This is a genomic window from Stenotrophomonas sp. PE591 (assembly GCF_018320795.1).
Classification (GTDB): Bacteria; Pseudomonadota; Gammaproteobacteria; order Xanthomonadales; family Xanthomonadaceae; genus Stenotrophomonas; species Stenotrophomonas maltophilia.
Window position 1 is genome coordinate 1 of the sequence record NZ_JAAOKO010000010.1, and the last position, 57068, is coordinate 57068.

47 protein-coding genes, 1 pseudogene and 1 riboswitch (1 of these 49 running past the window's edge) are annotated in these 57068 nt (G+C 67.2%); of the genes and pseudogenes, 23 read left to right on the forward strand and 25 right to left on the reverse strand.

The window, feature by feature from the left end; all coding sequences use genetic code 11:
* Positions 1–383: 383 nt before the first annotated feature.
* From pnuC to JLDANKMP_RS22470, 7 genes and pseudogenes are all read right to left on the reverse strand, one after another.
* Positions 384–953, reverse strand: a complete 570-nt coding sequence (gene pnuC, locus JLDANKMP_RS18770; RefSeq protein WP_049449555.1) for a nicotinamide riboside transporter PnuC — start codon at positions 951–953, stop codon at positions 384–386.
* An 8-nt stretch (positions 954–961) separates the two neighbouring features.
* Complete coding sequence (locus JLDANKMP_RS18775; RefSeq protein ID WP_212561834.1) at positions 962–3151, reverse strand: TonB-dependent siderophore receptor; 2190 nt, start codon at positions 3149–3151, stop codon at positions 962–964.
* Between the two features lie 71 nt (positions 3152–3222).
* A riboswitch (TPP riboswitch) is annotated at positions 3223–3318 on the reverse strand.
* A 123-nt stretch (positions 3319–3441) separates the two neighbouring features.
* The gene (locus JLDANKMP_RS18780) at positions 3442–4566 is read right to left on the reverse strand and encodes a phosphotransferase (protein WP_099485218.1); all 1125 of its coding nucleotides are present in this window, start codon (positions 4564–4566) and stop codon (positions 3442–3444) included.
* A gap of 125 nt (positions 4567–4691) precedes the next feature.
* Complete coding sequence (locus JLDANKMP_RS18785) at positions 4692–5099, reverse strand: glycine zipper 2TM domain-containing protein (protein ID WP_014645533.1); 408 nt, start codon at positions 5097–5099, stop codon at positions 4692–4694.
* A gap of 245 nt (positions 5100–5344) precedes the next feature.
* Positions 5345–7336, reverse strand: a complete 1992-nt coding sequence (locus tag JLDANKMP_RS18790; protein ID WP_212561894.1) for an XVIPCD domain-containing protein — start codon at positions 7334–7336, stop codon at positions 5345–5347.
* A 112-nt stretch (positions 7337–7448) separates the two neighbouring features.
* A complete protein-coding gene (locus tag JLDANKMP_RS18795; RefSeq protein WP_212561835.1) occupies positions 7449–8219 on the reverse strand; it encodes a hypothetical protein in 771 nt (256 codons plus the stop codon).
* Between the two features lie 378 nt (positions 8220–8597).
* A pseudogene (locus tag JLDANKMP_RS22470) lies at positions 8598–9222 on the reverse strand (response regulator).
* Between the two features lie 75 nt (positions 9223–9297).
* On the opposite strand from JLDANKMP_RS22470, the gene JLDANKMP_RS18805 reads away from it, so the two are divergent.
* Positions 9298–12897, forward strand: a complete 3600-nt coding sequence (locus tag JLDANKMP_RS18805) for a transporter substrate-binding domain-containing protein (protein WP_212561836.1) — start codon at positions 9298–9300, stop codon at positions 12895–12897.
* Here the strand turns inward: JLDANKMP_RS18805 and JLDANKMP_RS18810 are convergent.
* Both JLDANKMP_RS18810 and JLDANKMP_RS18815 read right to left on the reverse strand, forming a co-directional pair.
* A complete protein-coding gene (locus JLDANKMP_RS18810; protein ID WP_005407622.1) occupies positions 12891–13292 on the reverse strand; it encodes a c-type cytochrome in 402 nt (133 codons plus the stop codon). The two genes, JLDANKMP_RS18805 and JLDANKMP_RS18810, sit on opposite strands and share 7 nt — an antisense overlap.
* 65 nt (positions 13293–13357) lie before the next feature.
* The gene (locus JLDANKMP_RS18815) at positions 13358–15034 is read right to left on the reverse strand and encodes an electron transfer flavoprotein-ubiquinone oxidoreductase (protein WP_005411892.1); all 1677 of its coding nucleotides are present in this window, start codon (positions 15032–15034) and stop codon (positions 13358–13360) included.
* A 315-nt stretch (positions 15035–15349) separates the two neighbouring features.
* Here JLDANKMP_RS18815 and JLDANKMP_RS18820 point away from each other — a divergent pair, with 315 nt between their 5' ends.
* Complete coding sequence (locus tag JLDANKMP_RS18820) at positions 15350–16513, forward strand: acyl-CoA dehydrogenase family protein (RefSeq protein ID WP_024956299.1); 1164 nt, start codon at positions 15350–15352, stop codon at positions 16511–16513.
* Positions 16514–16821: 308 nt separating this feature from the next.
* On the opposite strand, the gene JLDANKMP_RS18825 is transcribed toward JLDANKMP_RS18820, so the two are convergent.
* Together JLDANKMP_RS18825 and JLDANKMP_RS18830 are read right to left on the reverse strand one after the other, a co-directional pair.
* Complete coding sequence (locus tag JLDANKMP_RS18825; RefSeq protein WP_005407625.1) at positions 16822–17301, reverse strand: tRNA (cytidine(34)-2'-O)-methyltransferase; 480 nt, start codon at positions 17299–17301, stop codon at positions 16822–16824.
* Between the two features lie 69 nt (positions 17302–17370).
* Positions 17371–17847 (reverse strand): hypothetical protein, encoded by a 477-nt coding sequence (locus JLDANKMP_RS18830; protein ID WP_005407626.1) that lies wholly within the window; start codon positions 17845–17847, stop codon positions 17371–17373.
* Positions 17848–18262: 415 nt separating this feature from the next.
* Here JLDANKMP_RS18830 and JLDANKMP_RS18835 point away from each other — a divergent pair, with 415 nt between their 5' ends.
* The 4 genes from JLDANKMP_RS18835 (at position 18263) to JLDANKMP_RS18850 (ending at position 23783) form a co-directional block, all read left to right on the forward strand.
* Positions 18263–21112, forward strand: coding sequence for a pitrilysin family protein (locus tag JLDANKMP_RS18835; protein ID WP_212561837.1), 2850 nt, complete (start codon positions 18263–18265; stop codon positions 21110–21112).
* 248 nt (positions 21113–21360) lie between these two features.
* Positions 21361–21678, forward strand: coding sequence for a DUF4156 domain-containing protein (locus tag JLDANKMP_RS18840; RefSeq protein WP_212561838.1), 318 nt, complete (start codon positions 21361–21363; stop codon positions 21676–21678).
* Positions 21679–21781: 103 nt separating this feature from the next.
* A complete protein-coding gene (locus JLDANKMP_RS18845; RefSeq protein ID WP_004135358.1) occupies positions 21782–22798 on the forward strand; it encodes a 3-oxoacyl-ACP synthase III in 1017 nt (338 codons plus the stop codon).
* A gap of 94 nt (positions 22799–22892) precedes the next feature.
* A complete protein-coding gene (locus JLDANKMP_RS18850; protein WP_212561839.1) occupies positions 22893–23783 on the forward strand; it encodes an alpha/beta fold hydrolase in 891 nt (296 codons plus the stop codon).
* 114 nt (positions 23784–23897) lie between these two features.
* Here the strand turns inward: JLDANKMP_RS18850 and JLDANKMP_RS18855 are convergent, their stop codons facing one another.
* Positions 23898–24329, reverse strand: coding sequence for a YkgJ family cysteine cluster protein (locus tag JLDANKMP_RS18855; RefSeq protein ID WP_005407630.1), 432 nt, complete (start codon positions 24327–24329; stop codon positions 23898–23900).
* A gap of 104 nt (positions 24330–24433) precedes the next feature.
* Here JLDANKMP_RS18855 and oleC point away from each other — a divergent pair, with 104 nt between their 5' ends.
* From oleC to JLDANKMP_RS18870, 3 genes are all read left to right on the forward strand, one after another.
* Entirely contained in the window at positions 24434–26092 is a 1659-nt protein-coding gene (oleC, locus tag JLDANKMP_RS18860) for an olefin beta-lactone synthetase (RefSeq protein ID WP_212561840.1), read from the forward strand.
* On the forward strand, positions 26089–27081 hold the full coding sequence (gene oleD, locus JLDANKMP_RS18865) for a 2-alkyl-3-oxoalkanoate reductase (RefSeq protein WP_005407632.1): 993 nt from the start codon (positions 26089–26091) through the stop codon (positions 27079–27081). The genes oleC and oleD overlap by 4 nt, the downstream gene beginning before the upstream one ends.
* Positions 27082–27162: 81 nt before the next feature.
* On the forward strand, positions 27163–27318 hold the full coding sequence (locus JLDANKMP_RS18870) for a DUF1328 domain-containing protein (protein WP_005407633.1): 156 nt from the start codon (positions 27163–27165) through the stop codon (positions 27316–27318).
* 76 nt (positions 27319–27394) lie between these two features.
* On the opposite strand, the gene ddlA is transcribed toward JLDANKMP_RS18870, so the two are convergent.
* Entirely contained in the window at positions 27395–28489 is a 1095-nt protein-coding gene (ddlA, locus tag JLDANKMP_RS18875) for a D-alanine--D-alanine ligase (RefSeq protein ID WP_212561841.1), read from the reverse strand.
* 383 nt (positions 28490–28872) lie between these two features.
* Between ddlA and JLDANKMP_RS18880 the strand changes: the two genes are divergently transcribed.
* On the forward strand, positions 28873–29508 hold the full coding sequence (locus JLDANKMP_RS18880; protein WP_005411902.1) for an SCP2 sterol-binding domain-containing protein: 636 nt from the start codon (positions 28873–28875) through the stop codon (positions 29506–29508).
* Complete coding sequence (gene ubiB / locus JLDANKMP_RS18885; RefSeq protein WP_062606350.1) at positions 29505–31160, forward strand: ubiquinone biosynthesis regulatory protein kinase UbiB; 1656 nt, start codon at positions 29505–29507, stop codon at positions 31158–31160. The genes JLDANKMP_RS18880 and ubiB overlap by 4 nt, the downstream gene beginning before the upstream one ends.
* Positions 31161–31212: 52 nt before the next feature.
* On the opposite strand, the gene JLDANKMP_RS18890 is transcribed toward ubiB, so the two are convergent.
* Genes JLDANKMP_RS18890 through JLDANKMP_RS18905 form a run of 4 tightly spaced genes read right to left on the reverse strand, consistent with a single transcriptional unit; the run spans position 31213 to position 34345 of the window.
* Complete coding sequence (locus JLDANKMP_RS18890; protein ID WP_114618792.1) at positions 31213–31998, reverse strand: YaiO family outer membrane beta-barrel protein; 786 nt, start codon at positions 31996–31998, stop codon at positions 31213–31215.
* Between the two features lie 4 nt (positions 31999–32002).
* The gene (locus JLDANKMP_RS18895; protein WP_087802879.1) at positions 32003–32608 is read right to left on the reverse strand and encodes an acetyltransferase; all 606 of its coding nucleotides are present in this window, start codon (positions 32606–32608) and stop codon (positions 32003–32005) included.
* Positions 32595–33734: a glycosyltransferase family 2 protein gene (locus tag JLDANKMP_RS18900; RefSeq protein ID WP_043035696.1), complete on the reverse strand. Its 1140-nt coding sequence runs from the start codon at positions 33732–33734 to the stop codon at positions 32595–32597. The genes JLDANKMP_RS18895 and JLDANKMP_RS18900 overlap by 14 nt, the downstream gene beginning before the upstream one ends.
* Positions 33734–34345 (reverse strand): PIG-L deacetylase family protein, encoded by a 612-nt coding sequence (locus tag JLDANKMP_RS18905; protein WP_111150283.1) that lies wholly within the window; start codon positions 34343–34345, stop codon positions 33734–33736. The genes JLDANKMP_RS18900 and JLDANKMP_RS18905 overlap by 1 nt, the downstream gene beginning before the upstream one ends.
* A gap of 165 nt (positions 34346–34510) precedes the next feature.
* Here JLDANKMP_RS18905 and JLDANKMP_RS18910 point away from each other — a divergent pair, with 165 nt between their 5' ends.
* Both JLDANKMP_RS18910 and JLDANKMP_RS18915 read left to right on the forward strand, forming a co-directional pair.
* Positions 34511–35098, forward strand: a complete 588-nt coding sequence (locus JLDANKMP_RS18910; RefSeq protein WP_099474635.1) for an O-methyltransferase — start codon at positions 34511–34513, stop codon at positions 35096–35098.
* 155 nt (positions 35099–35253) lie between these two features.
* Positions 35254–35994: a pseudouridine synthase gene (locus JLDANKMP_RS18915; protein ID WP_049460987.1), complete on the forward strand. Its 741-nt coding sequence runs from the start codon at positions 35254–35256 to the stop codon at positions 35992–35994.
* Positions 35995–36070: 76 nt separating this feature from the next.
* On the opposite strand, the gene JLDANKMP_RS18920 is transcribed toward JLDANKMP_RS18915, so the two are convergent.
* Positions 36071–36598: a DUF2059 domain-containing protein gene (locus tag JLDANKMP_RS18920; protein WP_005407643.1), complete on the reverse strand. Its 528-nt coding sequence runs from the start codon at positions 36596–36598 to the stop codon at positions 36071–36073.
* Between the two features lie 133 nt (positions 36599–36731).
* Between JLDANKMP_RS18920 and arfB the strand changes: the two genes are divergently transcribed.
* From arfB to dcp, 3 genes are all read left to right on the forward strand, one after another.
* Positions 36732–37163 carry an alternative ribosome rescue aminoacyl-tRNA hydrolase ArfB gene (arfB, locus tag JLDANKMP_RS18925; RefSeq protein ID WP_005407644.1) on the forward strand — a complete coding sequence of 144 codons (432 nt, stop codon included), beginning with the start codon at positions 36732–36734 and terminating at the stop codon, positions 37161–37163.
* Positions 37164–37167: 4 nt separating this feature from the next.
* Positions 37168–37770: a lysophospholipid acyltransferase family protein gene (locus JLDANKMP_RS18930; RefSeq protein ID WP_212561842.1), complete on the forward strand. Its 603-nt coding sequence runs from the start codon at positions 37168–37170 to the stop codon at positions 37768–37770.
* Positions 37771–37881: 111 nt separating this feature from the next.
* Complete coding sequence (dcp, locus tag JLDANKMP_RS18935; protein ID WP_012478784.1) at positions 37882–40038, forward strand: peptidyl-dipeptidase Dcp; 2157 nt, start codon at positions 37882–37884, stop codon at positions 40036–40038.
* 375 nt (positions 40039–40413) lie between these two features.
* On the opposite strand, the gene JLDANKMP_RS18940 is transcribed toward dcp, so the two are convergent.
* Positions 40414–40860: a 3-dehydroquinate dehydratase gene (locus JLDANKMP_RS18940; protein WP_004153636.1), complete on the reverse strand. Its 447-nt coding sequence runs from the start codon at positions 40858–40860 to the stop codon at positions 40414–40416.
* A 3-nt stretch (positions 40861–40863) separates the two neighbouring features.
* Positions 40864–41265 (reverse strand): hypothetical protein, encoded by a 402-nt coding sequence (locus JLDANKMP_RS18945; protein ID WP_212561843.1) that lies wholly within the window; start codon positions 41263–41265, stop codon positions 40864–40866.
* Between the two features lie 176 nt (positions 41266–41441).
* Here JLDANKMP_RS18945 and lepB point away from each other — a divergent pair, with 176 nt between their 5' ends.
* Both lepB and JLDANKMP_RS18955 read left to right on the forward strand, forming a co-directional pair.
* On the forward strand, positions 41442–42068 hold the full coding sequence (gene lepB, locus JLDANKMP_RS18950) for a signal peptidase I (protein WP_212561844.1): 627 nt from the start codon (positions 41442–41444) through the stop codon (positions 42066–42068).
* Positions 42069–42192: 124 nt separating this feature from the next.
* On the forward strand, positions 42193–43449 hold the full coding sequence (locus tag JLDANKMP_RS18955; protein WP_212561845.1) for an MFS transporter: 1257 nt from the start codon (positions 42193–42195) through the stop codon (positions 43447–43449).
* Between the two features lie 129 nt (positions 43450–43578).
* On the opposite strand, the gene JLDANKMP_RS18960 is transcribed toward JLDANKMP_RS18955, so the two are convergent.
* Complete coding sequence (locus tag JLDANKMP_RS18960; RefSeq protein ID WP_005411915.1) at positions 43579–44496, reverse strand: LysR family transcriptional regulator; 918 nt, start codon at positions 44494–44496, stop codon at positions 43579–43581.
* A 393-nt stretch (positions 44497–44889) separates the two neighbouring features.
* Positions 44890–45858, reverse strand: a complete 969-nt coding sequence (locus JLDANKMP_RS18965; RefSeq protein ID WP_005407651.1) for a LysR family transcriptional regulator — start codon at positions 45856–45858, stop codon at positions 44890–44892.
* A 110-nt stretch (positions 45859–45968) separates the two neighbouring features.
* On the opposite strand from JLDANKMP_RS18965, the gene aceB reads away from it, so the two are divergent.
* The 4 genes from aceB (at position 45969) to JLDANKMP_RS18985 (ending at position 52970) form a co-directional block, all read left to right on the forward strand.
* Entirely contained in the window at positions 45969–47591 is a 1623-nt protein-coding gene (gene aceB, locus JLDANKMP_RS18970) for a malate synthase A (protein ID WP_005411917.1), read from the forward strand.
* 64 nt (positions 47592–47655) lie between these two features.
* Positions 47656–48957: an isocitrate lyase gene (gene aceA, locus JLDANKMP_RS18975; RefSeq protein WP_005407653.1), complete on the forward strand. Its 1302-nt coding sequence runs from the start codon at positions 47656–47658 to the stop codon at positions 48955–48957.
* A 417-nt stretch (positions 48958–49374) separates the two neighbouring features.
* Complete coding sequence (locus JLDANKMP_RS18980; protein WP_024956231.1) at positions 49375–50415, forward strand: GGDEF domain-containing protein; 1041 nt, start codon at positions 49375–49377, stop codon at positions 50413–50415.
* 17 nt (positions 50416–50432) lie between these two features.
* A complete protein-coding gene (locus tag JLDANKMP_RS18985; protein ID WP_212561846.1) occupies positions 50433–52970 on the forward strand; it encodes a putative peptide modification system cyclase in 2538 nt (845 codons plus the stop codon).
* On the opposite strand, the gene JLDANKMP_RS18990 is transcribed toward JLDANKMP_RS18985, so the two are convergent.
* Positions 52943–53248, reverse strand: a complete 306-nt coding sequence (locus tag JLDANKMP_RS18990; protein ID WP_005407656.1) for an NHLP-related RiPP peptide — start codon at positions 53246–53248, stop codon at positions 52943–52945. The two genes, JLDANKMP_RS18985 and JLDANKMP_RS18990, sit on opposite strands and share 28 nt — an antisense overlap.
* Positions 53249–53391: 143 nt before the next feature.
* Between JLDANKMP_RS18990 and JLDANKMP_RS18995 the strand changes: the two genes are divergently transcribed.
* Positions 53392–54561 carry a putative peptide maturation dehydrogenase gene (locus JLDANKMP_RS18995; RefSeq protein ID WP_212561847.1) on the forward strand — a complete coding sequence of 390 codons (1170 nt, stop codon included), beginning with the start codon at positions 53392–53394 and terminating at the stop codon, positions 54559–54561.
* A gap of 21 nt (positions 54562–54582) precedes the next feature.
* Here JLDANKMP_RS18995 and JLDANKMP_RS19000 read toward each other — a convergent pair whose 3' ends face one another.
* Entirely contained in the window at positions 54583–56565 is a 1983-nt protein-coding gene (locus tag JLDANKMP_RS19000) for an acetyl/propionyl/methylcrotonyl-CoA carboxylase subunit alpha (RefSeq protein WP_212561848.1), read from the reverse strand.
* A 41-nt stretch (positions 56566–56606) separates the two neighbouring features.
* Positions 56607–57068 carry the 3' portion of a carboxyl transferase domain-containing protein gene (locus tag JLDANKMP_RS19005; protein ID WP_212561849.1) on the reverse strand. Its footprint extends 1149 nt past the window's final position, so 462 of the gene's 1611 nt are visible here — the last part of the coding sequence; its start codon lies beyond the right edge, outside the window; the stop codon is at positions 56607–56609.

Below are 57068 nucleotides of genomic sequence, written 5' to 3' on the forward strand. Positions count from 1 at the left end.
GGCGAAACTGCTCTCCATGGACGGCCACATCCAGCGTGGCTTTGCTCACATCGATCCCGATCCCAAACATGGCAGAACTCCGCTAGGCTGACAGGGTCGAGAGCTCTCCCCGCTTGCCCAGTCTTATCAGTTCGAGCGCCAACTCAACCAACTGTTCGGGCGGTTCAGGGAGAATCCGGCGTGGGGACCCAAGCTACTTCTCGGTCGCAAGACCTGGATCCACACGGTCGCCCACGCCGGGCTCTCGGCACCCAAGGTGCCAGATTGGCAAGAGATAAGATCCACGCCATGCGTGGATGTTCTGGGTAGATGCCGACCTTGGTCGGCACGCACGCCAACCAAGGTTGGCGACTACCGGTAGCCCAGCCACGCATGGCGTGGCTCTACCGGGTTGCCACCTGTGGCTCGCGAGCGGCGGCGCTCCATGCGCGCAGGCCGAACACGGCCAGGCCGAGGAAGAACACGTACAGCGCGGCGGTCACGTGCAGCGACTTGAACAGGTACGCACCCACATAGACCACGTCCACTGCGATCCACACCCACCAGCAGGCCACGTGGCGGCGTGCCTGCCACCATTGCCCGACCAGGCTCAGACCGGTCAGCAGCGCATCCAACCACGGCAGGGCAGCGTCGGTGAAGCTGTGCATGGCTGCACCCAGCGCCACGCCACCGCACAGGCCGATGGCCAGGTCGCGCAGCAGCGTGCCGCGCGCCAGCGGCACGATGCGGATGCTGCCCTCATCGGCGGCATGCTGCCGCCAGTTGAGCCAGCCGTAGACCAGGAAGCCACCGAAGGCGACCTGCAGCAGGGTATCCGAGTACAGCTTGGCCTCGGCGAACACCAGGCCATACAGCGCCACCGACAGCAGGCCCACCGGCCACGCCGCCAGCCGGCGCCGGGCCATCAGCCAGACGCCGAGGATGCTGCACAGTGCGGCGGTCCACTCGAGCATCACGCCGCTCACAGCGCGAACGTCACCGACAGGCGGGCCTGTCGCGGTGCGCCGGGGAACAGGTAGTAGTCACCGCCGCTGCTGCCGGTATCGCGCCAGTAGAAGCGGTTGAACACGTTGTCCACCGACAGGTTCCAGGTCACCGTGCGCTCGCGCAGGCGATGCTGGAAACGCAGGCCAGCGTCGAACACTGAATAGTCGGGTGCGCGCACGCCACCGTCGGCGCGGGCCACGTTGGCACCGGCATAGCGCCAGCCGCCGGTCACGTCCAGGCCCTGCACGAACGGCAGCGCATAGGCCAGGTGCACGCTGGCGCGCACCTTCGGCACGTTCACCAGCTGATGGCCTTCATAGGCCGGCGTGCCGGTGTCGCGCGCGCGCGCCTGCAGCACGCTGGCGCTGGCCACGATCTGCAGCGCATCGGTCAGCTGGCCGTTGGCGGTCAGCTCCAGGCCGGTGTGGGTCTGCGTGCCTTCCTCGACGAAGGTGTAGCCGACGTCGCTGCTGTCCGGCTTGGCGTACTGGTACGGCTGCGAAATGCGGAACACGGCCGCGCCCAGGGTCAGCGCTTCGACCGGCACGTACTTCACGCCCACTTCCAGCTGCCGCGACTGCACCGACGGCAGGAAGGTGTCGGCGTTGCTGGTCCAGAACGGCGCTTCCTGGCCCAGCGAAATGCCGCGCACGTAGCTGGCATAGGCATTGAGCTGGTCGGTGGCCTTCCACACCACCGCGGTCTGCGGCAGGAAGCGCGACAGGCGGCTGTGCCGCTGCGGGGTGCCACGCTTGTCGTAGGCGCGCTCATCGAGGCGCACGAAGCGGCCACCGGCCAGCCACTGCCAGTCATCGCCGAAGCTCATCCGGTCCAGCGCGAAGAACGCGGTCTGGCGGCTGTCCAGGCGACGTGCGGACGGTCCCGGCATCTTCGGCGACGGCGCGAATACCGGCACCGGTGCTTCGTGGATGTTGCTGGTGCCGACGTACTCGTTGACGCTCGGGCGCTTGTCCACGGTGCGGCGGAAGTAGTCGGCACCGACGGTCAGTTCATGGCCGACGCTGCCGGTCTCGAAGCGGCCACGCAGCTCGGCACGGGCCTGCTGGTTGCGACGGGTGTCGTCCGGGCTGCGGTAGTCGTAGACGTCATAGTCGCCGTTGGGCGCGAAGTAGTTGCCCGGCACGCTGCCATCGGCGCACAGCACGGCGTAGTAGCAGCCGTAGGCGAAGGCGACGTTGTCATCGATCACCGAACGGCTGTGGCCGACCGAGATGCGCGACTGCCAGGCCTCGTTGAAGTCGTAGGTATGCAGCGCGGTGATGTTGGTGCTGGCGATATCCACCGGGCGCTGCCACGGCTGGTAACCCAGCAGGTGTTCGCGGTCGACGCCACGCGGCAGGTCGCGTGCGCCCAGCAGTTGGTAGCCGGACACCGAACGCTGCGAGCTGGTCTGGTAATTGGCATCCACTTCCAGCTTGCCGCGCTCGCCAATCAGCCAGTCGGCGGCCAGCGAGTAGAAGTTGCGGCGACCGTCGGCGTGCTCGACATAGGAGTTGCTGGAATCCCATGCGGCATTCAGGCGCAGGCCGAAACGCGGGGTGATCCAGTGGCCGACATCGACGGCGACGTAGCGCGAGCCTTCCGAATCGGTACCGAGCGTGGCGGTGCGCACTTCGGCCGGGCGCTTGCCGATGTAGTTGATGATGCCGCCCGGCGCCATCACGCCCGCGGCCAGGCCGGCCTCACCCTTGAGGATCTCCACCGACTGCACGTTCTCCAGCGCCAGGCGCTGTTCGCCGGCGATGGACAGGCCGTTGAAGCGGTAGCCGGTGGCGGCGTCCAGGGCAAAGCCACGGATGGCGACGTTCTGGTAGTAACCCACCGGCGCATAGGCATCACCCAGCGAGGCATCGTTGCTGGCCAACTCGGATAGCGAACGCACCTGACGACGGTCGAGGTAATCGCGCTCAAGCACGTTCACCGAGGCCGGCGTGTCCTTCCAGCTGCCGCCACCGAAGGCGTTCACGTGTGAGGTATCGGCCTTCGGTTTGCCGGCCTGCACGCGTACCGCCGCCAGTTCGGTGGGCGAGCGCTCGGCGCCGGTGGCAGCCGCATCAGGGGACGCATCGGCCTCGCTGGCGTGCAGTGGCAGCGCAGCGCAGAGGGCGAGGGAGAGCAGGGTGGGGCGCAGGCAGCGGTTCATTCGGTTCGTCTTCGGACAACAAGGGAGACGAAGCGACGGCGCGCAGGTGCACAGGGCCCATGATGGGGGTGTGGCTGCGGCTCAAAGCTCCCTACGCCGGTGCAAACCGGATCAGGTTCCAAGGGACTCTCTCAGCCTGGCAGATCCAGGCACCCCCGCTTCAGGTGACCATTTCACTACAAATGGTACGGATTTGCGAGCCGGCGTCCTTCAGGCTGCGGGGTCCAGGCTGCGGGGTCAGATCCCTTTCCGCAGGAAAGGGATCTGACCCCAATGGTGCGCCAACCGGGTCACGCCGCCGCGTGCAGCGCCTGCAGCAGTGCCTGTCCCGGCGCGCTGTGGAACCACGCCGGATGCCCCAGCATGAAGGGCTGCCACGCGACGTCGGCATTGGCGGTCGAGCCGGTGACGCCTTCGAAGTACTCCACTTCGGACAGTGCGAAGTCGAAATGAACCATCGGCAGCAGGTCGGCCAGCAGGTGCACGCGTGCCGCCGACAGCGGCAGCACCTGGCGGTAGCCGTCGAGCAGGGCCAGCGCGATATCGATGCGCACCGCCTCCATGCCGCGCTCCAGTTCCAGCCACGCCACCGCGTTGCGCTCGATCGCCGTGGCGAGGTCGAACAGCGCACTGGTGGGCGAGGCCAGGCCAAAATCCAGCACGGTACTGATCTGCCCATCGCGCCACAGCAGGTTGGAAACGTGCCAGTCGTTGTGCGCCCACAACCGTGGCTCATCGCGCAGGCGCTCGGCCAGGCCGGCATGCCACGGCAGCACGTCGCGCTGCAGCTGCGCTTCCCATGGAATGCGCGCGAGGTAGCGGGCCAGCCCGGGACGCTCGTGCAGCCCTGCCTTGATGGCCGCGATCGGATCGTCGGCACGGATCAGATCGTCGCGCGCGACCAGCACATGGGTGCTGCGCTGGGGCGCGTGGTAGCTGGCGGCGGCCCGGTGCAGCTGCGCGAGTGTGCGCCCGCCTTCGCGGGCCTGCGCGACATCGGTCAGCAGCGACCACGACACGGCGTCGCGGTACAGGTCCTCGCCGACGCCGATCGCATGCAGCTCGAACGTCCATTCGCCATGTTCGGCCGCCGTGTGGCCATCGGCCGCTGGCAGCACCTGCACCACCGGTACGCCCGCTGCGGCGAGATGGGCGATGAAGTGGTGCTCTTCTTCCAGGCAGGCCGCACTGCGCACGCTGTGGTGATGGCGCTTGACGAACACCGCTCCGTTCGCGCCGTTGACGATGGCGGCAGCCGACAGCGGCCGCGGGCTGTGCCAGTGCGGTTGGCTGCGCTCGTCCAGCTGCGGGTAGTGCTGGCGCAGCCACGCGATGTCCGCCGCGCTGATCGGTGGCCAGTCGGCAGCGACCTCGTCGTTGTTGAGGCCCTGCACGCGGTGGGAGGAAGAAGTCATGCCGCAGCCCCGGTGGGGAAAGTCACATCCAAGGCTGCGCATTCAACGCCATGCACGCGGCCAACGCAAACGGGCGGGTCATCGACCCGCCCGTCCGTGCATCGGCATGGGAGATGCCGCGCTGCTTACCAGCCGCGATGGCGACCGCGGTCGTGGTAGTAGCGGTTGTCGTAGTAGCGCTCGCGTTGCCAGCGACGGTCATCACCGCGGTCGTAGTAGCCGCTGCGGTAGTAGCCACGGTCGTAACGGCGATCGTAGCGGTCGTCGTAACGGCGATTGTCGTAGTAACGGCGGTCGCGGCGGTCGGAGGTGGTCAGGTTGCCGATCGCGCCGCCGGCCACGGCGCCGCCGACGGTGGCAGCGGGATCGCCGTTGGAGAGCAGGTTGCCGGCCACGCCACCGACTACGGCGCCGACCAGGGTGCGCTTGTCCTTCCTCGACATCGCGCTGGCATCGCTGACCACGGCGACACCGGCCACCAGTGCCAGGGCCATCGCCAGACCACGGAAGCTGAGTGTGGAAGTACTGAGCATGTTCGTTCTCCTGTGAGGTGCATGCCACGCTGGGCAGGGAGGGCGCGGGCGCCCCGGCTGCCGTGGAGACCACGCTGACGTTCCAACATTGCCGGAACATTGCCTCGTCCACCGTGCGGCTTGCGCATTCATCTAGCGGCAGGCGGCATGAAGCAAGGCTGAAAGCGGCCTCGGCCGCTCAGCTGGCAGAAAGGGAAAAGGCCACGCGGACGTGGCCCTCCCTTCTCTGCCAAGGCGTTGCGGGCTTAGACGCCCATCGCCTTCTGTGCCTGCCGGGCCTGCTCCTGCTGGGCGTCCTGCTGCTGGTGCAGCACGTTAGGCGCGCCCTGCACGGCACCGCTGCTGAGCGCGATGCTCTGCTCGCTGGCGGCACGGGTGTCCACCGCCACGCGGCTGGCCGCCGGGTCACCGATCATGCCCTGCACGGCAAACAGGCGCTCACCGTTCGGGCTGGGCACCACCGTGTCGATGCGCTGCAGGCCCGCGGCATGCGCCTCCTTGGTCAGGGCCGCGGCGGCGCTTTCCAGCGCGTGGCGATCCTTGAAGGTGCCGGCCGGCAACAGTTCCAGACCCTTGCTGGCCTGGATGAAGAGCGGATTGCGCGGGTGCCGTTCGTCGTTCAGCAGCGGGCGCTCGCGGGCTTCCTTGATGGCCTCCAGCGTCTTCGCCCCGACAATGCCGTCGGCCACCAGGCCGTTGTCCTTCTGCAGCTGGCGCACCGCCGCGTCGGTGTTGCGGCCGAAGCGGCCATCCTCGACCAGCGGCTTGCCGTCGGCACCGACGTAGCCCAAGTGTCCCAGCTGTTCCTGCACCTTGCGCACGCCTTCGCTGTGCGCGCCCTGCTTGTACAGTTCGGCGTGCGGCGTGGCAGCGGCCTTGTGCTCGGCGGCAGGCTTGCCCTGGGTCTGCTCGTGCGACGGGGTGCGGTTTTCCAGCAGGTCGCGCGCCTTGGACAGTGGATCGGAGGCGTACAGCTTCCAGTTCGGGTGGTCCTTCACCTGCTTGAGGTAGTCCTCGACCGGCATGGTGTGCACGCCCTTGCTGCCGGTTGACTGGCTGATCAGCAGCTTGTCGGTGGTGGGGTCGCGCACCACCATCACGATGTGGTCGATGCCGTTCCAGTGCTCGTGGCGGGTCCTGGCCGTATCCAGGCCGATGATCATGCCTTCCTTCAGCGCACCGGGCTTGAGGATCGCGTCGCGGTCAAGCAGCACGCCGGACTGGTCGAATGCCTTGCGCACGATGCCGCCGGAACCGAGGTTGCCCAGGTCGATGCGATCGGCCTTGCTGAAGACCGCATGCCCGGCCTTCTGGTTGATCTCGTCCATGGTGCGGTTCTGCAGCGTGCCGACCCAGCCGGAGCAGTCGATGTAGCCCTGCTCCACGTTCTTGCCGGTCTTGCCCGGTACGTACAGCGCGTGGCCCGGAATGTTGATGGCGTACTTCACATGGTCGTACTTCACGCCGGCGTCGTAGGCGGCGTGCAGTTCGATGCCCGGCTTCGGCGCGGTGGCCGCCGCTGCGGTTGCCGCCAGCGTGGCTGCACCCGCCGCCACGGCTGCGCTGGTCTGTGCAGGCGCGGCCGGGGCCTGGCTTTGGCCCGGCGCCACCGTCTGCGGGGCGATGTTCTTTTCCGGAATGCTGATCGCGGCGTACTTGTGGATGTAGTAGCTGGAGAACGTCCGCGCCAGGTCGCCATCGTTCATGCCGCGCATCTCGGCCAGGGTGTGGCCGGTCAGCGCCTTCGCGTCGGAACCGATCTGGTTCAGCACGTTGCGGCGCATGTTGATCTCTTCGCCGTGGCCGTTGCGGACCACGCCGAAGGTGCCGGTGGCAATCGCGGTCTGCACCGAGCCATAGCCGGCGCTGCCCTGCTGGTGGGCCAGGTACAGGTCCAGGCCGGTCGGCGTACTGCCTCCGGACAGGTACGGGTGGCCGGTGCGCTCGTTGCGGCGTGCCATCGAGTCCAGGTTGTCCTGGTACATCTTTGCGGCCGCTTCGGTGTTGCGGGTCGGGTCGAACTCGTGGCCGGTCAGGTGGTACTGGCGCGCGGAGCCGGGCACGAACTGGAACAGGCCCTTGGCGCCGGACGAGGTGTTGTGGGCGCGCTCGTTGAAGGTGCCGCCGGTCTCGATGTGCGCGAAGCGCATGAAGTCATCGACCGGAAGGCCTTTCTGCCGGGCGACCTGCTCGACGATGTCCAGGACTTCCTTTCTGCTGTAGTCATGCTGTGCCATGACGTTTTCCTCGGGGTTGATGGAGCGGCGCATGCCGCGAATCGCCAACCGGACTCATCCGTGAGTCAAGAACATGTCGGTCAACAGGAAACCCGCGCGTGGGCGGGTGCTATCAGGGCGCGACGTACTGCTGGGTCGCGCTGTCGAAGGTGTAGTGCACGGCGTCGCCGGCACCCAGCGCACGGGTCTTGCCGGGGCCTTCGATGGTGGTGCCCTTGAAGGTCACGGTCAGTCGCGGCAGGCCGTTGCCGTCGGCAGCGAAGGCCAGTTCGCCATCGCTGTCGGTGCAGGGCATCACGTTGCCTTCGTCGCAGGCGGCGCTGTTGTCCTCGCCCGTACGCACCGAGCCGACATAGCGCCAGACCTTGCTGTCCACGTCGTCTTCGCTGCGCTTGGGGTTGAACAGCAGCAGTGCATAGCCGGTGCTGCTGATGCCGCGGTCGAAGCTGCTTGTCGGCACCGCCAGCAGCAGGCGACCGTCGGCGGTGCGATGTTCAAGCGGCTTGCGCCGGGTATCGACATCGTCGGCCTTGTCGTACGCGCCCAGCGCGCCGATGGTCCATTCCTGGCCACGGAACTTCCATGGCTTCTTGGCGTCCGCGCCGGCCAACACGAAAGTGGCCTCGGCGAGGTTGGCGCGATCATCCGGGCCAGCCGGCGACTGCTCGCCCGGCTTGCCGTAGCGCTCGCGGGTATCCCAGGAGAAACCCGTGTAGTACGTGGTGCCATCGAGGGTGAAGGTGTGGCCGAACCAGAAGGTCGCCACGCTGCCGTTCTGGACCTCGTAGGAGGTCGCGCCATCACCGTCCACCTGGTAGGTGAAATACATCACGGTCGGCGCGTCGGGCGGGGTGACGGCGGTGTCGGGAGAGGTGTTCTGCATCGGGGCAACATCCTGTCGGGGCGCATCGGCAGCCTGCACGGGGGCGCCAGGCTGGGAGGACGAGGGGGCCGGATCGGCGGCGCTGCAGGCCGCAGCGGAAAGAGAGACGAGCAGGCACGCCGCGAATGCGCGCAGGGGCCGCAACGGCAGGGTCCAACATGGCTCGGGGGGGTGATGCATGCGCCTCTCCATGGTCAGCGTTGCCGGGCCAGACGGCCGGCAGGAAACCGCACCCCATCCACCTGGGACGGGAGCGAGGACATGAGCCGGTCGATTCCTTCGACCTCGCATTGAAAACCCATGCCGGGTCATCTTGGCACAGAACGGCGGCCGGTCAAAGAGGGCGGTGACAGATGCCCTTACAGTGTGATCTGGTTCTCAGATCTTGCCGTCGCGCAGGTAGTCGAACAATTCGGCGTCGCCCTTCAGGCCCAGTTTGAGCATGGCGTCGCCTTTCTGCCGGCTGATGGTGCTGACGCTCTTGTGCAGCTGCAGCGAGATCTCCTTCACCGTCATGCCGGTGCCGAGCAGCCGCAGCACTTCCACCTCGCGTGGCGACAACGGCTTGCCGTCGCCCTCGCGCATGCGCCAGCTGCCCGCAGCCTCGACCCGCTCACGCAGGCTCCGGCTGATGTAGGGCTGGCCCCGATAGACCGCCTGGATGGCCTGCGGCAGTTCGTCCATCGACCAGGCCGAGCACGCCGCTGTCGAGCACCATGCGCAGGATCGCCAGGTTGTTGGAGACGCTGAGCATCAGCACCGGCAGGTCGGGGAAGCGGCGGCGGATCATGCCGATCATGGCGAAGCCGTCGGCCTGTGGGCTGCCCGGCATGGAATAGTCGGTCACCAGCAGGTCGCAGGGTTGGCTGCCGAGCAGGGCCATCAGCGCCTGCGCGCTGTCAGCCTCGCCGACCACGCGGCCGACCCCGCTCGATTCGATGACGGCGCGGGTACCGATACGGACCACAGGGTGGTCGTCTGCGATGATGATGCGCAAGCTCATTGCTCTAGTATGGCCACCGGGCAAGCCGGGCCGCGACCATCGCGGCCCTGTCAGGATTCTAGGAGATCGACGCCGATGCGTAGCTGGGCTGTTCGCGGGCTGGTCCTGCTGCTGGCCGTGCTGGTGCTGCCCGTGGCGCTGGCACAGGCAGTGCCTGGGCTGTTGCCGCTCAGTCCCCTGCAGCGCGAGTACCTCGCCGCCCATCCAAGCATCGTCGTGGGCCAGTATGACAGCGGCTGGCCGCCGTTCGAGTCCCTCCGTGATGGCCAGCAGGTTGGCCTGGGGCCGGATTATCTGTCGCTTCTCGCCCGTCAACTGGGTGTGAAGGTCGAGGCGAGGCGTTATTCCGACTGGACATCTGTGCTGGATGCGGCCTGTCGTGGCGAGATCGACGTGGTAATGAATGTCGGTCTCAGTGCCGACCGCACCCAGTGCATGGTCTATACCGCTGCCTATGGCGAGGCGCCGTTGGCGCTGGTGGGGAGGCCGGGCGATCTGCGTGCTTCGAACATGCCCGACCTGGACGGATTGCGGGTGGTCATCGAGCAGGATTTCCTGACCGGACCGCAGGTGCGGGCACGTTTCCCGCGTGCGGTGCAGCTTGTCGCAAACAGCTCGTTGGCTGCGCTGCAGATGGTCAGAGACGACAAAGCTGATGTCTACATAGGCAATGCCTACGTTGCCACCGAACTGATCGCACGCCAGCACCTGCAGGGTGTCGTCCTGCTGCGTCCGAGCGACCTGCCTCCCGAACGGATGCACTTCGGCGTTCCCAACAGCAAGCAACCGCTGGCCGAAGCGCTGGACCTGGCGCTGGCCGCGACCAGCCAGGCCCAGCGCGATGCACTGGCACAACGCTGGCTGCCCCTGCCGCAGTGGTCGGCATCGGCGCAGCTGGCGCTCAGCCAGGCCGAGAAGCGGGTTCTGCAACAGCCGTTGAAGATCGGCTTCGCGCCAAACGCCGCCCCATTGTCGTTCGCCGACGAGGATGGCAGGCCCAGCGGCCTGGCCAGCGAGTACCTGGCGCGGCTGATGCAGGCCGGTGCCAACCTGCAGGCGCAGAACAGCCATGACTGGTACGAGGTGCGCGAGAAGGCGCGCCGCGGCGAGCTGCAGGCGGTGATGGGCATTCCGGTCGATTCGCACTATCTGGGCCCGGACTGGGTGTACAGCCAACCCTTCATCAGCGTGCCGAACGTGATCGTCAGCCGCCACGACAGCCCGGCGCTGCTGGGCCTGTCCGACCTCCAGGACAAGCGCGTACTGCTGTCGGATCCGGAGCGCGTACGCGGTTACGTGCTGCAGCAGGCGCCGCAGGCCAGGATCGTCGCCGCGCGCAGCGCCGAACAGGCCATGCAACGCCTGATCGATGGTGAGGCCGACGCCTACGTGGGCAATCTGGCCCTGGTCGACCACCTGCTGCGCACGCGTTTCCCGGGGCGCCTGCAGGTTGCCGCGCCCGCGGGCTTCAACGACCAGCTGGCACTGGCCGTGGAGCGCCGGCATGCGGCGCTCGCCACGACCTTCGATCGCTTGCTGCTGCAGATGACGCCACGCGAGCGCGAAGCGCTGCGCGGCGACTGGCTGGCGGTGGAGTACCACAACGGCATCGACTGGCGAAGCACGCTGCGCTGGGGTGTACCGCTGCTGCTGGTGCTGCTGACCGCGCTGCTGGTGCATGGCATCGGCTACTGGCGCCTGCGCCGTGAGGTGGCCGGGCGCCGCCAGCTGGAACAGCGCCTGGCCGAAGTGACCGACAACCTGCCTGCCGTGGTCTACCAGGCCCGTCGCGAGGTTGATGGCACGCTCCGCTTCCCGTTCATTGCCGGTGACCTCCAGGCGCTGTTCGGGATCACCCGGCAGCAGGCTGAGCAGGACGCCACGATGTTGCTGGAACGCGTCGAAGAGGACGATCGCGCGCGCATCCTGCAGGTGGTCGAACAGGCCGCGCACCAGTTCGCACCGCTCATGCTGGAATTCCGCCTGCGGGGCGATGGAGCGGGCCCGCGTTGGGTGCGCACCCAGGCGCAACCCTATGCCGCCGAAGCCGGTGTGGTGACCTGGAGTGGCTACTGGGTGGATGCCAGCGAGGCTCGTGCACAAGCGGATGCGCTGACCGCAGCCAAGGCCGAGGCCGAGCAGGCGGCCGAGGCGAAATCCCGCTTCCTGGCCACCATGAGCCATGAGATCCGCACACCGATGAGTGGCGTGCTGGGGATGCTGGAAGTGCTGGCGCACTCACCGCTGGATGCAGAACAGAAACGCATCCTTGGCGTGATCGAGGATTCGGCGCAGATGCTCCGGCAGATCCTTGACGACATCCTTGACTACTCGCGGCTGGAGGCCAACGCATTGCGGCTGGAGCCGGTACCGCAGCCGCTGCGGCCGTTGCTGGAAAGCGTGTGCCGGTTGTTGTCTGCGCAGGCCAGTGCACGTGGGCTGGACCTGCACGTGCAGATCGATCCGCAGCTGGCAGCCGCGCACGAAGTGGATGGCGTGCGCCTGCGCCAGATCGTGTTCAACCTGCTCAGCAACGCCATCAAGTTCACCGTGCGCGGCGAAGTGCGGCTGCAGCTGGAAGTGCTGGGGCCGACCACCGAAGACGGCAGCCAGCCGCTGTGCCTGAGCGTCACCGATACCGGCATCGGCATCGCACCGGAACAGCTGCAGCACCTGTTTGCGCCGTTCACCCAGGCCGGTGCGTACATCCAGCGCGACCATGGTGGAACCGGCCTGGGCCTGAGCATCTGCCAGCGCCTGGTGCAGATGATGGACGGCGAGCTGGAACTGCACAGCACGCTGGGCGAGGGCACCCGCGCCGAGGTGCGGCTGTCGCTGGTGGAAGCCGGCAGCAGTGATGTTGAAGCGCTGGTCGCCGAGCAGGAACAGGCGGCGCTGCTGCCGCCGGCGCTGCGCCAGGCACGCGTGCTGGTGATCGAAGATCATCCGACCAACCAGGCGATGATGGCCTGGCGGCTGCAGCAGCTGGGTGTACCGCATGTGCTGGTCGGCGATGGCCAGCAGGGGCTGGATCGCCTAGCATCGGAGCACTTTGATCTGGTCATTACCGATTGCCGGATGCCGGTACTGGATGGTTTCGCCTTCACCCGCCTGCTGCGCGAACGCGAAGGCCGCAACGGCCAGCCGCGGCTGACCGTACTGGCGCTGACCGCCAGCGTGCTGGACGACGATGCACGTCGTTGCCGTGAAGCCGGGATGGATGAGGTGCTGGCCAAGCCATTGTCATTGGCGACACTGCGCGCGGCACTGCTGCGCTGGTTGCCGCAGGCGCAGGGGCAACGGTTCAAGGAGCCGCTGGCCGAGTCCGCTGCCGTCGATGACAGGACGCTGCCCGATCTGGACAGCCTGCAGCGGCGCTTCGGCTCACGTGCGGTGGCCGAGCAGTTGCGCGACAGCCTGCTGCAGGCCAGTGCAGGTGACCTGGCCGCTGTGCAGCGCGCGCTGGAGGCCGGCGACCGTGAGGCTGCCGCGCTGCACCTGCATCGCCAGGCCGGTGGCTTGGGCGCGGTGGGAGCGACGGTGCTGGCTGCGCAGGCCAATGCCCTGGTCGAGCGCCTGCAGGATGCGGCCGAGACCGATCCGGTGCCGTTGTTCACCGCGGTGGCGGCATTCGTGGCGCGGCTGCAACAGCAGTTGCAGCGCCTGGCTCACTGAGCCGACTGCTGCTGCAGGTAGGCGATCACCAGCGCACGGCGTTCGGCGCTGGGGAAGGCGTTGTACATGCGTGTGCCCGGTACAACATGGGTGGGCGACTGCAGGAACGCATCCAGGGTCTGCGCGGACCAGGTGATGTCGGCGCGGCGCATGCCGTCGGAATAGCCGTAGTCGGGCAGGCTGCCGGCGCGACGGCCGATCACGCCGTGCAGGTTCGGGCCGAAGCGGTGGATGCCGCCAGGCTGCACGGTGTGGCAGCCGGCACACAACTCGAACGCGCGTTGCATGGCCTGCTGCTGCGCCTGTTCCGGCGTGGCGGGCGCTGCAGGCGGGCGCTGGCAGGCCGTGGCGGCCAGGGCCACGGCAACAGCGATGAGCAGGAATGATGCACGCATGGGCGGGCAGGATAGCGGTGCGCGGCAAGCGACGGGCTGCGACGCTCGGTCGCAGCCCGTGGCGTTCACATGCCCGAGTAGTTCGGGCCGCCGCCGCCCTGCGGGGTCACCCACACGATGTTCTGGGTGGGGTCCTTGATGTCGCAGGTCTTGCAGTGCACGCAGTTCTGCGCGTTGATCTGCAGGCGCGCGCTGTCGGCTTCGCCGACGAACTCGTACACGCCGGCCGGGCAGTAGCGCGCTTCCGGGCCTGCGTACTCGGCCAGGTTCACCTTCACCGGAATGCTCGGGTCCTTCAGCGTCAGGTGGCTGGGCTGGTTCTCGTCGTGGTTGGTGCTGCTCAGGAACACCGAGCTGAGCCGGTCGAAGGTCAGCACGCCATCCGGCTTCGGGTAGGCGATGCGGGTGTGCTTGGCCGCCGGTTCCAGGCAGGCGTGGTCGGGCTGGGTGCGGTGCAGGGTCCACGGCGGGTTGCGCACGCCCAGCTTGGGAAGCAGCCACTGCTCCACGCCGGTCATCAGCGTGGCCACGGTCTGGCCCTTCTTGAACCACTGCTTGAAGTTCTTGGCCTGCTGCAGTTCGGTGAACAGCCAGCTGGCTTCGAACGCCGTCGGGTAGGCACTCAGTTCATCGTGCTGGCGGTCGGCGGCCAGTGCATCGAACGCGGCATCGGCGCACAGCATGCCGGTCTTGATCGCGGCGTGGCTGCCCTTGATGCGGCTGGCGTTGAGGTAGCCGGCCTCGCAGCCGACCAGCGCGCCACCGGGGAACACGGTCTTCGGCAGCGACAGCAGGCCGCCGGCAGTGATCGCGCGCGCGCCGTAGCCGATGCGGGTGCCGCCTTCCAGGTGCTTGCGGATGGACGGGTGGGTCTTGAAGCGCTGGAACTCTTCAAACGGGCTCAGCCACGGGTTCCTGTAGTCCAGGCCGACCACGTAGCCGATGGCGACCTTGCCGCCGTCGGCGTGGTACAGGAACGCGCCGCCGTAGGTGTCGCTGTCCAGCGGCCAGCCGGCGGCATGCACCACCAGGCCCGGCTCATGCTTGGCCGGGTCGATCTGCCACAGTTCCTTGATGCCGATGCCGTAGGCCTGCGGATCCTTGCCTTCGTCGAGTTTGTAGCGGGCGATCAGCTGGCGGCCCAGGTGGCCGCGTGCGCCTTCGGCGAAGATCGTGTACCTGGCGTGCAGCGCCATGCCGCGCTCGAAGGCCGGGCCGATGCTGCCGTCCTTCTCGATGCCCATGTCGCCGGTCGCTACGCCGATCACTTCACCGTTGTCGCCATAGAGCACTTCGGCGGCGGCAAAGCCCGGGAAGATCGCCACTTCCAGCGCCTCGGCCTGCTGCGCCAGCCAGCGGGTCACTTCGCCCAGGCTGATGATGTAGTTGCCTTCGTTGTGGAAGCACTCCGGCAGCAGCGCGTTGGGCGTGCTGCGTGCGCCGGTTTCGCTGAGGAACAGGAATTCGTCGCGGGTGACCTTCTGCTTCAGCGGTGCGCCACGCTCGGCCCAGTCCGGGAACAGTTCGGTCAGTGCGCGCGGGTCCATCACCGCGCCGGACAGCACGTGCGCGCCTGGTTCGGACCCCTTCTCCAGCACGCACACCGACAATTCGCGGCCGGCTTCGATCGCGCGCTGGCGCAGGCGGATCGCGGTGGCCAGGCCGGCGGGGCCGGCGCCGACGATCACCACGTCGAATTCCATTACTTCACGCGGGGGCAGGGCGTTGGCTTCAGCGCTCATCGATTGCATGACTCGTGGGTAGGGCCGGCATCGGGGCCACCGGCGGTGCCTGGGAATCGCGCGTGCAGCCACGGGCGAAACGGTTGTTTGAATGTGTCAGGGTACCGGGACGCGCGTGATCGAGCTAGATCGCCGATGTTCACACCATGATTGCTGCAGTGCAGCGTAATGCTCGCGGCCGGGTAGGTGCCAACCTTGGTTGGCACATTGTTTCACCGCCCGGACCCGCATCCGTGTGGACCAAGGTCCACACCTACCAGACGCGATGCTTGCGGATGACCGACAATGGCCCGGTCCTGACTGCGCGTGAGTGCCATGGCTTTGCATCCGTACGATCTGTTCGATGTCCGTTCCCTGCTCAACGAGGAAGAGCGCGCGGTGCAGGAGAGCGTCGCCCGTTTCACCAACGAGCGCGTGCTGCCGATCATCGGCGATGCCTTCGACCAGGCCCGCTTCCCCGATGAACTGGTGCCGGAGATCGCGTCACTGGGCCTGCTCGGTGCGACCCTGCCGACCGAGTACGGCGGTGGTGGCCTCGGCGCGGTCAGCTACGGCCTGATCTGCCAGGAGCTGGAGCGCGGCGATTCGGGCCTGCGCAGCTTCGTTTCGGTGCAGAGCTCGCTGTGCATGTACCCGATCTACGCCTATGGCAGCGAGGAACAGCGCCAGCAGTGGCTGCCGGCGATGGCGCGCGGCGAGCTGATCGGCTGCTTCGGCCTGACCGAGGCGCATGGGGGTTCCGATCCGGCCAGCATGAAGACCCGCGCGGTGCGCGACGGCAGCGACTGGCGCATCAGCGGCAGCAAGATGTGGATCACCAGCGGCCCGGTGGCCGACCTGGCCATCGTCTGGGCGCAGACCGAGGACGGCATCCAGGGTTTCGTGCTGGAAAAGGGCATGGCCGGCTTCACCACGCAGGAGATCAAGCACAAGATGAGCCTGCGCGCATCGCTGACCGGGGCGCTGTTCTTCGATGACGTGCGCGTGCCTGACAGCCACCGGCTGCCGAACGTGAAGGGCCTGAAGGGGCCGCTGGGCTGCCTGACCCAGGCCCGCTATGGCATCAGCTGGGGCCCGATCGGTGCGGCGATTGCCTGCCTGGATGAAGCGCTGGGTTATGCCAAGGAGCGCGTGCTGTTCGGTCGCCCGCTGGCGGCCACGCAGAGCGCGCAGATCAAGCTGGCCGAGATGGCCCGCCGCATCACCACCGCGCAGCTGCTGGCCCTGCAGCTGGGCCGCCTGAAGGAAGCCGGCCAGCTGCAGCCGCAGCAGGTCAGCCTGGCCAAGTGGAACAACTGCCGCATGGCGATCGACATCGCCCGCGAATGCCGTGACCTGCTGGGTGGCGCTGGCATCACCACCGAACACGTGGCGATCCGGCACGCGCTGAACCTCGAATCGGTGATCACCTATGAAGGCACCGAGACCGTGCACCAGCTGGTGATCGGCCGCGAACTGACCGGCATCAACGCGTTCTGAAACCTGGTTCCGGTGGGTGCCAACCTTGGTTGGCACACTCCTTCGGCGCCCGACCGGGGAACAGTGCGGACCAAGGTCCGCATCCACCAGAAGCAGCCCACACCCACCAGACGTTCTCAGCAGTCCCCTGAACCTGCCTTTGGTGGGTGCCGACCTTGGTCGGCACATTCCTTCAGCGCGCGATCGGGCATCGGTGCGGACCAAGGTCCGCACCCACCAGAAGCAGGTCACACCCACCAGAAGCAGGTCACACCCACCAGAAGCAGGTCACACCCACCAGCAGCGATCCATAGCCACCCCGGAGCGGTTTACGCGCCGCCGGCAAACCCATGCTGCCGCCACGCTTCGTACATCACCACGGCAACGGTGTTGGAAAGATTGAGGCTGCGGTTGTCCGGCCGCATCGGCAGGCGCAGGCGGCGGCCATCGGGCAAGGCATCGAGCACGTCCTGCGGCAGGCCGCGGCTTTCCGGGCCGAACAGGAAGGCATCACCGTCTTCGAACGCCACGCTGTCATAGCGGACGCTGGCACGCGTACTGAGGGCGAACAACCGCTTCGGTGCGATCCGCGCCAGCGCGGTGTCCAGGTCGGGGTGCACCTGCAGGCGCGAATACTCGTGGTAGTCCAGGCCGGCGCGCTTGAGCTGCTTGTCTTCCAGTGCGAAGCCGAGCGGCTCGACCAGGTGCAGCTGCGCGCCGGTGTTGGCGCAGAGCCGGATCACATTGCCCGTGTTGGGCGGGATTTCCGGTTGGAACAGGATCACGTGGAACTGGGGCGCGGCATTCATCGGCGCAGTGTACCTGCGACGACCGCCGCCTTTACGGCGCACGCCCTGCGCGAGGCAGGGCGGCACCGCTTACGGGCGCAGCAGGACCTGGGCGGTTTCGGTGGCCAGGGCCTGCAGGTCGGCGGCGCTCGGACGCACCTGCAGGGCCGGCAGGTTGACGATCACCTGGTTGGCGACGCTGGTGGCGGCTGCGGCCAGGGTGGCGGCGTAGCGCTGGGCTTCCAGCTCGGCGGCCAGGGCGACGCGCTGTTCCAGGCTCGGGCGCACTTCCACCGAGGCCAGGGTGGTGATCGGCATCGCGGCGGCGACCGGGGCGGCGACGTAGCCGCTGCGCTCGGCCAGCTGGTCGGCACTTGGGCGCACTTCCACGGTGGCCAGGGTCGGGATGCCACTGGCCTGTTCCCAGGCCTGCTGGGCCAACTGGTCGGCGGCCGGGCGAACCTGCACGGTGGACAGGGTCTTGATGGATTCGGAGGCCTGCACCGACGAAACAACCGCGGTGCCGGCGATCAGGGCGATGGCGATGGCAATGGTCTTGGCGTTCATGACGGGGCCTGTTTAGTGTTGGTGATCAGTGGTGTGGTAGTAAGGTAGTACACCAATTCTGGGCTTGCAAGGAAAATTTTCGATTTCCTTCGTTTGTTCAGTCTTCAGTCAGCTTTTGTCTGAAGCCCTTCCTGGTGCAGGAAGTACCAAGCAATCCCCGTGCCAACTTTTAATTATTGATTTGCAAGGGTTTTATGGTCATCGAAAAGTGTCCGGCGGGCGGACACCTGTCCATTCGATGTGCTGCGGACACTGTCCGGACGTTGCTGGCGGGTGCTTGTGACGGCTCGGACAGGGCAGATCGGCTCCGCGGATGGCGCACAGGGGCAAACACCCCCAGTGACTGGCGACCGATTCCTGCCGTTGCGCGCGCACGCTAGGATCGGGGTTCACCTATGTGACCAAGGATCCGGATATGTCTCTCGCCCTTCGCCCGCGCACTGCGCTGCTGGCCGTTGCCCTCAGCACCGCCCTGGGCACGCTTGTGCCTTCCCATGCGTTGGCGGCAAAGCCGGCCGCACCGGCCAAGGTCGATATCCCGTATGAGCAGTTCACCCTGCCCAACGGCCTGCGCGTGATCGTGCACACCGATCGCAAGGCGCCGATCGTCGCGGTCAACGTCTGGTATCACGTCGGCAGCAAGGACGAACCGGCCGGCCGCACCGGCTTCGCGCACCTGTTCGAACACCTGATGTTCCAGGGCAGCGAAAACCACGACGGCGAATTCTTCGAGCCGTTCAAGCAGGTCGGCGCCACCAACCAGAACGGCACCACCAATACCGACCGCACCAACTACTTCGAGAACGTGCCCACCACTGCGCTGGACATGGCGCTGTGGATGGAATCGGACCGCATGGGCCATCTGGTCGGTGCGATCGACCAGGCGGCGCTGGACGAGCAGCGTGGCGTGGTGCAGAACGAGAAGCGCCAGGGCGAGAACCAGCCCTACGGCCAGGCCTGGGACCAGCTCAACAAGGCGCTGTATCCAGTTGGCCACCCGTACCACCACGGCGTGATCGGTTCGATGAACGATCTGAACGCGGCGTCGCTGGATGACGTGAAGACCTGGTTCCGCACCTGGTACGGCCCGAACAACGCCGTGCTGGTGCTGGCTGGCGACATCGACCTGGCCACCGCCAAGGAAAAGGTTGGCAAGTACTTCGGCAGCATCCCGGCCGGCCCGACCATGGCGCAGCCGGCGGTGAACGTGGCCAAGCGCAGCGCCGACACGCGCGAGACGATGACCGACAAGGTGCCGCAGGCGCGTATCTACCGCGCCTGGAACGTGCCGCAGGTCGGTACCACCGAGGTCGATCAGCTGCAGCTGTTCGCGCAGGTACTGGGCGGCGCCAAGTCCTCGCGGCTGAGCCAGCGCCTGCAGCACCAGGACAAGCTGGTGGACAGCATCGCGGCAGGCCTGTCGACGTCGCAGCTGGGTTCGAACTTCGTGATCATGGCGACGGTCAAGCAGGGCCAGGACCCTGCCAAGGTCGAGAAGATCATCGACGAGGAACTGGACCGGCTGATCAAGCAGGGCCCGACCGCGGCCGAACTGGAGCGCGCCAAGACCGGTGCCCGCGCCGGTTTCATCCGCGGCATCGAACGCATCGGCGGCTTCGGCGGCAAGGCCGACGCACTGGCCGAGTGCGCGGTGTTCACCGGCGACCCGGGCTGCTTCCGCACCTCGCTGGCCAACATCGAGAAGGCCAGTGCTGCTGATCTGAGCCGTCTGGGCGCGCAGTGGCTGGACAAGGGCAGCCACACCCTGGTGATTGCACCGGGTGAGCGCGTGGCGCTGAAGGAAGACCCGAGCCAGGCGCCGAAGCCGTTCAGCGTGCCGGCGGTGGATCCCAAGTACAGCACGCTGCCCGAGCAGGTCGACCGCAAGGCCGGCGTACCGCAGACCCGCGAGTTCCCGCAGCTGAAGTTCCCGGCGCTGCAGCGCGCCACGCTGAAGAACGGCACCCAGGTGATCCTGGCCGAGCGCCACGAGATTCCGGTGGTGCAGTTCAGCTACCAGTTCCCGGGTGGCTTCAGCGCCGACCAGGGCCGCAAGCCGGGCACCGCCAACTTCACCATGAGCCTGATGACCGAAGGCGCCGGCAAGCTCGGCTCGCTGGCCTTCGCCGATGCCGCTGATGCACTGGGCGCCAGCCTGGATGCCTCGGCCGGCCTGGACTCCATGAGCGTGGACCTGTCGGCGCTGAAGGAAAACCTGGCACCGTCGCTGGCGCTGTATCGGGACCTGCTGCGCGAACCGCGCTTCGAGCAGCGCGAGATCGACCGGGTCAAGGCGAGCTGGATTGCCGGCATCCAGCAGGAGAAGGTCAACCCGGGTGCGGTGGCGATGCGCGTGCTGCCGCCGCTGCTGTACGGCAAGGGCCACCCGTATGCCATTCCGTTCACCGGCAGTGGTGACGAAGCAGCGATCAACGGCCTGACCCGCGAAGACCTGGTCGACTTCCACCGCGACTGGCTGCGGCCGCAGAACGGCACCCTGATCGTGGTCGGTGACACCACCCTGGCCGAGATCGTGCCGCTGCTGGACAAGCAGCTGGGCGACTGGAAGGCTGCGGGCGACGCCCCGCAGGTGAAGGCCGCCACCGACGTGGCATTGCCGAAGGGCCCGCGCGTGTTCCTGATCGACCAGCCGGGTGCGGTGCAGGCCAACCTGTTCGCAGGGCAGGTGGTGGCGCCGTCCAGCGCCACCAGCTCGACCCGCTTCGATATCGCCAACGGGGTGATCGGTGGTGACTTCACCTCGCGCCTGAACATGAACCTGCGCGAGGACAAGCACTGGTCGTACGGTGCGCGCAGCAGCGCGATCAACTCGGTGGGCCAGCGCCCGTGGATGGCCAGCGCGCCGGTGCAGATCGACAAGACCGGCCCGGCGATGGCGGAAATGCGCAAGGAAATCGCCGCGTTCGCCGATGGCAGCAAGCCGGCCACCGCCGCCGAGGTCAACCGCATCCGCAACATCCAGACCCTGAGCCTGCCCGGTGCCTACGAGACCGCCAGCGCGGTCGCCTCGACCATCGGTTCGATCGTGCAGTTCAAGCGTCCGGACGACTACGTGCTGCGTCGCAAGGCCGAGATCGAGGCGATGACCCCGGCGCAGGTGCAGCAGGCCGCCGCCGAGATCAAGCCGCAGGCGCTGACCTGGGTGGTGGTGGGTGATCTCAAGCAGACCGAAGCGGCCGTGCGTGCGCTGAACCTGGGCGAGGTGACGGTGATCGACGCCGAAGGCAACCCGGTCAAGAAATAAGGGATGCGCCTGCCCGCCCCCGCGGGCAGGCCTCCCCAGGTAGTGCCGGCCGCTGGCCGGCAACCTTGCCGTGGTAGTGCCGGCCGCTGGCCGGCAACCTTGCCCTGGTAGTGCCGGCCGCTGGCCGGCAACGCCGTGACCCGAAGGCGGGGTCACAACCCCCTGCGGGGGATCCGTCCCCCCCCACCGGCTACCCCCGATTCAGGCGGTTCAGGCAGAATCCCTCCATACCCTTCCAGGATCTGCCCATGCGCGTTCTGCTGCTTTCCTCCCTGCTGCTCACCGTCACCGCCTGTACCTGGGTGCCGATCGAACCGGCCGGCAAGGCGACCCGCGTGCTGCCGGCAGGCCCGGTTCCCGCTGGCTGCATCGCCAAGGGCGAGGTGGTGGTGACCGTGAAGAGCAAGGTCGGCTTCTACAACCGCAACCCGCTGCGCGTGCAGGAAGAGCTGGAAACCCTGGCCCGCAACGAGGCCCCGAGCGCAGGCGCCAATGCCGTGCAGGCCGCCGCTGCCCCGGCCGATGGCAGCCAGCGCTTCGCCGCATTCCAGTGCACGCCGCGCTGAACGCTTCACCATACGGCCAAGGCTGAATTCGTAAAGATGCGGTGAAGGCCCCGGGGGTTATAGAATAGCGCCCCCTTTTGCCTGAGCCTTGGCGCTAACCTCGATGCTCTTCAAGAATGTCTCGATCGCCGGCCTGGCACACGTCGACGCGCCGCATACGCTGACCACCAAGGAAATCAACGAACGCCTGCAGCCGACGTTGGATCGCCTGGGTATCCGCACCGACGTGCTCGGCGACATCGCCGGCATCCACGCGCGCCGCCTGTGGGACAACGGCGTGCTGGCGTCCGACGCTGCCACCATGGCAGGCCGCAAGGCACTGGAAGACGCAGGCATCAATGCGACGCAGGTTGGCCTGCTGGTCAACACCTCGGTCAGCCGCGACTACCTGGAGCCGTCCACGGCCTCCATCGTCTCGGGCAACCTCGGCGTCAGCGACGAGTGCATGACCTTCGACGTCGCCAATGCCTGCCTGGCCTTCATCAACGGAATGGACATCGCCGCGCGCATGATCGAGCGCGGCGACATCGACTACGCGCTGGTGGTGGACGGCGAGACCGCCAACCTGGTGTACGAGAAGACCCTGGAGCGCATGACCGCCCCGGACGTCACCGCTGACGATTTCCGCAACGAGCTGGCCGCCCTGACCACCGGTTCGGGTGCCGCGGCGATGGTGATGGCGCGCTCGGAGCTGGTGCCGGACGCGCCGCGCTACAAGGGCGGTGTCACCCGTTCGGCCACCGAGTGGAACCAGCTGTGCCTGGGCAACCTGGACCGGATGGTCACCGACACCCGCCTGCTGCTGATCGAAGGCATCAAGCTGGCACAGAAGACCTTCACCGCCGCCAAGATCGCCTTGGGCTGGGCCGTGGAAGAGCTGGACCAGTTCGTGATCCACCAGGTCAGCCAGCCGCACACCGCCGCGTTCATCAAGAACTTCGGCATCGACCCGAAGAAGGTCATGACCATCTTCGGCGAGCACGGCAACATCGGCCCGGCCTCGGTGCCGATCGTGCTGAGCAAGCTCAAGCAGCTGGGCAAGCTGAAGAAGGGCGATCGCATCGCGCTTCTGGGTATCGGCTCGGGCCTGAATTGCTCGATGGCTGAAGTGGTCTGGTAAAAGAGTCACCGCTGACCTGCTGCACGACGGGCAGCGATGATTTTTCCAAGTGTTCAAGGGCCGGTTTACCGGCCCTTTCTACAGGTGCGATCCGATGTCCCAGCTTCCCGGTTACCCCGCCCACCCGCAGCGCTTCGAGGTACGCCCCGGCCTGTCGATGAACTATCTCGACGAAGGCCCGCGCGACGGCGAGGTGGTGGTGATGGTGCATGGCAACCCGTCGTGGAGCTATTACTGGCGCTCGCTGGTCGCCGGCCTGTCGGACACGTACCGCTGCATCGTGCCGGACCACATCGGCATGGGCCTGTCGGACAAGCCCGATGACAGCCGCTACGAGTACACGCTGCAGTCGCGCGTTGACGACCTCGATGCGCTGCTCAAGCATCTGGGCATCACCGGCCCGGTGACCCTGGCGGTGCACGACTGGGGCGGCATGATCGGTTTCGGCTGGGCGCTGTCGCACCACGACCAGGTGAAGCGCCTGGTGGTGCTCAACACCGCCGCGTTCCCGATGCCGGCAGCGAAGAAGATGCCGTGGCAGATCGCGCTGGGCCGCCACTGGAAGATCGGCGAGTGGATCATCCGCACCTTCAACGCGTTCTCCTCCGGTGCCTCGTGGCTGGGCGTGGAGCGGAAGATGCCGGCCGACGTGCGCCGCGCCTACGTGTCGCCGTACAACAGCTGGGCCAACCGCATCAGCACCATCCGCTTCATGCAGGACATCCCGCTGTCGCCGGCCGACAAGGCGTGGTCGCTGCTGGAGCGTGCCGGCAAGGCGCTGCCGTCGTTCGCCGACCGGCCGGCCTTCCTCGGCTGGGGCCTGCGCGACTTCGTGTTCGACCACCACTTCCTGAAGGGCTTCCAGGCCGCGCTGCCGCGGGCCCAGGTACATGCGTTCGAGGATGCCGGGCATTACGTGCTGGAAGACAAGCACGAGGTGCTGGTGCCGGAGATCCGCGCGTTCCTGGACGCCAACCCGATCTGATCGGTGTGCCGACCCACGGTCGGCACACACCCCTTCCTCTTCCGGTGAGTGCCGACCGTGGGTCGGCACACCCGAAGGGTTGATGGGGTTGCCGGCCAGCGGCCGGCACTACCATTACGCGGCGACCGGCGCCTGCGGCGGCGAGGAAGGGCTGTTGCCGTTGTCGTCCGGATGGTCGTCGTCATTGTCGGCGTCATCGCGCCAGCGCCAGTCGGCCGGCGTCAACGGATCCAGGCCATAGGCGATGCGCGCCTTGTCGCACTGCGGGCTGGCCTTGCCATACTCCCACGATGCATCCACCTCGCGGCACACGCTGGGCCGGTTGGGATGGATGGTGCAGCGTGAATACACGCCGATCTGCGCATCCAGCGCCACGCAGCGCACCGGCTTGGAATGGGTGCCGCGCATGCACAGGCGGTGCGGGTCCAGCACCTCGGTGAGCTGGTGCGGCACGCCGCCGGGGGTGACCTCGTCTGATTCCATCCAGTGGAAGGCCACGCGGTACTGGGTGCAGCAGGCGCCGCAGGTCATGCAGGGATGTTGCATGGGCAAGCCGCCTCGGGCGGCAGTCGGAATCAGGAACGAGGGTGCGGATTTTCCACGAAGTGAGCCGCCGCGCAAGAAATTCTGTAAGCGGCGACAATGAACGGATGAACCGACCCTGCAATATTGCCGCCCGCTTGCCTGAACTGGCGCGTGAACGGCCTGATCAGATCGCCATCCGCTGCCCTGGCCGCCGTGGCGCCGGCAACGGCATGGCCGCCTACGACGTGACCGTGGATTACCGCCAGCTGGACGCCCGCAGCGACGCCATGGCGGCCGGCTTGGCCGGCTACGGGATCGGCCGTGGAGTGCGCACGGTGGTGATGGTGCGGCCGTCGCCGGAGTTCTTCCTGCTGATGTTTGCCCTGTTCAAGCTGGGCGCGGTGCCGGTGCTGGTCGACCCGGGCATCGACAGGCGCGCGCTGAAGCAGTGCCTGGACGAGGCGCAGCCGGAGGCCTTCATCGGCATTCCGCTGGCGCATGTGGCGCGGCTGGTGCTGCGCTGGGCACCCTCGGCGGCGCGCCTGGTGACCGTGGGCCGCCGCCTCGGCTGGGGCGGGACCACGCTGGCCGCGCTGGAGCGCGCCGGCGCCGAGGGTGGGCCGATGCTGGCCGCCACCGACGGCGAGGACATGGCCGCGATCCTGTTCACCAGCGGCTCCACCGGCGTGCCCAAGGGCGTGGTCTACCGCCACCGCCACTTCGTCGGCCAGATCCAGCTGCTGGGCAGCGCCTTCGGCATGGAAGCGGGCGGGGTGGACCTGCCGACCTTCCCCCCGTTTGCCCTGTTCGACCCGGCGCTGGGCCTGACCTCGGTCATCCCGGACATGGACCCGACCCGACCGGCGCAGGCCGACCCGGCGCGCCTGCACGACGCCATCCAGCGCTTCGGCGTGACCCAGCTGTTCGGCTCGCCGGCGCTGATGCGGGTGCTGGCGAAGCATGGCCGGCCGCTGCCGACGGTGACCCGGGTGACCTCGGCGGGTGCGCCGGTGCCGCCGGACGTGGTCGCCACCATCCGCAGCCTGCTGCCGGCCGACGCGCAGTTCTGGACGCCGTATGGCGCCACCGAGTGCCTGCCGGTGGCGGTGGTCGAAGGCCGCGAGCTGGAACGCACGCGCGCCGCCACCGAGGCCGGCGCCGGCACCTGCGTGGGCAGCGTGGTGGCGCCGAACGAAGTGCGCATCATCGCCATCGATGACGCGCCGCTGGCCGACTGGTCGCAGGCGCGCGTGCTGGCGGTTGGCGAAGTGGGAGAAATCACGGTGGCTGGCCCGACCGCCACCGACAGCTACTTCAACCGCCCGCAGGCCACGGCTGCAGCGAAGATCCGCGAGACGCTGGCCGATGGCAGCACCCGCGTGGTGCATCGCATGGGCGACGTCGGTTACTTCGATGCGCAGGGTCGCCTGTGGTTCTGCGGGCGCAAGACGCAGCGCGTGGAAACCGCGCGTGGACCGCTGTACACCGAACAGGTCGAGCCGGTGTTCAACACCGTCGCAGGCGTGGCGCGCACCGCGCTGGTCGGTGTCGGCGCCGCCGGTGCGCAGGTGCCGGTGCTGTGCGTGGAACTGCTGCGCGGCCAGTCCGACAGCCCGGCGCTGCAGGAAGCGCTGCGCGCGCATGCCGCAGCGCGCACGCCTGAGGCCGGCCTGCAGCACTTCCTGGTGCATCCGGCGTTCCCCGTCGATATCCGTCACAACGCCAAGATCGGCCGCGAGAAGCTCGCCGTCTGGGCCAGCGCCGAACTGGAGAAGCGCGCATGAAGATCCTGGTCACCGGTGGTGGTGGGTTCCTTGGCCAGGCGCTGTGCCGCGGGCTGGTCGAACGTGGCCACCAGGTACTGGCGTTCAACCGCAGCCATTACCCGGAGCTGCAGGTGATGGGCGTGGGCCAGATCCGTGGCGACCTGGCCGACCCGCAGGCGGTCCTGCATGCGGTGGCCGGCGTCGATGCGGTATTCCACAACGGTGCCAAGGCCGGTGCGTGGGGCAGCTATGACAGCTACCACCAGGCCAATGTGGTCGGCACCGACAACGTCATCGCCGCCTGCCGTGCGCACGGTATCGGCCGGCTGGTCTACACCTCCACGCCCAGCGTGACGCACCGGGCCACCCACCCGGTGGAAGGCCTCGGCGCCGACGAGGTGCCGTACGGCGAAGATTTCCAGGCGCCCTATGCGGCCACCAAGGCGATTGCCGAACAGCGCGTGCTGGCAGCCAATGACGCCTCGCTGGCGACGGTGGCGCTGCGTCCGCGCCTGATCTGGGGCCCTGGCGACCAGCAGCTGGTACCGCGCCTGGCCGAACGTGCACGACAGGGCCGCCTGCGCCTGGTGGGCGATGGCAGCAACAAGGTCGATACCACCTACATCGACAACGCCGCGCTTGCCCACTTCCTCGCCTTCGAGGCACTGGCGCCCGGTGCCGCATGTGCAGGCAAGGCCTACTTCATTTCCAACGGCGAACCGCTGCCGATGCGCGAGCTGGTCAACAAGCTGCTGCAGGCGGTGGGTGCACCGACCGTGGACAAGGCGATCAGCTTCAAGACCGCGTACCGTATCGGCGCCATCTGCGAGCGGCTGTGGCCGCTGCTGCGCCTGCGCGGCGAACCGCCGTTGACCCGGTTCCTGGCCGAGCAGCTGTGCACGCCGCACTGGTACAGCATGGAGCCCGCCCGCCGAGACTTCGGCTATGTGCCGCAGGTCAGCATCGAAGAAGGGCTGCGCAGGCTGAAGGCTTCATCTGCTGCATAGATCGCCGTCACTGGTTGCACACCGCAGGATCGGGAGGATGGACCCACGCCATCCAAGGCTCGACCACCCGCGAGGAGCGCCATGCTGCATTACGCCATCATTTTCTTTGTCATCGCCATCATCGCCGCCGTTCTGGGTTTCTCCGGTATCGCCGGCGCCGCAACGAACATCGCCTGGATCCTGTTCGTGGTGTTCCTGATCCTTGCGGTGATCTCGATGTTCCGCAAGCGAGGCTAGCCGGTAGTGCCGGCCGCTGGCCGGCATCGCTTTCCGCAGAGTCGAGCCATGCTCGACTCTGCGGGCGGTCACCACGTTACACAGCGCTCTGCAGCCCGCGATCGGCCTCATGGCGTTCCAGCGCCAGTTCGATCAGGCGCGTGAGCAGCGCGGTGTAGTCGACACCGCTGGCGCCCCACAACTTCGGGTACATGCTGATGCGGGTGAAGCCCGGCAGCGTGTTGACCTCGTTGATGACGATCTCGCCGTCTGCGGTGAGGAACACATCCACGCGCGCCATGCCCGCACACTCCAGCGCCTGGTAGGCCTGCCGCGCGATCTGCTGGATGCGCGCCTGGGTGGCGGCGTCGATGTCGGCCGGCACCACCACGTCAGCGCCATTGGCATTGATGTACTTGGTGTCGTAGGCGTAGAACTCGTCGTGCACCACCACCTCGCCGCATACGCTGGCCTGCGGGTGCTCGTTGCCCAGCACCGCGCATTCGATCTCGCGGCCGACCACCGCCGATTCCACCAGCACCTTGTGGTCGTAGCGCAGCGCCAATGCCAGTGCCTCGGCAAAGCCCGCCGCATCCTTGACCTTGCTTACACCCACCGACGAACCCTGGTTCGCCGGCTTCACGAACAGCGGCAGGCCGAGCTGGGCGATCACCGCATCGGCATCGACCTCCGCGGCCTGATGGCGACGGATGCACAGCCACGGCGCCACCTGCAGCCCCGCGTCGCGCAGCAGGCGCTTGGTCACGTCCTTGTCCATCGCCACCGCCGAGCCCAGTACCGGCGAACCGACGAAGGGCAGGTTCGCCATGCGCAGCAGGCCCTGCAGCGCACCGTCCTCGCCCAGTGGCCCGTGCACGATCGGAAGCACCACATCGATCTGGCCCAGCGCACTGGCCGTATCGGACGGCTGCAGCTGCGCCTGCTCGGCGCCCGGGCGCACCGCCAGCGACTGGCCCGAGCGATGCAGCGCGATGCGCGACGGATCATCGGCATTGATCAGGAAGGTATCCGGCTGGCTCAGATGCCACTGGCCCTGCTTGTCGATGCCGACCAGCACCGGCTCGAAGCGCTCGCGATCAAGCGCATCGAGGATGTTCTTCGCCGACTGCAGCGAAACTTCGTGCTCGGAAGACTTGCCCCCGAAAATGATGCCAACCCGGGTCCGTGCCATGGGGAGTGCGATGTCCTGTGCGTTGCGTGGCCCCATAGCATGAACCTTCATCGGCCCACCGCGTGAGGCACAGATGAACCAGAAATCCATCCATGCATGGCGTGGATCTACCGTGTCGACCAAGGTCGACACCCACCAACAGCGCGGGAATCTGTCGAAGGCGGGATGGGTCCGGTTGCGGGGGTGTCCGCGGCATGGATGCCGCGGCCAAGCCCCCACGGACGGGTCTACGGCGTCCCCCGCAACCGGACCCATCCCGCCAACCCACGGAATGCCCGCTGTTGCTTTGGCCGTTGCCGTTGCCGTTGCCGTTGCCGTTGCGTCTGCGGGTGCCGGGCGGCAGCCCGGCCCAAGCCCCCCACCCACGCAGGTAGAATGCGCACATGGCTCTCTCCCTGCTCAAGTCCCTCAAGCCGGTCGCTGGCCGCGCCCTGCAGATCGCCCTGAACCGCGCGCTGGCGCTGGATCCGGATACCCGCCATGCATTGGCCAGCCTCGACGGCCGGCATATCGACCTGACCCTGGAAGCGCCGTCGCTGGCCATGCGCATCAGCGTCGACGGCGACCAGCTGCGGGTCGGCCCGGTGGATGCGCAGGAAGCCGACCTGGCCGTGCGCAGCAGCCTGGCCGGCGTGCTGGCGCAGCTGCCACTGCTGGCCAACGCACGACGCGGCGACAACAACGGCAAGGGCCGTGTGCGCGTGGCCGGCGATGCCGAGCTGGCGCGCCGCCTGCAGCAGCTGGCCAAGGGCTTCGATCCGGACTGGCAGCAGCCTTTCGTCAGCGTATTCGGCGAAGTACTGGGCGTGCAGGTCGCCAACACCCTGCGCAGCGCCCTGCAGCACGCGCGCCAGGGGGCGATCGATCTGGCCCACAGCGCCGCTGAGTTCATCACCGAGGAGTCGCGCGATGTGGTGCCGCGCGCCGAGCTGGATGCCTTCCACGACGACGTGGATGTGCTGCGCGATGACGTGGAGCGCCTTGGTGCACGCGTGCAGCGCCTGCGGGGTGCCGCATGAAGGCCGTGCTGCGGGCCAGCCGCATTGGCCGGGTGATCCTGCGTTACCGCCTCGACGACCTGCTGCAGGGCACGTCGGCCGAGCGCTGGCTGCGCCTGGCCAAGCCGTTCGTGCCGCGCGCCTCGGCCAGCATCGCCTCGCAGTCGCGCGGTGCGCGCCTGCGCCTGGCGCTGCAGGACCTCGGCCCGATCTTCGTCAAGTTCGGCCAGATCCTGTCCACCCGCCGCGACCTGGTGCCGCCGGACGTGGCCAACGAACTGACCCTGCTGCAGGACCGGGTCAAGCCGTTCGATGGCGAGACCGCGCGCCGCATCGTCGAGGACGCGCTCGGCCTGCCGGTCAGCGAGGCCTTCGCCAGCTTCGACACCGAGCCGCTGGCTTCGGCCTCGATCGCGCAGGTGCACGCGGCCACGCTGGCTGATGGTCGCCAGGTGGTGGTCAAGGTACTTCGCCCGGGCATCGAGAAGCAGATCGACGCCGACATCGCCCTGCTCAATTCGCTGGCCGCGCTGGTCGAGCGCACCCACCCGCGCGCCGACAAGATCCGGCCGCGCGAAGTGGTGGCCGAGGTCGAGAACACCCTGGCCGCCGAGCTGGACCTGCAGCGCGAAGGCGCCAATGCCAGCGTGCTGCGCCGCTTCTGGGAAAACAGCGACGACCTGTACGTGCCGGAAGTGATCTGGAGCCATACCGCCGAGCGCGCGCTAACCCTGGAGCGCGTTTGGGGCATTCCGTCCGATGACATCGCTGCACTGGACAAGGCCGGCATCGACCGCAAGGCGCTGGCCGCCAAGGGCGTGCGGGTGTTCTATACCCAGGTGTTCCGCGACAACTTCTTCCACGCCGACGCGCACGCCGGCAACATCTGGGTCGACACCGATCCGGCGCGCCGTGCCAATCCGCGCTTCATCGCGCTGGACTTCGGCATCATGGGCCAGCTGTCGCAGGAAGATCAGTACTACCTGGCCGAGAACTTCATGGCCATCTTCAACCGCGATTACCGCCGCATCGCCGAACTGCACGTGCAGGCACGCTGGATGCCCGACCACGTACGCATCGACGATCTGGAAGCGGCCGTGCGTTCAGTGTGCGAGCCGTACTTCACCCGTCCGCTGTCGCAGATCTCGCTGGCCGAAGTGCTGATGAAGCTGTTCCGGGTGGCGCAGCGCTACCAGCTGACGCTGCAGCCGCAGCTGATCCTGCTGCAGAAGACCCTGCTGAACATCGAGGGCGTCGGCCGCCAGCTGGACCCGCAGATCGACATCTGGGCGGTGGCCAAGCCGGTGCTGGCGAAGATCCTGCGCGAGCGCTACAGCCCGCGCCGGGTGGTGCGCGAGCTGGGCAAGCGCCTGCCGGAAATCATGACCCATGCGCCGGACATGCCGCGGCTGGTGCACGCCTGGCTGACCCAGCAGGTGGAAGGCCGCCACGAACTGGCGATGCGTTCGCGCGATCTGGTCGCGCTCGACGCCAGCCTGCAGCGCCTGCAGAAGCGCGCCGTGGGCGCGATCACCGGTGTGGGCCTGCTCGCCATCGCTGCACTGATGTATGTGCTGCAGCCGCCGGGCTGGTACTGGGGCGACGTGCCGGCGTGGAGCTGGCTGTCCGGTGCGGTCGGCGTGGTGGCGCTGGCGCGCGCGTGGTGGCGCTGACCCCGGCAGATTGAAGATCGGCGGCACGGTACGCCGCCGATCAATTACAGGCTCACCAGTGGTAGCCCAGGCCCAGGTGCGACTGCACACTCTGGAAGCTGTCCAGGCGCGTCTTGTGCCAGGTCTTGCCGATACCCACGTCCAGCACCAGATGCTCACCCAATGGCTGGCTGCGGCGCAGGAAGGCACGCCGTGCATCGTGCTCGCGCAGCAGCAGCGGATCGGACTCGGCGGTATAGCCGGACGTGCCGCTGCCCAGCCACAGCTGGGTCGAACCACGGCCTTGCCCATCCTTCAGCCGCAGCGACAGTGTGGTGCCATGCCCATCCGGTCCATTGGACTGGCGGTGCCGCTCGTGGCGCAGTGAGGCAGTCACGCGCGGGAAGTAATGCGAGGCACCCACCGACCAGCCGCTCACATGGGCGCCGGCATGGTACTGGGCGTATTTGCCGCCCACGCTCAGTACGGTCTGCGGTGTCACTTTCCACTGGATGTCCTGGTTGACCTGGCGGTTGACGAACACCGGATCATCGTTGGATGCCGTGACAGCGGTGCGGGTGGACAGGCGCGGGCTCCAGCGATGGTGCAGCGAGCCCTGCATGCGGTTGCCGCTGAATCGCCTGCTGCCGTAGTCACGCTCGCCATGGGCCAACCCCAGGTGCCAGCGGCTGCCGCCACTGCGTCCGGCCACGTCCACGGTCTGTACGTCGCGCTTGCCGAAGCCATCGCTGTAGTCGGCATGGTCCAGCTGCACCGTGACACGGTCGACGCCGGCGTGGGCGCTGCAGACAGCCAGCAGCAGGGCGCATGGCAGTGCGCCACGGATGATCAATCGCATGGGGTTACTCCAGGGGTTGGGAATGCAATGACTGCAGCAGCCGGTAGCGGCCGGGCGGCAGGTTTCGTTCCACGGTGATGCGCGGCCCGAACTGGCTTCCCGGCGCGACGATGCGGCCGGGCAGGATGATCACGCCGACGCCCAGCGCGGCACCTTCGCCGATCCAGGCGCCGAGCTTGTCGCGCTGGCTGTCGATGACGGTGTCGCCGATGTGGACGGTGACCGTTGCCCCATCCAGGCGATGGTTGCTGGTACGCACCAGGGCGCCGAGATAGACCCGGTCATCGATGCGGCTGTCGGCGATGAAGCACTGCGGGCCGATGCTGACCTGGTTGCCCAACCGTGCGTTCTTCAGTTCGCTGGCAAAGCCGATACGCGTGCCGTCACCGATGCACAGCGGGCCGCGCAGCAGTGCGTTGTTGCCGATCAGGCAGTCGCGGCCGATCGACACCGGACCCTGGACATGGGCGCCGTCGCAGATGCGACTGCCGGCACCGATCCGAACGGCGCCCTGCAAGGTGGCCCGTGGCGAGACCCCCGCGTCGGGATCAGTGTGGGGCGCAAGTGTCGACAGTGCCTCGGCCATCGCGGCGAGGTCATTCCACCACATGCGGGTACCTCGTCGGCTTGTCGCGCACGGGTTCGCGGCCGGTGAACAGCCCCGCCAGGCCATGAAACAGCCAGATCGCATAGGCGAGCAGTACATACAGCATCGAGAAGGCCGCCGCCGGCACCAGCCACGCACGTCGGTGGTGGATGGCACTGATCACTGCCAGCAGCATGACGATGCCGGTCCAGAACAGCGGCATCACCGACAGGGCAAGGCCACCCGGTCCGTGCAGCCGGGCCGCGCCGAACCATACCTGCAGCGACAGCATGATGCCGGCCAGGGCGAGCAGCATCATCGGCAGGATGCTGAAAATGCCGAAGCGTGTCAGCAGCAGGTGGCGATGCAGGCGCATGCATACCGCATAGCCGACGATCCAGCGTCGCCAGCGCCGCCATTCCTCCACCAGCGTGTTGCATTCCTGCGGGTAGACCACGCAGCGGATGCTCTGGCGAACCCGATAGCCCTGCGCAACCAGCGACCAGGACATGTCGAGGTCTTCCACGCGGGTGCGATCGGAAAATCCGACCTTGCGCAGCACCGAAGTACGGAACAGGCCACACGAGCCGGAAACGATGAACGGTGCGCCGCCCAGCCATTGCTGGAAGCTGCGCTTGATCACGATCATCGGCAGTTTCAGGCTGGCGCGCACATGGGGGAGGAAGCCGGCGCCCTGCAGGCTGGACGAGGGGACCCCGCCAACCGCATCGGCGCCGCGCTCGATCTCGGCCAGCAGATAACCCAGGCCATGGCTGCGCGGATCGATATGGGTATCTGCATCGGTCAGGAACACCTGCTCGGCGGTTGCGTGCTGCAGCCCGTGCATCAGCGCCCCCCCCTTGCCGGTGTTGGCCTGGTGCACGGCCACCAGGCGCCCGGGCCAGCGCGCCTGCAGCGCATCAAGCACCTGAGCCGTGTTGTCGGTGGAACCATCGTTGACACAGATCACCCGCGCCACGTACGGGTTTTCCAGCAGGCTGGCCAGCGAGCGCTCCAGGCATGGGGCTTCGTTGTAGGCCGGCACGATCGCGTCGATGCTGTACAGGCGGGTGCTGGGCCGGCGCGAGGCCTGCACGCAGATTCGTACCAGGATGAAAGCGCACATGGCCAGGAACAACAGCGTCTTCATCAAAGCACCAGACGGTAGGGCAGGAAGCCCTCGCTGGGACCGATGCCGATCTGCTGGCCACGGAACTGCGCATGGCAGCGGAGGTGGCTTTCCTGCATGTAGTGGCGATCGCCCTGGCTGGCATGCTCGCGCAGCGCGTGGATCTTCAGCTCCAGCTGTGCGCTGATGTCCTCGAACACCTGCGGCGCGAACTGCGGCAGGGTGCTGGGGCTCTCATAACAGAGGATCTGCGGAATGTGGCGGCAGGCGATGATCGACGCTTCGTGAACGGTGCGATGGTCCTGGTGATGATCCTCACCACACATCGTGTAGATGCGGTCTGGTTCGATCAGCGTGCAGACCTGTTCGATCGACGCAATGATGTCGTTGCGGCAGGTGGGGAATCGTGTGTCCGGGAAATCCTGCTGGATCACCTCGGCCACCCCGAGCCGGCGCAGGGCGCGATGCGATTCATCGCTGCGGTCGATGCCGGCGTGGCAGCCCCGGCCGCCACGGCTGAGTACCAGTGCATGGATGCGTGAGCCGGCGCGGGCGAGCTTTGCCAGGCTGCCACCGCAACCGAGTTCGATGTCATCTGGATGGGCACCGATTGCCAGAATGTTCAATGTCATGGCCGTGTCCTAGCGGAAGCCGGGTGCGCGGCGGCCAGGCATGCTGTCCCCGCGCGAAGGAGGCGGGAACTATCTCAGCGTGAAAATGCAGCGGCTCTAGGATTCATACGAAATTCCGGGATTCGGGTAAGAATGGACGCTGCGTCATGGCGAGCTCAGCGGAAAATGGCCCTGGAACTGTCGGAACTGAAGAACGAACTGGCCCACTTCGGTGCCGAAAACGACGCCCGTGAAGTCGAACGCGGCCGCCGCATGCTCAACATCACGCCAGATACGGGCGAATTCCTCGCGGTGCTGGTGCGCTTCGGCACTGCGCGCCGCGTACTGGAGATCGGCACCTCCAACGGCTATTCGACGCTGTGGCTGGCCGAGGCCGCCGCCGCCATCGACGGCCACGTGACTACGCTGGAATACGCCGAGGACAAGGCGGCGATGGCGCGTGACACCTTCGCGCGCAGTGGCCTGGCCGATCGCATCACGCTGGTCCACGACGATGCCGGGCCGTGGCTGGCAGAGGCCGCCGATGCCAGCATTGACCTGCTGTTCCTCGATTCGGACCGCGGGCAATACGCCGGCTGGTGGCCGCAGCTGCGCCGCGTGCTGCGTCCGGGTGGCCTGCTGGTGGTGGACAACGCCACCTCGCACGCGGAAGAGATGGAGCCGCTGTGCGTGCTGCTGGGCGCTGATCCGGACTTCAGCACCAGCCTGGTGCCGGTGGGCAACGGCGAGCTGCTGGCCGTACGCAACGCCTGACCGCCGTGCTGCCCGCGCCTGATCCGGTAGTGCCGGCCGCGCCTGATCTGGTAGTGCCGGCCGCTGGCCGGCAAGCCCAGCAGCCAGACGATCCGCAGGCAGCCGGCCAGCGGCCGGCTCTACCGCATTCAGTGCCCAGCCTCGATAATCCCGCCGTGAGCACCGAACCTGACACCCTCGCCGCGGTCGAGACTGAAACCGCGCCCCTGCAGCTGCTGCACCTGGATGAGCGCCTGGCTGTGGTCAACAAGCCTGCCGGGCTGATGGTCCACGACAGCAAGCTGGCCCGTGGCGAAGACGACTTCCTGGCCGACCGCCTGCGCGAGCAGCTGGGCCGCCCGATCTTCCTCGTGCATCGCCTGGACCGGGCCACCAGTGGCTGCCTGCTGCTGGCCTTTGACCGCGAGACCGCCAGTGCGCTGGGCAAGGCGCTGATGGGTGGCGAGGTGCTGAAGGACTACCTGACCGTCTGCCGGGGCTGGCCGGCCGAACTCGCCTGGCAGGTCGATCATGATCTGGACGGCGGCCCGGGCAAACCGGTGAAAAAGCCGGCGGTCACCGACTTCCAGCGCCTGGCCACCGGCGAGTTGTCGGTGCCGGTCGGCGAGTTCACCCGCTCGCGTTATGCGTTGCTGCGCTGCCAGCCACAGACCGGGCGCTTCCGGCAGATCCGCCGGCACCTCAAGCACCTGTCGCATCACATGATCGGCGACACCAGCCACGGTGATGGCCGCCACAACCGCATCTTCCGCATGCAGGGCGTGCACCGCATGCTGCTGCACGCCGAGCGCCTGCGGTTCCCGCATCCGGACGGTGGCACGGTGGATGTGCGTGCGCCGCTGGATCGTGAGTTCCAGAAGGCGCTGGACCTGTTTGGCTGGCAGGTGGACCTATAGACGGTAGTGCCGGCCGCTGGCCGGCATCTGCCTGATCCCAACCGTACGAGGTTGCCGGCCAGCGGCCGGCACGACCTCACTTCTTTTCCGGCTCGTTGACGATCGCTTCCAGGTCCTTCTGCAGGTCCGCGAACAGCGGCTGCATGCGCGCCTGGATCGCCACCATCACGTTCTGCATCAGGGCCGGGGTCTTGTCCAGCAGGCTCTGGCCGGCCGCGCTCTCGTAGAACTCGGCCATCGCCAGCACGTCTTCCTTGCTGAAAGTCTTCTTGTACAGGTCCACGTACATCGGCCGCAGCTGCTGCCAGGACAGTGCCTGGCGCAGGGTCTGGCTGGTCCGTGCCTGGATCCGCTTCAGCTGCTCCTGCTGCTGGGCATTGAGCTGGCGCTGTGCGGCCACCTGCTGGAACTGCTGCTGCTGCATCGCCTCGATCTGCGGCAGCATGGTGTCGATCATGCTCTGCGCACGTGACGCGGACAGCAGACGGTTGATGTCGCCATCGGTCGGCGGCGCGGCCAGGGCGGGGACACTGGCCACGGCCAGCGCCAGCAGCAGGGCGGCGCGGCGCAGCAGGGAGGGCAGGGCGGGTGCGGAGCGGGTCATGCGAAGCTTCCTGCGGTACATGGGACGGCCAGCATACCCGCAGCCAAGGCGAAGGCGGCGTGTTCGGTACCTGATCGGCGGCATACGGCGCGCGATGCGCACTCCGACACGTGGCTGCCGCTACAATGCGCGGATGGGCAGTGGACCGGTCACCATCAACGCGCAGCTTGAAATCCCCGACGGCGAGATCGTCGAGCGGTTCGTGCGTGCCAGCGGTGCCGGTGGCCAGAACGTCAACAAGGTCTCCACTGCGGTGGAACTGCGTTTCGACGTGGCCAACTCGCCCTCGTTGCCCGAACCGTTGCGCACGCGCCTGCTGGCGCGGCGTGACCGGCGCATGACCGGCGAAGGCGTGCTGGTCATCGACGCGCAACGTTTCCGCACCCAGGATCGCAATCGCGAGGATGCGCGCGAGCGGCTGGCGGCCTTCATCCAGGCCGGGCTGAGCGTGCCCAAACCGCGCAAGGCCACCAAGCCGACCCTCGGGTCGAAACTGCGTCGTCTGGACGCCAAACGCGGGCGCGCGCAGATCAAGCGCGGGCGCTCATCACGTGACTGGGAGTGATTGCTTGAACAACCCGACTCCGCTGCTGCCGGCCGTGCCGCCGCAGATGCCACAGGTCAAACCCAACGCCTTCCTGCGCTGGCTGGCGCGCTGCACCCTGCGCATGGGCGGCTGGAAGGTGACCGGCACCCTGCCTGACATCCCGCGCCTGGTGTTCATCATCGCGCCGCATTCGTCCAACTGGGACGGCCTGTGGGGCATGGCGGCCAAGATCGCGCTGGGCATGAAGGTGAAGGTGCTGGGCAAGGCCTCGCTGTTCTGGTGGCCGCTGGGGCCGCTGCTGCACAAGCTGGGCGTGATCCCGCTGGACCGCAGCTCGCCGCAGGGCACGGTGGGTCAGGCGGTGGACCTGCTGCGCAACAACGAGAAGATGTGGTTCGCCATCACCCCCGAGGGCACCCGAAAGGCGGTGAAGGATTGGAAGGCCGGCTTCCTGAAGATCGCCCGGATGGCCGACGTGCCGATCCTGGCCGCCTATTTCCATTACCCGGAAAAGACCATCGGCATCGGCCCGCTGTTCCAGCCGACCGGGGACGATGCTGCCGACATGGCCGCCATCCGCGAGTTCTACCGGCCGTGGATCGGCAAGACCCGCGGCACGGTCTGAGCCGGCCGCAGGCCGTCGCATAGACGCCACGTCCGGCACATGCCGGGCGAGCGCGACAGGAGTAGGGTGGAGGGCTGGTATTCCATACCGTCTGCCCAAGGAGCGTTTTACATGTCGCGTACCGTAGTCCTGGCCGCCGCCATCAGCCTGGCGCTGGCGGCCTGTTCCGGCAAGGAGTCCACCCCCGTGTCCGATGCCCAGAAAGCCCCGGCCCAGCAGCCGGCCGAAGCCTCCACCAATCCGCTGCTGAGCGCCAGCACGCTGCCGTTCCAGGCGCCGCAGTTCGACAAGATCAAGGACAGCGACTACCTGCCGGCCTTCGAAGAAGGCATGCGCCAGCACCTGGCCGACGTTCGCAAGATCGCCGACAGCAGCGAGCCGGCCACCTTCGACAACACCATCGTGGCGATGGAGCGCAGCGGCGAGACCCTGACCCGCGTGTCGCGCATCTTCTTCGGCCTGGTCCAGGCCGATACCAACGATGCGCGCCAGAAGATCCAGGAAGAAGTGGCGCCGAAGCTGGCTGCGCACCAGGACGAGATCAACCTCGACCCGAAGCTGTTCGCGCGCGTGAAGTCGATCTATGACCAGCGCGACACGCTTGAACTGGATCCGGTGCAGAAGCGCCTGGTCGAGCACTACTACGATGGCCTGGTGCGCGCCGGCGCACAGCTGTCCGACGCCGACAAGGCATCGCTGCGCAAGCTCAACGTGGAAGAAACCACCCTTTCCACCCAGTTCCACACCCGCCTGGTGGCCGCTACCGCCGCTGCGGCCGTTGTCGTTGACGACAAGGCCAAGCTGGCCGGCCTGGACGAGGATGCGATCAACAACGCCGCCAACGCAGCGAAGGAGCGCAAGCTGGATGGCAAGTTCCTGCTGCCGCTGCAGAACACCACCCAGCAGCCGGTGCTCGGCTCGCTGAGTGACCGCGACCAGCGTGCCGCCGTGCTGAAGGCTTCGGAAACCCGCGCCGAGCGTGGCGATGCCAACGACACCCGGCAGACCGTGCAGCGCCTGGCCCAGCTGCGTGCGCAGAAGGCCAAGCTGCTTGGCTTCGACACCTTCGCCGACTACCAGCTGGGCGACCAGATGGCCAAGACCCCGGCTGCCGCGCTGAAGCTGCTGACCGACACCGTGCCGGCCGCTACCGCCAAGGCGCGCGCCGAAGCCGGCGAGATCCAGAAGGTGATCGACGCGCAGAAGGGCGGCTTCCAGGTCGCCGCCTCGGACTGGGATTTCTACGCCGAGCAGGTGCGCAAGGCCAAGTACGATCTGGACGAGTCGCAGATCAAGCCGTACTTCGAACTGGACAACGTGCTGCAGAACGGCGTCTTCTACGCCGCCACCCAGCTGTACGGCATCACCTTCAAGCCGCGTACCGACATTCCGACCTACAACCCGGACATGAAGGTGTACGAAGTCTTCGACAAGGACGGCACCTCGCTGGCCCTGTTCTACACCGACTACTTCAAGCGTGACAGCAAGTCCGGCGGCGCCTGGATGGACGTGTTCGTCGAGCAGGACGGCCTGACCGGCGCCAAGCCGGTGGTCTACAACGTCTGCAACTTCACCAAGCCGGCCGCCGGCCAGCCTGCGCTGATCAGCTTCGACGACGTCACCACCATGTTCCATGAGTTCGGCCATGCACTGCATGGCATGTTCTCGAACGTGAAGTATCCGTCGATTGCCGGCACCGCCACCTCGCGCGACTTCGTCGAGTTCCCGTCGCAGTTCAACGAGCACTGGGCGCTGGACCCGAAGGTGTTCGCCAACTACGCCAAGCACTACAAGACCGGCGAGGCGATGCCGCAGGAGCTGGTCGACAAGATCCTCAAGGCACGCAGCTTCAACCAGGGCTATGCGACCACCGAGTACCTGTCGGCCGCACTGCTGGACCTGGCCTGGCACACGCAGAAGGCCGACGCGCCGCTGCAGGACGTCGGCGCCTTTGAAGCCAGCGCGCTGAAGAAGTTCAAGGTCGACCTGCCGCAGGTGCCGCCGCGTTACCGCACCACCTACTTCGACCACATCTGGGGTGGCGGTTACTCGGCCGGCTACTACGCCTACTTCTGGGCGGAAGTGCTGGACCATGACGCCTACCAGTGGTTCACCGAACACGGTGGCCTGACCGCCGCCAATGGCCAGGAATTCCGCGACAAGATCCTCTCGCGCGGCAACAGCGTGGAGCTGTCGACCCTGTACCGCGATTTCCGCGGCAAGGACCCGTCGGTGGAACCGCTGCTGAAGTTCCGCGGGCTGAAATAAGCGCGACCTGAAGTACGAAAGAAATAACGGCGGGGGAAACCCCGCCGTTTTTCGTTGAATCGATGCCATCGACAGATTCTGCAGTTTGCCGCTCATCCACGCATGGCGTGGATCCATGTATCGACCAAGGTCGACACCCACCAGAAGCACGCCATGCTGTTCCGACAGTTCGCGGAGATCTGTCGAAGGCGGGGTGGGTCCGGTTGCGGGGGTGTCCGCGGCATGGATGCCGCAGCCAAGCTTACAGGGACGTACTTGCAGCGTCCCCCGCAACCGGACCCACCCCGCCATCCCCCAGGAAACCGGCTTTGGCTGTTGCTGTTGAGGTTGCCGGCCAGCGGCCGGCACTACCGGGTGCCGGGCACAGCCCGGCCATCACGTCCCCACGTGCACGCGATTGGCCTGTTCGGCCAATCCCAGGTGATCCAGCGCGATGTCCAGCGCCAGCACATAGCTCTGCGCACCGTACCCGGCGGCGATGCCCAGGCGCTGGCCGACACCGGCCGGCAGGCACGGCTCGGCCACCGCGCCGTCGTCATGTACTTCCACGTAGGCGTTGTGCAGGTAGGGCAGCAGGCGCTGAAGACGCAGGCTGTTGGCACAGGCACCCGGATCGAGCAGCGTAACCTCGCCGCGGCTGTGGTCGGCCACGCGCAGGGCGTCCAGCAGTTCCTGTTCCGAGCCGCAGGCGCGTATCGCCACGCTGGTGCCGGCGTCGATCGCCCGGTGCACCAACGACTTCAGTACCGGTGCCGGCAGCGGCATGGCGGTACGGATCAGTGCACCGGCGGCTTCCGGGCCACGGATGATGAAGATCGACATGGCTCAGCCCTCCTGCGCCAAGCGGCGGCCGACGATGGCCAGCGACAACGGATAACCGGCCTGCTGGCTGCGCTGGTCGATGACCACCGCCGCGGGGCCATGCTGCAGTCGCAGGCGCGACTCCAGGCCGGGCTCGCTGGGTGCCTGCAACTCGATGTACTGCGCCGGCAGCCGTTCCAGCGCCGCCTGCAGCGCACCGCGCTCGGCCTGCCATTGCGCCTCGTCGGCCACGCCGACATCCAGCAGCACCCAGTCGGCCGAACGCGCCTGCGGCTGGCACAGGCACTGTCGCACTTCGGACAGGCTGGCGCAGTCGCTGCACAGCACGCGATGGCCGTTCAGCTGCGCCGGCAATTGCGGGCGCGGCGCGGACGAAGATGCGTGGCGGATCACCAGGAGGGTCATACAACACCTTGCGGAATGCGCCCTGTGGCGCGGTGGGCACACGATGCGCGCGCTGGCCGTAAAGGTGCGATGCCGGCGGCAGGTCCCGCGCGTAAAACCTGCGTAACCCGGCGCTACCGGGAACCTCTCCCCCCCATGTGTGGTCTGATGCAGCTACCACCCACCCGGAGCCTGCCATGGACGCCGTTGCCCGCCCTCCCTTTTCCGATCGCGCGCTGGCCTGGCTGAAAAAGGAGGCGCTGCCGTTGCTGGTGATGCTCGGCCTGCTCGCCGCCGCCCGCGATACCCTCGCCAACCACTACGTGGTGCCCAGCGGTTCGATGCAGCCGACCCTGCAGCCCGGCGACCGGGTGGTGGTGGACATGCGCGCCTACGGCCTGCGCCTGCCATTCACCAGCAGGGAACTGATGTCCACCGGCACGCCGCAGCGCGGCGAAGTGGCGGTATTCGATTCGCCAGCCGACGGCACCCGCCTGATCAAGCGCGTTGCCGCAGTGGCCGGTGACCATGTGCAGCTGCACGAAGGGCACCTGATCATCAACGGCCAGCCGCTGCAGACTGCGGACCTGCAGGATGTGGAAGCCTTCGGTGAACGCCGTGCCAGCCTCGATCTGGACATGGGGGGCGGCCCGGACATCGCCGACCTGGTGGTGCCGGACGGCAAGGTGCTGGTGCTGGGTGACCACCGTGGCAACAGCTTCGATGGCCGCTTCTTCGGCTTCGTAGATGCCGACAAGGTCTACGGCCGTGCGGTGGCGGTGTACTACCGCCGCGGCGACGGTTTCGAGTGGCAGCGCCTGTAAGCTGAATTGATACTTCTTGAGTATCAATCCTGACCTATCAGGTTATGGATCGACTGGATGGACGGGCCTAGTCTGAGGCCCGTTCCCTCCCACGCCCGGCCGTCCCCACCGGCCTTTCGATTCCATGACTGGCGAAACTGCGGCGGCCGTTGAAGGCCGTCCCTCCACTCTCGATACCGGCACCGACACCCGCATCCAGCAGGGCACCCCGGCCTTCCGCCGCACCGCGCTGGCGCTGTTCCTGGCCGGCTTCTCCACCTTCGGCCTGCTGTACACCGTGCAGCCGTTGCTGCCCGAGTTCAGCCGTCACTTCGGCGTGTCCGCCGCCGGCAGCGCGATGTCGCTGTCGTTGACCACTGGCACGCTGGCGGTGGCGATGCTGCTGGCCGGCCTGCTGTCCGACGCGTTCGGCCGTCGCCCGTTGATGATCGTTGCGCTGTTGGCGTCGGCCATGCTGTCGCTGTGCACCGCGCTGGTGGACGACTGGACCACGCTGCTGGCGCTGCGCACCCTGCTTGGCCTGGCGCTGAGCGGCGTGCCGGCGGTAGCGATGACCTACCTGGTCGAGGAAATGGACAGCCGCGCGCTGGGCTTGGCGATGGGCCTGTACATCGGCGGCAACGCCATCGGTGGCATGAGCGGGCGCCTGCTGGCCGGCATCATCGCCGACCATTGGGGCTGGCGCTGGGGCATCGGCGTGGTCTCGATCATCGCCGTGGCCAGCACCGTGCTGCTGTGGCTGCAGCTGCCACCGTCGCGGCACTTCCATGCACGTCGCGGCGGCCTGCGCCAATTGCCGTCGCGCTGGCGCACGCTGTTCGCCGACCCGGGCCTGCCGTGGCTGTTCGCCACCTCGTTCGTACTGATGGGCGTGTTCGTCACCCTCTACAACTACCTGGGCTATCACCTGCTGGCGCCGCCCTACCATCTCAGCCAGACCGTGGTCGGGCTGATCTTCAGCGTCTATCTGGTGGGTACCTTCAGTTCGGCGTGGATGGGCCAGCAGGCCACGCGCTACGGACGCGGCCGCATCCTGTCGATCTCGTTCGCGCTGATCGGCGCCGGCATCGCGCTGCTGGCGATGCCGTGGCTGAGCACGATGGCGCTGGGTATCGCACTGGTGACCTTTGGCTTCTTCGGTGGTCATTCCGTGGCCAGCAGCTGGGTTGGAAGCCGCGCCGGTGCGATGCGTGCGGAAGCCTCGGCGCTGTACCTGTTCGCCTACTACCTGGGGTCCAGCGTGCTGGGCGGTGTGGGTGGCCTGGCCTATGCAGCCTGGGACTGGCTTGGCGTGTGTGCGTTCGCCGCCGCGCTGACCCTGATCGGCGGTGGCATCGTCTGGGCGCTGCAGCAGCGCGCGCCACAGCCGGTCACGGCGTGACCCAACGCACGGTAGTGCCGGCCGCTGGCCGGCAACTACGGTGTGGCGGGTTTGCCGAGATAGAGGCGACTGTTAGTCGACTGCTCTTCCATCAGATCGCGAAAACCCCGCGCTGCGCGCGATAGTCGACTAACAGTCGACTCTACCGGCGAATGCCCCGCGCAGCAGCGTGGCGAAATTGCGGATCAACGGGGTTACCCGTTCGCGATGCCACGCCAGCTGCACTTCCGAATGGGCACCGGCATCGGCCAGCGCCACGAAGCGCGATCCTTCCACCCGGATGTGATCGCACGAAGACGGCAGGATCGCGGCGCCCAGGCCTGCGGCGGCCAGGCTGATCAGCGTCGAGGCTTCACCCGCCTCCTGCACGATGCGCGGCGTGAATCCGGCAGCCGCGCACAACGCGATCATGTGGTCATGGATGCCCGCACCGGCACTGCGGCGGAACGCCACGAATGGCTCCTGCGCGAAGTCGCGCAGCGACAGCGTGCCCTGCTTCGACAGTCTGCGCAGGGCAGGATGGTCGGCATGCACGATCAACGCCAGCGGATCGACGAACAGGCTGTGCGCCACCAGTTCCGGCGGCAGCGCACGCTTGCGGATGATGCCCACGTCCAGTGAGCCGTCGAGCAGCGCGTCGATCTGCTGCAGGGTGTTCATCTCGCTCAGCTGCAGCCGCACCTGCGGATACTGCTGGCGGTAATGCAGGATCGAACGCGGAATCTGCGGCGACAGCGGCGTGGCGCGGGTCAGGCCGATGTGCAGTTCACCCTGCTCACCGCGCTGCGCGCGCTGTACCTCATCCACCGCCGCTTCCACCTGCTGCACGATGGCGCGTGCACGTTCCTGCAGCAGCTCGCCCGCAGGCGTCAGCTGCACACGACGATGGCTGCGCACGAACAGGCGCGCACCGATCAGGTCCTCCAGCTGGCGGATCTGCTGGCTGAGCGGTGGCTGCGACATGCCCAGCCGCTCCGCCGCCTGGCCGAAGTGCAGCGTATCGGCAACAGCGAGGAAGTAACGCAGGTGGCGGAGTTCGATGGACATGCGGCCAGTTTATTCATCGTCAGCCGGAAATGAATCAGAGATGGGATCCGATCCCGTGCCGACCAACGGTCGGCACCCACCAACAGCAGCTGGCACCAACAGCAGCGACCAACTGTCGAAGGCGGGGTGGATCCGGTTGCGGGGGTGTGAGCGGCATGGATGCCGCGACCAAGCCCCCAAGGGTGAGGGCGCTTTGCTTGCGAAGCATTGCTTCGCAAGCGCCCGAACGCACAGCCGCCAGCGGCTGGGCCGGACCGCGGAGCGGGGTTTACGGCGTCCCCCGCAACCGGACCCACCCCGCCATCCCACGGAATGCCCGCTGTTGCCGTTGACGTTGCCGTTGCTTCGGCCTCTGCAGGTGCAGGGCGGCAGCCCTGCAAACCAGAACACTCCTCACCGCTCCGAATGCCCGCTCTGGTCGTAATCGCGTGGGCTGAACAACTCCGGCTGGATCAGCTCGATGAACGCCCGCGCCTGCGCCGACAGCGCCTTGCCCCGGCGCACGATCACCCCGTAACTGCGTTCCGGGAACCAGCGCTTCATCGACCGCGCCGCCAACCGCTCGCGGTCGGCCTCGTTCAGGCACAGCGCCGGCACGATCGAAATGCCCATGCCCATCGCCACGTACTGCTTGATCACCTCCCAGCCGCCGACCTCCAGTGCCACGGTGTAGGCGATGCGGTGGCGCTGGAACACCTGGTCCACCAGGCGATAGGTGATCTGCCGCTTCGGCGGCAGTACCAGCGGATAGCGCGCGATGTCGGCCAGCTCCAGCTCGCCGCCACTGGCCAGCGGATGATCGTGCGGTGCGATCAGCACCTGCTCGAAGCGGTAGGCCGGGGCGTAGCTCAGGTCGGCCGGCACATCGGTCATCGAACCGATCGCCAGGTCGGCGGCATCCTCGCGCAGCAGGTCGGTGCCGTCGGCGCTGATCGCGTTGTGCAGGGTCAGGCGCACGTCCGGGTGATGCAGGCGGAAGCGTTCGACGATCTTCGGCAGCAGGTAGAGGATGGTGGAACTGTTGGCGGCGATGTTCAGTTCGCCCGCATCCAGTCCGCGCACCTTGTCGCGGAAGCGCGCCTCCAGCCCGTCCAGGTTTTCCACCAGTGGCTGCGCCATTTCATACAGCAGCTGGCCCTCGCGGCTGGGCACCAGGCGCCGCCCGCTGCGCTCGAACAGCGGTACCCCCAGCTCCCGTTCCAGCGCCTGCAACTGAAGGCTGATCGCCGGCTGGCTGACGAAAAGTGCCTCAGCCGCCCGTGAGACCGAACCCAGGCGCACGGTCTGGCAGAACGCGCGCAGCGGCTTCAACCTGTCGGATTTGTAGGAAAAACGCGGACTTGGCGGGGTGCGTGTGCTCATCGTGTCACGAGTATTAGCACAACTTATGTAGAACATTGCAAAAACTGTTTTGCCAAATACTCCGGCCCAGCGGCACCGTGGAGTCGTTCCCCCACCGCTGGAGTCGCCCCATGTCCGCCGTCGCTTCCGCTGTTCCCACCCCTGCCAGCAAGGCTACCCCCGGCATCGCCCTGGCGACCCGCGTGGCCGGCCAGGACACCGTGCTACCGGCACCGCTGCTGGCCCTGCTGGTGTCGCTGCACCGTGCGGTGGAACCGGGCCGGCAGGCACGGCTGCAGGCCCGCCGCGAGCGCCAGGCGTTCTTCGACCAGGGCGGCCTGCCGGACTTCCGCGAAGACACCACCGCGATCCGCAACGGCGACTGGCGCGTTGCCCCGCTGCCGGCCGCGCTGCAGGACCGCCGCGTCGAGATCACCGGCCCGACCGATCCGAAGATGGTCATCAACGCGCTGAACTCCGGCGCCAAGGTGTTCATGGCCGACTTCGAGGATTCGACCTCGCCGACCTGGCGCAACCTGCTGGCCGGGCAGCAGTCGCTGGCGGCGGCGGTGCGCGGTGATCTGCAATTCACCGCTGCAAATGGCAAGCACTACAGCCTGCGCCCGTACGACGAGCAGGCGGTGCTGATCGTGCGCCCGCGCGGCTGGCACCTGGACGAAAAGCACGTGGCCATCGACGGCCAGCCGCTGGCCGGTGGCCTGTTCGACGCGGCGGTGTTCGCCTTCCACAACGCCCGCACCCTGCAGGCGAAGGACCGCGGCCCGTACTTCTACCTGCCCAAGCTGCAGAGCATGGAAGAGGCGGCGCTGTGGGAGACCGCGCTGTCGCACATCGAAGGCATGCTCGGCCTGCCGCATGGCCAGATCAAGGTGACGGTGCTGATCGAAACGCTGCCGGCGGTGTTCGAGATGGACGAGATCCTGCACGCGCTGCGTGACCGCATCGTCGGCCTGAACTGCGGGCGCTGGGACTACATCTTCTCGTACCTGAAGACCTTCCGCCGCCACGCCGACCGCGTGCTGCCCGAACGCGGCCAGGTGACCATGACCCAGCCGTTCCTGAAGGCCTATTCGGAACTGCTGATCCAGACCTGCCATCGCCGCGGTGCGCATGCGATGGGCGGCATGGCCGCGCAGATTCCGATCAACAACGATGCCGCCGCCAACGAACAGGCGATGGCCCGCGTGCGCGCCGACAAGCTGCGCGAAGTCACCGCCGGCCATGACGGCACCTGGGTTGCGCACCCGGCGCTGATTCCGGTGGCAATGGCGATCTTCGACGAACACATGCCCGGTGCGAACCAGCACAGCGTGCTGCGCCAGGACGTGCGCGTCGGCCGCGACGAACTGATCGCACGGCCGCCGGGCACCATCACCCGCGCCGGTTTCGAAGGCAACGTGGAAGTCTGCGTGCGCTACCTGGCCGCTTGGCTGGATGGCAACGGCTGCGTGCCGATCCACCACCTGATGGAGGATGCGGCCACCGCCGAGATCAGTCGCAGCCAGCTGTGGCAGTGGCTGCACACGCCGGGCCAGCAGCTGGACGACGGCACCGCGATCGACCTCGCGCTGCTGGATTCCACCCTCTCGCAGCTGCCGGCACGGCTGGGCGATACCGCCGCGCTGCCCGGTGGCGCACGCATCGGCGAGGCCATCGCCCTGCTCGGCGAACTGAGCCGCAGCGACGAACTGACCGATTTCCTGACTCTGCCGGCCTACGCGCGCATCGACTGACCGACTGCCCGCAAACCCGCCGTTTCCCTCCCCGTTGCACGCACGAACCGAACTGGAGAAAGACATGAGCAAGCTGCCCACTGCCGAACAGATCCAGCACGACTGGGATACCAATCCGCGTTGGGAAGGCATCCAGCGCAACTACAGCGCCGCCGACGTGGTGCGCCTGCGCGGCACCGTCCACATCGAGCATTCGCTGGCCCGCCTGGGTGCGGAGAAGCTGTGGGCATCGCTGCATGAGCGCGAGTTCGTCAACGCGCTGGGTGCACTGACCGGCAACCAGGCCATGCAGCAGGTCAAGGCCGGGCTGAAGGCGATCTACCTGTCCGGCTGGCAGGTGGCGGCCGACGCCAACCTGGCCGGCCAGATGTATCCGGACCAGTCGCTGTACCCGGCCGATTCGGTGCCGGCGGTGGTCAAGCGCATCAACAACACGCTGCTGCGTGCCGATCAGCTGCACCACGCCGAAGGCAAGGATGACATCGACTTCCTGCAGCCGATCGTGGCCGACGCAGAAGCCGGTTTCGGCGGCGTACTCAACGCCTTCGAACTGATGAAGGCGATGATCGAGGCCGGCGCCGCCGGCGTGCATTTCGAAGACCAGCTGGCGTCGGTGAAGAAGTGCGGCCACATGGGCGGCAAGGTGCTGGTGCCGACCCGCGAGGCCATCGAGAAGCTCAACGCCGCACGCCTGGCCGCCGACGTGCTGGGCGTGCCGACCCTGCTGGTCGCGCGCACCGATGCCGAGGCCGCGGATCTGCTGACCAGTGACATCGACGGCAACGACCGCCCGTTCACCACCGGCGAGCGCACCGTCGAGGGCTTCTACAAGACCCGCAATGGCCTGGACCAGGCGATCAGCCGTGGCCTGGCCTACGCGCCCTACGCCGACCTGGTGTGGTGCGAGACCGGCAAGCCGGACCTGGAATTCGCACGCAGGTTCGCCGAGGCGATCCATGCGAAGTTCCCGGGCAAGCTGCTGGCCTACAACTGCTCGCCCAGCTTCAACTGGAAGAAGAACCTGGACGACGCCACCATCGCCAAGTTCCAGCGTGAGCTGGGCAGCTATGGCTACAAGTTCCAGTTCATCACCCTGGCCGGCTTCCACGCGCTGAACTACGGCATGTTCAATCTGGCCCACGGCTACGCACGCCGCCAGATGAGCGCGTTCGTGGAACTGCAGGAAGCCGAGTTCGAAGCCGCCGAGCGTGGCTTCACCGCCGTCAAGCACCAGCGCGAGGTTGGCACCGGCTACTTCGATGCCGTGACCCAGGCGATCCAGCAGGGCCAGTCCTCGACCACCGCGTTGACCGGCTCGACCGAAGAAGAGCAGTTCCACGGCGGGCGCAGCGAACGCGCCGCGTGATGCGATCGTGCCGGCCGCTGGCCGGCACCCACGTGCGCCTTCGTGCACTACGGAGAAGCCGGCCAGCGGCCGGCTCTACCGTGGGCGCGAATCCGATCAGGGTGGCCAGGGAAGGGCCAGGCAACGCCGGCCGGTCGAGGGACCTGCCGGCGTTGTTGTATCGATGGAAACGCGATGAACGCATGCAGCGTCAATCCAGCGCACCCCACAGTCCGGCAACTTGGCCGAAACCCTGTGAAGGTGGCCATCAGATTGATCCGGAACGACTTTTCCGTGGACCGTGGCGGGCAGAACGGCCACCGTGCGCCTTCACACCGGGAAAGCGGACCACACGGCTCAAAATGAGATAGGGCGCACATTTTAAAGCGGTGCTATGCTCCGCGGCTCACCAGGGGACGCTGGCGGCGGGTGCAGGGAATGACCGGCAGGGGTGCGGCCGAGAACAGTGATGTGACGTCAGGTATCGCCCGGGTGGCGATGGCCGAGATCGTGCATGCGCTGCTGTCCGATGCCGAGGTCGCATTGTTCGCCAGATTTGCCCGTCCACGCAAGCTTCATGCCGGGCAGTGGCTGTTCCAGCGTGGCCACCGTGGCGAGCGCATGTACGTGATCCTGGAAGGCCAGATCGAACTGGATTTCGGCGAGGACCTGGTGATCAAGACCCTCGGGCAGCAGGAGTTCTTCGGTGAGCTGGGCCTGCTGGTGGGTGATCACCCGCGCAGCGCCAGTGCGCGCGCCCTGGTGGACTGCGAGGTGCTTGAGCTGGGGCCCGCCGACTTCCATCGTCTGGTGGAATCCGATCCGGGCCTGGTCGCCTACTTCCTGCGCCGCACGATCATGCGCGTGCTGACCAACGAACAGGCCCTGATCAGCCAGCTGCGCCGGCGCAACCATGATCTGGAAACCGCGCTGGACAATCTGTACATCACTACCCACCAGCTGACCCACACCCGTGAACTGGTGCGTACCGATGAACTGACCGGGCTGCACAACCGCCGTGGCCTCACTCTGTACCTGCAGGAATGCCGCGCCGATGGCAGTGGGCTGCCGCAGGCGCTGCTGCTCATCGACTGCGACCGCTTCAAGCAGATCAATGACCGCCATGGCCACCAGGCCGGCGATCGCGTGCTGCAGAGCATGGGCAACATCCTGCGCTCGATGGCCGGTGAGCAGGACCTGGCCTGCCGGCTCGGCGGTGACGAGTTCTGCCTGATCCTGCGTCGTGGCAACCACGAGATCGTGCAGCACGCGGCAGAGTTCATCCTCAGCGCGGTACACGGCCTGCTTGAGCGCAGCCACGGCACGCCGCACGTCAGCCTGGTCAGCATCGGTGCCAGCCTGCTGGACCCGGATGCGGGCTGGAGCGAGTGGTACGCCAGCGCGGATCGTGCGCTGTACCAGGCCAAGCGTGATGGTGGCAACTGCCTGCGTTGGGCAGACGCAGTGGACTCACCCTAGATCGGGAGACAGAGGCGATGAATGGCGACAACGGAACGTCGGCGCCGCACAACCAGCAACTGCGCGCCCTGCTGTTCACCGACCTGTGTGACTCGCTGCTGCTGGTCGAACGCATCGGCGATGTCGCTGCCGCCGAACTGTTCCAGGAACACGACCGCCTGGTGCTGGCGCTGCAGCAGCGCTGGAACGGCCAGCTGATCGATCGCTCCGACGGACTGTTCATGCTGTTCAAGCGCCCGATCGACGCGCTTGGCTTCGCATTGGATTACCAGCGTGGGCTGCAGCCGCTGGGGCAGAGACACGAGATCCATCTGCAGGCGCGGGCCGGTCTGCATGTGGGCGATGTGCTGACCTGGGAGAACAGCGCCGAGGCAGTGCGGGCTGGCGCCAAGGCGATTGAAGTCGAAGGCCTGGCCAAGCCGACGGCGGCGCGCCTGATGCAGTTGGCACGTCCGGGCCAGATCCTGCTTTCGGCGGTGGCCGAATCCATCGTGCGTCGCTCCAGTGGGTCGCTGGGCGCGATGGCTGAAGGCCTGCAATGGCGATCGTTCGGGCGATGGCGCTTCAAGGGCGTGAGCCAGCCAGCCGAAGTCTACGGCGTGCAGGCGGCGGGCATGCCCACCCCGGGGCGGCTGCGGCACACGGCCAAGGCCCGGCGTGATCTTCCGTTGTGGCGCCGACCGCTGGCGATGGCGGCGCAGGCCGCCGTACTGCTGGCCGCGGTGCTTGGCGTCTGGTTGCTGACCCGGCCACAGCCGGCCATCGCGTTCGCCGAACGCGACTGGGTGGTGCTCGGCGGGCTGCATAACCTCACCGGCAATCGACTGCTCGATGACGCCCTGGACCAGGCGTTCCGGATCAGTCTCGAGCAGTCCCGCTACGTCAACGTCGTCAGTGACGACCGCGTCGGCCGCACCCTTGAGATGATGCGGAAACCGCCGGATCGCGGTGTCCGCGAACGTGGCGATGCCGCCGCTGTGGCGGTGCGCACGGGCGCCCGCCTGGTGTTCGTGCCATCGGCGACCGATGTCGGCGGCCGAACCCGCTTCAGCGTGGAGGTGGTCGAGCCGTCGACGCTGCGCACCCTGGCCGTGGTATCCGCCGATGCGAAGGCGGGTGCGGTACTGGCGGCGGTGGACGATGTTTCGCGCCAGCTGCGCGATCGCCTGGGCGAAGAGCCCGCATTGATCCAGCGCGACAGCCAATCCCTGCCGGAGGTGACCACGGGCAGCATGGATGCGTTGCGTGCGTTTGCCTTGGGCCAGAAGCGCTACAGCCGAGGAGATTTCAACGGCGCGATGGCGTTCTTCGGGCAGGCGATCGAGGTCGATCCTGAGTTCGCCCTGGCATGGCTGGGCCAAGCCCGCTGTCGCTTCGCCATGATGAATTACCGCGATGCCCGGCGTCTGCTGGCAGAGGCCGACCGTCGATCAGGGCACCTTACGCCGCGCGAGCGCCTGTACGTGCAGAACTGGGCGCTGCAGATCAGTGATCCGGATCGCGCCACCGATGGCTGGGCGCGCATGGCGGAGCTGTATCCGGATTACATGCCTGCAAGCTACAACGCCGGTCTGAATCTTTTCCACGAGAACCGCCTTGCCGAGGCCCTGGCGCTTTCCAGGCGTGTTGCACAAAGCAGGGTCGAGCTGCCTGAGATCGCGCAGGACCAGTACGGCCGCGCCTTGCTGGCCAGCGAGCGCTACGCAGAGGCTGACATCGCGTTCAGTCGTGCCGCCGGCAATGGTTGGGAAGGTGCATTGATGCGCCAGGCGACGGTGGCGGCAGCGCGTTCCGAGTTCGAGAAGGCCAATGCGCTGCTTGCGCGGATCGATCCAGGCAACTTCCATGCTGGCAATTTCGCTACCACGATTGCGCTTGACCAAGGCGATGTCGAGGGCGCCATCAAGCTCGCCGAACAGGGAAGGATGCTTGCCGGACAGCGCCAGGGCATGGATCGGTACAACTTCGACATGCCCCTGGCCGTCGCCTACATGATGGCCGGCAGAAGGTCGAAGGCGCTGATGGTGGCGCGCGTGGCCGCGACCGCGCCGTTTGCAGAGCTGAGCGGCGAACCCGCGGTGGAGGTAGTGGATCGCCTGGTTGCAGCACACGCGGCAGCCTTGCTGGCACTGAGACTGGGCGATGCCGCACCGGCCAAGGCGGTCCAGGCCCGGATGAACGCGCTTCAGGATCTTCCTGACAGCAGCGTGTTGCGCCAGTACGTCACCCTGTTGGCCGGGCGGATGATGCAGCATGAGGGCCGGCCCCAGGCCGGGCTGGACCTGCTCGTACCGCTGCTGAAGAAGCAGCCACGCCTGCAGGTGCGGCTGGCAGTGCGTGACCTGGCGCTGGAGGCGGGCCTGAAGGATGTTGCCCAGGAGCAGACGCGTTGGCTGCGTGATCGCCCCGGATTTGCATATGCAGAAGCGCAATGCAGCTTCTGCCTGCAGGCGCTTAACGTAGTGGATGTGCGGAGGCTCATGGCGGCGCCGGCAATCGAGGCTGCCGACACCATGGCCTCGATGCCTCAGCGCAGCGTGCGCGGCGAGCCGTAACCGTCCTCAAGCATCGGCACGGAGTAGCCGGTACCACTGGTCAGCATGGCGATGATCTGCTCTTCGGCCTGTGCGATGACGTCTTTCTCCGCCAGGCAGATATTCTTGCAGCAATCCTGGACGAACTGCTGAAGGTCAGCCGGGTTGGATGGAACGTGCCCAGCCAGCAGTATCGCGGCAGCCGTGTCGGTGGCGAAGAGCTGGCGGAAGGTGTCATCGGTGGCGAGGCGCTGAACCAGCGTCCTTGCGACCGGCAGCGAGAGCGTCAACGTGGGCATTGTGTCCTGCATCCATGGAGTGTCGAGGGGCAGTGGTGATGTCGGCTTGGCCAAGCGGTTCTTGAGAGGGTAGAGCGGGAGATGTAAAGGAATCGGGTCGCGGTTCGATAACGTGGATTCACGATGAAGGAAGGGCTGATCCGATGGATGTCAGGCGCTGCGCGATCGTAGTGGTACAGCCCACCGAGCAGATCCGGTTTGAGTTTGAGGGCCTGCTGCGCGGTGGTGATGGGCTGGTGCGCACGCTTGCCTGGGAGGCACTCGCCCCCCACCTGGATGGACCGGTGGTGCTGGACGATGCGGCACAGGCACTGCTGGGAAGCCTGAGCCCAAGTGCATGGACCACGCTTGAGGCAGGGAAGGCCTGTTCACCCGCGATGGACCTGCTGATCGCCAGTGGCCTGGTGTTGACCCGCGGGCAGGATGACGATGTTGCCGCTCGTGACGAGCGGTTGCGTGCAACGCATTGGCATCCCCTGGCTGCGGTCATGCATGCCTTCTCACGCTGGGAGGATGTTGACGCCGTTCGCAACATGCGTGAATCACAGATCGAAACGGCCTCGCAGATGCGCAGGACATTGGGACCGCCGCCACCGCACGCTGCCGCTGCCGACGCTGGGTTGGTACCACTGCCGCCTCAGCAGTCCACCGATTTCGACGCACTGCTGGCGCGGCGCGTCACCTGCCGGAACTTCGATGTCACCCGATCACTGCCGCTGCCCCTGCTGAGCCAGATGCTGCAACGGGCATTCGGCAGCAGCAGCTGCCAGCGTGAGGGCGATGATCTGGTGTTCCTGAAGAAGAACGTCCCTTCGGGCGGCGGACTGCATCCTGTGGAAGCCTACGTGCTGGTGCGCAATGTCGATGGACTTGCCGCGGGCATGTATCTCTATCGAGCGCAGGGCCACGGACTGATGCCGGTTGATTGCCCCATGGCCATCGATCGCGACTTCGTGATGTCCATGGTCGGCCAGCAGCACTGGTTCGCGGATGCGCACGTGCTGCTGGTCCTGGCCCCGCGTTTCAACAGGACGTACTGGAAGTATCGCCAGCATGGGAAAAGCTATCGGGTTGTCGCGATGGAAGCGGGACATCTATCCCAGACGCTGTACCTGGCGGCCACGGATGCCGGCCTGGGAGCATTCATTACTGCAGCGATCAACGAAAAGCCCATCGAACGTGCCTTGGGCCTGGACACGATCAATGAGGGGGTACTCGCGGTCTGCGGTTTCGGATGGCGCGCATCACGGATGACGACCAGCGAACTGGACCCTGCAGGCACGATCTGGAACCTTGAAGACCGCGCGGGCTGACCCCGCGCGGCCTCTGCTGCATCACGCCGCTTCGAAGTCCACCAGTACCGCGCCATCACCCACCTGGTCGCCGGCCTTGGCGCGATAGCCCTTCACCGTCCCATCCGCCGGTGCCTGCAGGGTGTGCTCCATCTTCATCGCTTCCAGCACCACCAGCGGCGTGCCGCGCTTGACCTCGGTGCCGGCCGCGACCAGTGTCGCGACGATCCTGCCCGGCATCGGCGCCAGCAGGCTGCCGGCATCGGCCACGGCGTGGTCCGATTCGCCCACCGGATCGTGCAGGGTGAAGCGGTGCTGGCCGTCGGCGCCGAACAGGTACAGCTGGTCACCGTCGCGCAGCAGCTGCAGCGACCAGCGGCGTTCGCCCAGCTGCACGGTAAGATGCTGCGCATCGGCTGTGCCGATCACCTGAACCGGCGCGGCGTCATCGCGCTGCACGCGCCAGCCATCGGCCTGTGCCCACACTTTGAGCGTGTGCTTGCGTTCGCCCTGCTGCAGCGGCAGCACGCGCGGTGCCGATGCGCCGAGGCGCCAGCCATCCTGGACCTGCCACGGCGAATGCGGATCGCGTGCGTCGATGCTGGCACCGGCAGTGCTTGCAACAGCGGCCACGGCGGCCAGCTGCCACAGGGCGTCATCCGTGTCGCCCACTGCACTCAATGCCGCCTGTTCGCGTTCGATCAGCGCGGTATCCAGCCTGGCCTGCGCGAACGAATCGGTATTCACCAGCCGGCGCAGGAAGCCGGCATTGGTGGTCACGCCTACCACCTGGCAGTCGGCCAGCGCCTGGCTCATGCGGCGCAGCGCGGCATCGCGGTCCACGTCCCAGACGATCAGCTTGGCAATCATCGGGTCGTAGTACGGGGTGATGCTGTCGCCTTCCTCCACGCCGGTATCCACGCGCACATGGGCCGACGGGATTGGCAGGCGCAGGCGGCGCAGGGTGCCGGTGGAGGGCAGGAAGCCACGGTCGGCATCTTCGGCATACAGGCGCGCTTCGATCGCGTGGCCGTGGATGGCCAGCTGCTCCTGGCGCAGCGGCAGCGGCTGGCCCGAGGCCACGCGCAGCTGCCATTCCACCAGGTCGGTACCGGTGATGTACTCGGTGACCGGGTGCTCGACCTGCAGGCGGGTGTTCATTTCCATGAAGTAGAAATCGCCGTCCGGGCCGGCGATGAACTCCACCGTGCCCGCACCTTCATAGCCCACCGCGCGCGCGGCATCGACCGCCGCCTTGCCCATCGCAGCACGACGTTCCGCGCTCATGCCCGGGGCCGGCGCTTCTTCCAGCACCTTCTGGTGGCGGCGCTGCACCGAGCAGTCGCGCTCGAACAGGTACACCGCGTCACCGTGGCTGTCGCCGAATACCTGGATCTCGATATGGCGCGGGCGCTCGACGTACTTCTCGACCAGAACGTGTTCGTTGCCGAACGCCGAGGCCGCCTCGCGCTGGCAGCTGGCCAGCGCATCGACGAAGTCCTCGCTGCGCTCGACCTTGCGCATGCCCTTGCCACCGCCACCGGCGCTGGCCTTGATCAGTACCGGGTAGCCGATGGCGTCGGCCTGCGTGCGCAGGAAGTCCGGTGCCTGCTGGTCGCCGTGGTAGCCCGGGGTCAGCGGTACGCCGGCCTTGGCCATCAGCGCCTTGGCCGCGCTCTTGTCGCCCATCGCGCGGATGGCGCTGGCCGGCGGCCCGATGAAGGTGATGCCGGCGGCGGTGCAGGCATCGGCGAAGTCGGCATTCTCGGACAGGAAGCCGTAGCCGGGGTGGATGGCCTGCGCGCCGGTCGCGCGTGCCGCGTCGAGCAGCGCATCGCCGCGCAGGTAGCTATCACGCGCGGCGGCCGGACCAATGCGGATGGCTTCGTCGGCCAGGCGCACGTGGCGCGCGTTGCGGTCGGCATCGGAATACACCGCCACGGTGGCGATGCCGAGGCGGCGGCAGGTGGCGATGACGCGACAGGCGATTTCGCCACGGTTGGCGATCAGGACTTTGGTGAACATGGCAACGGGCTTCATGGGAGCGTGCTCGGTCATGGCATGGATTACATGCGGAACACGCCGAAGCGCGTCTGCTGCGGGGCGGCGTTGAGGCTGGCCGACAGCGCCAGGGCCAGCACCCGGCGGGTGTCGGCCGGATCGATCACGCCGTCGTCCCACAGGCGCGCGCTGGCGTAGTACGGGTGGCCCTGCTGCTCGAACTGGTCGCGGATCGGCGCCTTGAACGCGTCTTCCTCCGCAGCCGGCCACTGGCCGCCCTTGGCTTCGATGCCATCGCGCTTGACCGTGGCCAGCACGCTGGCGGCCTGCTCGCCGCCCATCACGCCGATGCGTGCGTTCGACCACATCCACAGGAAGTTCGGCGAGTACGCGCGGCCGCACATGCCGTAGTTGCCGGCGCCGAACGAACCGCCGATCACCACGGTGAACTTGGGAACCTTGGCGCAGGCCACCGCCATCACCAGCTTGGCGCCGTCCTTGGCGATGCCGCCCTGTTCGTACTTGCG

Coding starts and splice junctions, on each gene's coding strand:
- JLDANKMP_RS18965 (WP_005407651.1), bottom strand. CDS start 45,858: ATGAGCACACGCACCCCGCCAAGTCCGCGTTTTTCCTACAAATCCGAC.
- JLDANKMP_RS18880 (WP_005411902.1), top strand. CDS start 28,873: ATGGCTCTCTCCCTGCTCAAGTCCCTCAAGCCGGTCGCTGGCCGCGCC.
- JLDANKMP_RS18835 (WP_212561837.1), top strand. CDS start 18,263: ATGTCTCTCGCCCTTCGCCCGCGCACTGCGCTGCTGGCCGTTGCCCTC.
- JLDANKMP_RS18810 (WP_005407622.1), bottom strand. CDS start 13,292: ATGCGTGCATCATTCCTGCTCATCGCTGTTGCCGTGGCCCTGGCCGCC.
- JLDANKMP_RS18840 (WP_212561838.1), top strand. CDS start 21,361: ATGCGCGTTCTGCTGCTTTCCTCCCTGCTGCTCACCGTCACCGCCTGT.
- oleD (WP_005407632.1), top strand. CDS start 26,089: ATGAAGATCCTGGTCACCGGTGGTGGTGGGTTCCTTGGCCAGGCGCTG.
- JLDANKMP_RS18890 (WP_114618792.1), bottom strand. CDS start 31,998: ATGCGATTGATCATCCGTGGCGCACTGCCATGCGCCCTGCTGCTGGCT.
- JLDANKMP_RS18980 (WP_024956231.1), top strand. CDS start 49,375: ATGACCGGCAGGGGTGCGGCCGAGAACAGTGATGTGACGTCAGGTATC.
- ubiB (WP_062606350.1), top strand. CDS start 29,505: ATGAAGGCCGTGCTGCGGGCCAGCCGCATTGGCCGGGTGATCCTGCGT.
- JLDANKMP_RS18955 (WP_212561845.1), top strand. CDS start 42,193: ATGACTGGCGAAACTGCGGCGGCCGTTGAAGGCCGTCCCTCCACTCTC.
- JLDANKMP_RS18790 (WP_212561894.1), bottom strand. CDS start 7,336: ATGGCACAGCATGACTACAGCAGAAAGGAAGTCCTGGACATCGTCGAG.
- JLDANKMP_RS18960 (WP_005411915.1), bottom strand. CDS start 44,496: ATGTCCATCGAACTCCGCCACCTGCGTTACTTCCTCGCTGTTGCCGAT.
- JLDANKMP_RS18870 (WP_005407633.1), top strand. CDS start 27,163: ATGCTGCATTACGCCATCATTTTCTTTGTCATCGCCATCATCGCCGCC.
- oleC (WP_212561840.1), top strand. CDS start 24,434: ATGAACCGACCCTGCAATATTGCCGCCCGCTTGCCTGAACTGGCGCGT.
- aceA (WP_005407653.1), top strand. CDS start 47,656: ATGAGCAAGCTGCCCACTGCCGAACAGATCCAGCACGACTGGGATACC.
- JLDANKMP_RS18920 (WP_005407643.1), bottom strand. CDS start 36,598: ATGACCCGCTCCGCACCCGCCCTGCCCTCCCTGCTGCGCCGCGCCGCC.
- ddlA (WP_212561841.1), bottom strand. CDS start 28,489: ATGGCACGGACCCGGGTTGGCATCATTTTCGGGGGCAAGTCTTCCGAG.
- arfB (WP_005407644.1), top strand. CDS start 36,732: ATGGGCAGTGGACCGGTCACCATCAACGCGCAGCTTGAAATCCCCGAC.
- JLDANKMP_RS18900 (WP_043035696.1), bottom strand. CDS start 33,734: ATGAAGACGCTGTTGTTCCTGGCCATGTGCGCTTTCATCCTGGTACGA.
- JLDANKMP_RS18775 (WP_212561834.1), bottom strand. CDS start 3,151: ATGAACCGCTGCCTGCGCCCCACCCTGCTCTCCCTCGCCCTCTGCGCT.
- aceB (WP_005411917.1), top strand. CDS start 45,969: ATGTCCGCCGTCGCTTCCGCTGTTCCCACCCCTGCCAGCAAGGCTACC.
- JLDANKMP_RS18815 (WP_005411892.1), bottom strand. CDS start 15,034: ATGAGCGCTGAAGCCAACGCCCTGCCCCCGCGTGAAGTAATGGAATTC.
- JLDANKMP_RS18985 (WP_212561846.1), top strand. CDS start 50,433: ATGAATGGCGACAACGGAACGTCGGCGCCGCACAACCAGCAACTGCGC.
- JLDANKMP_RS18850 (WP_212561839.1), top strand. CDS start 22,893: ATGTCCCAGCTTCCCGGTTACCCCGCCCACCCGCAGCGCTTCGAGGTA.
- JLDANKMP_RS18785 (WP_014645533.1), bottom strand. CDS start 5,099: ATGCTCAGTACTTCCACACTCAGCTTCCGTGGTCTGGCGATGGCCCTG.
- JLDANKMP_RS18945 (WP_212561843.1), bottom strand. CDS start 41,265: ATGACCCTCCTGGTGATCCGCCACGCATCTTCGTCCGCGCCGCGCCCG.
- JLDANKMP_RS18855 (WP_005407630.1), bottom strand. CDS start 24,329: ATGCAACATCCCTGCATGACCTGCGGCGCCTGCTGCACCCAGTACCGC.
- JLDANKMP_RS18795 (WP_212561835.1), bottom strand. CDS start 8,219: ATGCAGAACACCTCTCCCGACACCGCCGTCACCCCGCCCGACGCGCCG.
- JLDANKMP_RS19000 (WP_212561848.1), bottom strand. CDS start 56,565: ATGTTCACCAAAGTCCTGATCGCCAACCGTGGCGAAATCGCCTGTCGC.
- JLDANKMP_RS18910 (WP_099474635.1), top strand. CDS start 34,511: ATGGCCCTGGAACTGTCGGAACTGAAGAACGAACTGGCCCACTTCGGT.
- JLDANKMP_RS18830 (WP_005407626.1), bottom strand. CDS start 17,847: ATGAACGCCAAGACCATTGCCATCGCCATCGCCCTGATCGCCGGCACC.
- JLDANKMP_RS18820 (WP_024956299.1), top strand. CDS start 15,350: ATGGCTTTGCATCCGTACGATCTGTTCGATGTCCGTTCCCTGCTCAAC.
- dcp (WP_012478784.1), top strand. CDS start 37,882: ATGTCGCGTACCGTAGTCCTGGCCGCCGCCATCAGCCTGGCGCTGGCG.
- JLDANKMP_RS18805 (WP_212561836.1), top strand. CDS start 9,298: ATGCGTAGCTGGGCTGTTCGCGGGCTGGTCCTGCTGCTGGCCGTGCTG.
- pnuC (WP_049449555.1), bottom strand. CDS start 953: ATGCTCGAGTGGACCGCCGCACTGTGCAGCATCCTCGGCGTCTGGCTG.
- JLDANKMP_RS18995 (WP_212561847.1), top strand. CDS start 53,392: ATGGATGTCAGGCGCTGCGCGATCGTAGTGGTACAGCCCACCGAGCAG.
- JLDANKMP_RS18905 (WP_111150283.1), bottom strand. CDS start 34,345: ATGACATTGAACATTCTGGCAATCGGTGCCCATCCAGATGACATCGAA.
- JLDANKMP_RS18895 (WP_087802879.1), bottom strand. CDS start 32,608: ATGTGGTGGAATGACCTCGCCGCGATGGCCGAGGCACTGTCGACACTT.
- JLDANKMP_RS18940 (WP_004153636.1), bottom strand. CDS start 40,860: ATGTCGATCTTCATCATCCGTGGCCCGGAAGCCGCCGGTGCACTGATC.
- JLDANKMP_RS18990 (WP_005407656.1), bottom strand. CDS start 53,248: ATGCCCACGTTGACGCTCTCGCTGCCGGTCGCAAGGACGCTGGTTCAG.
- JLDANKMP_RS18845 (WP_004135358.1), top strand. CDS start 21,782: ATGCTCTTCAAGAATGTCTCGATCGCCGGCCTGGCACACGTCGACGCG.
- JLDANKMP_RS18780 (WP_099485218.1), bottom strand. CDS start 4,566: ATGACTTCTTCCTCCCACCGCGTGCAGGGCCTCAACAACGACGAGGTC.
- lepB (WP_212561844.1), top strand. CDS start 41,442: ATGGACGCCGTTGCCCGCCCTCCCTTTTCCGATCGCGCGCTGGCCTGG.
- JLDANKMP_RS18825 (WP_005407625.1), bottom strand. CDS start 17,301: ATGAATGCCGCGCCCCAGTTCCACGTGATCCTGTTCCAACCGGAAATC.